General features: G+C 39.6%; 54 protein-coding genes and 1 tRNA gene (2 of these 55 cut by a window edge). 19 read left to right on the top strand and 36 right to left on the bottom strand.

Annotated elements, in window-relative coordinates; translation table 11 throughout:
• On the top strand, positions 1-888 hold the 3' portion of the coding sequence (locus tag PSR9079_RS05170) for a glycosyltransferase family 4 protein (protein WP_149980673.1). It extends 138 nt beyond the left edge of the window; the window shows 888 of its 1,026 coding nt (coding positions 139-1,026); the start codon falls outside the window, past its left edge; the stop codon is at positions 886-888.
• Here the strand turns inward: PSR9079_RS05170 and PSR9079_RS05165 are convergent.
• From PSR9079_RS05165 to PSR9079_RS05100, 14 genes are all read right to left on the bottom strand, one after another.
• Positions 883-2,286 (bottom strand): sigma-54-dependent transcriptional regulator, encoded by a 1,404-nt coding sequence (locus tag PSR9079_RS05165; RefSeq protein ID WP_149980672.1) that lies wholly within the window; start codon positions 2,284-2,286, stop codon positions 883-885. The two genes, PSR9079_RS05170 and PSR9079_RS05165, sit on opposite strands and share 6 nt — an antisense overlap.
• A gap of 97 nt (positions 2,287-2,383) precedes the next feature.
• Positions 2,384-3,844: a SpoIIE family protein phosphatase gene (locus tag PSR9079_RS05160; RefSeq protein ID WP_149980671.1), complete on the bottom strand. Its 1,461-nt coding sequence runs from the start codon at positions 3,842-3,844 to the stop codon at positions 2,384-2,386.
• Positions 3,845-3,851: 7 nt separating this feature from the next.
• Positions 3,852-4,556, bottom strand: a complete 705-nt coding sequence (locus PSR9079_RS05155) for an AAA family ATPase (protein WP_149980670.1) — start codon at positions 4,554-4,556, stop codon at positions 3,852-3,854.
• Complete coding sequence (locus tag PSR9079_RS05150) at positions 4,553-6,637, bottom strand: SLBB domain-containing protein (protein WP_149980669.1); 2,085 nt, start codon at positions 6,635-6,637, stop codon at positions 4,553-4,555. The genes PSR9079_RS05155 and PSR9079_RS05150 overlap by 4 nt, the downstream gene beginning before the upstream one ends.
• 4 nt (positions 6,638-6,641) lie before the next feature.
• Positions 6,642-7,496, bottom strand: a complete 855-nt coding sequence (locus tag PSR9079_RS05145) for an OmpA family protein (RefSeq protein ID WP_149980668.1) — start codon at positions 7,494-7,496, stop codon at positions 6,642-6,644.
• Between the two features lie 20 nt (positions 7,497-7,516).
• Positions 7,517-7,825: an STAS domain-containing protein gene (locus PSR9079_RS05140; protein WP_149980667.1), complete on the bottom strand. Its 309-nt coding sequence runs from the start codon at positions 7,823-7,825 to the stop codon at positions 7,517-7,519.
• A gap of 166 nt (positions 7,826-7,991) precedes the next feature.
• Positions 7,992-9,791, bottom strand: coding sequence for a sugar transferase (locus PSR9079_RS05135; protein WP_149980666.1), 1,800 nt, complete (start codon positions 9,789-9,791; stop codon positions 7,992-7,994).
• 10 nt (positions 9,792-9,801) lie between these two features.
• The gene (locus PSR9079_RS05130) at positions 9,802-10,878 is read right to left on the bottom strand and encodes a glycosyltransferase (RefSeq protein WP_149980665.1); all 1,077 of its coding nucleotides are present in this window, start codon (positions 10,876-10,878) and stop codon (positions 9,802-9,804) included.
• Position 10,879: 1 nt separating this feature from the next.
• The gene (locus PSR9079_RS05125; RefSeq protein ID WP_149980664.1) at positions 10,880-12,373 is read right to left on the bottom strand and encodes a GumC family protein; all 1,494 of its coding nucleotides are present in this window, start codon (positions 12,371-12,373) and stop codon (positions 10,880-10,882) included.
• Between the two features lie 131 nt (positions 12,374-12,504).
• Positions 12,505-13,641, bottom strand: a complete 1,137-nt coding sequence (locus tag PSR9079_RS05120; protein ID WP_149980663.1) for a glycosyltransferase — start codon at positions 13,639-13,641, stop codon at positions 12,505-12,507.
• Between the two features lie 4 nt (positions 13,642-13,645).
• A complete protein-coding gene (locus PSR9079_RS05115; protein ID WP_149980662.1) occupies positions 13,646-14,350 on the bottom strand; it encodes an acyltransferase in 705 nt (234 codons plus the stop codon).
• A 4-nt stretch (positions 14,351-14,354) separates the two neighbouring features.
• Positions 14,355-15,707 carry an O-antigen ligase family protein gene (locus PSR9079_RS05110; RefSeq protein WP_149980661.1) on the bottom strand — a complete coding sequence of 451 codons (1,353 nt, stop codon included), beginning with the start codon at positions 15,705-15,707 and terminating at the stop codon, positions 14,355-14,357.
• Entirely contained in the window at positions 15,700-17,112 is a 1,413-nt protein-coding gene (locus tag PSR9079_RS05105; RefSeq protein ID WP_149980660.1) for a lipopolysaccharide biosynthesis protein, read from the bottom strand. Before PSR9079_RS05105 ends, PSR9079_RS05110 begins: the two co-directional genes overlap by 8 nt.
• Before the next feature lie 9 nt (positions 17,113-17,121).
• Positions 17,122-18,273, bottom strand: coding sequence for a glycosyltransferase (locus PSR9079_RS05100; RefSeq protein WP_149980659.1), 1,152 nt, complete (start codon positions 18,271-18,273; stop codon positions 17,122-17,124).
• A gap of 210 nt (positions 18,274-18,483) precedes the next feature.
• On the opposite strand from PSR9079_RS05100, the gene PSR9079_RS05095 reads away from it, so the two are divergent.
• On the top strand, positions 18,484-19,410 hold the full coding sequence (locus tag PSR9079_RS05095; protein ID WP_149980658.1) for a glycosyltransferase family 2 protein: 927 nt from the start codon (positions 18,484-18,486) through the stop codon (positions 19,408-19,410).
• Between the two features lie 81 nt (positions 19,411-19,491).
• Here PSR9079_RS05095 and PSR9079_RS05090 read toward each other — a convergent pair whose 3' ends face one another.
• From PSR9079_RS05090 to PSR9079_RS05080, 3 genes are all read right to left on the bottom strand, one after another.
• Entirely contained in the window at positions 19,492-20,454 is a 963-nt protein-coding gene (locus PSR9079_RS05090; protein ID WP_246175488.1) for an endonuclease/exonuclease/phosphatase family protein, read from the bottom strand.
• A gap of 89 nt (positions 20,455-20,543) precedes the next feature.
• Positions 20,544-21,008 carry a hypothetical protein gene (locus PSR9079_RS05085; RefSeq protein ID WP_149980657.1) on the bottom strand — a complete coding sequence of 155 codons (465 nt, stop codon included), beginning with the start codon at positions 21,006-21,008 and terminating at the stop codon, positions 20,544-20,546.
• The gene (locus PSR9079_RS05080; protein WP_149980656.1) at positions 21,008-23,203 is read right to left on the bottom strand and encodes an LruC domain-containing protein; all 2,196 of its coding nucleotides are present in this window, start codon (positions 23,201-23,203) and stop codon (positions 21,008-21,010) included. Before PSR9079_RS05080 ends, PSR9079_RS05085 begins: the two co-directional genes overlap by 1 nt.
• Positions 23,204-23,545: 342 nt before the next feature.
• On the opposite strand from PSR9079_RS05080, the gene gmk reads away from it, so the two are divergent.
• From gmk to PSR9079_RS05055, 5 genes are all read left to right on the top strand, one after another.
• A complete protein-coding gene (gene gmk / locus PSR9079_RS05075) occupies positions 23,546-24,166 on the top strand; it encodes a guanylate kinase (RefSeq protein ID WP_149980655.1) in 621 nt (206 codons plus the stop codon).
• A gap of 117 nt (positions 24,167-24,283) precedes the next feature.
• Positions 24,284-24,559, top strand: a complete 276-nt coding sequence (rpoZ, locus tag PSR9079_RS05070; RefSeq protein ID WP_064667923.1) for a DNA-directed RNA polymerase subunit omega — start codon at positions 24,284-24,286, stop codon at positions 24,557-24,559.
• Positions 24,560-24,687: 128 nt separating this feature from the next.
• On the top strand, positions 24,688-26,793 hold the full coding sequence (gene spoT, locus PSR9079_RS05065) for a bifunctional GTP diphosphokinase/guanosine-3',5'-bis pyrophosphate 3'-pyrophosphohydrolase (protein WP_149980654.1): 2,106 nt from the start codon (positions 24,688-24,690) through the stop codon (positions 26,791-26,793).
• Positions 26,794-26,805: 12 nt separating this feature from the next.
• Complete coding sequence (locus PSR9079_RS05060) at positions 26,806-27,198, top strand: RidA family protein (protein WP_145237101.1); 393 nt, start codon at positions 26,806-26,808, stop codon at positions 27,196-27,198.
• A gap of 153 nt (positions 27,199-27,351) precedes the next feature.
• Positions 27,352-28,956 (top strand): flagellar assembly protein A, encoded by a 1,605-nt coding sequence (locus tag PSR9079_RS05055; RefSeq protein ID WP_149980653.1) that lies wholly within the window; start codon positions 27,352-27,354, stop codon positions 28,954-28,956.
• Between the two features lie 51 nt (positions 28,957-29,007).
• Here the strand turns inward: PSR9079_RS05055 and asnA are convergent, their stop codons facing one another.
• On the bottom strand, positions 29,008-30,003 hold the full coding sequence (gene asnA / locus PSR9079_RS05050) for an aspartate--ammonia ligase (protein WP_149980652.1): 996 nt from the start codon (positions 30,001-30,003) through the stop codon (positions 29,008-29,010).
• A gap of 198 nt (positions 30,004-30,201) precedes the next feature.
• On the opposite strand from asnA, the gene asnC reads away from it, so the two are divergent.
• The 3 genes from asnC to recG are packed head-to-tail and all read left to right on the top strand — an operon-like array spanning position 30,202 to position 33,543.
• Entirely contained in the window at positions 30,202-30,660 is a 459-nt protein-coding gene (gene asnC / locus PSR9079_RS05045; protein ID WP_145237092.1) for a transcriptional regulator AsnC, read from the top strand.
• A gap of 54 nt (positions 30,661-30,714) precedes the next feature.
• On the top strand, positions 30,715-31,401 hold the full coding sequence (trmH, locus tag PSR9079_RS05040) for a tRNA (guanosine(18)-2'-O)-methyltransferase TrmH (protein ID WP_145237089.1): 687 nt from the start codon (positions 30,715-30,717) through the stop codon (positions 31,399-31,401).
• Positions 31,402-31,461: 60 nt separating this feature from the next.
• Complete coding sequence (gene recG / locus PSR9079_RS05035; protein ID WP_149980651.1) at positions 31,462-33,543, top strand: ATP-dependent DNA helicase RecG; 2,082 nt, start codon at positions 31,462-31,464, stop codon at positions 33,541-33,543.
• A 50-nt stretch (positions 33,544-33,593) separates the two neighbouring features.
• Here recG and PSR9079_RS05030 read toward each other — a convergent pair whose 3' ends face one another.
• The gene (locus PSR9079_RS05030; protein WP_149980650.1) at positions 33,594-34,511 is read right to left on the bottom strand and encodes a porin; all 918 of its coding nucleotides are present in this window, start codon (positions 34,509-34,511) and stop codon (positions 33,594-33,596) included.
• Between the two features lie 159 nt (positions 34,512-34,670).
• On the bottom strand, positions 34,671-35,546 hold the full coding sequence (locus tag PSR9079_RS05025) for a LysR family transcriptional regulator (RefSeq protein WP_149980649.1): 876 nt from the start codon (positions 35,544-35,546) through the stop codon (positions 34,671-34,673).
• A 91-nt stretch (positions 35,547-35,637) separates the two neighbouring features.
• On the opposite strand from PSR9079_RS05025, the gene PSR9079_RS05020 reads away from it, so the two are divergent.
• Both PSR9079_RS05020 and PSR9079_RS05015 read left to right on the top strand, forming a co-directional pair.
• Entirely contained in the window at positions 35,638-36,012 is a 375-nt protein-coding gene (locus PSR9079_RS05020) for a MaoP family protein (protein ID WP_145237075.1), read from the top strand.
• A gap of 89 nt (positions 36,013-36,101) precedes the next feature.
• Positions 36,102-37,337 carry a response regulator gene (locus PSR9079_RS05015; RefSeq protein WP_149980648.1) on the top strand — a complete coding sequence of 412 codons (1,236 nt, stop codon included), beginning with the start codon at positions 36,102-36,104 and terminating at the stop codon, positions 37,335-37,337.
• Here the strand turns inward: PSR9079_RS05015 and rarD are convergent.
• Together rarD and PSR9079_RS05005 are read right to left on the bottom strand one after the other, a co-directional pair.
• Positions 37,334-38,257, bottom strand: coding sequence for an EamA family transporter RarD (gene rarD / locus PSR9079_RS05010; protein ID WP_149980647.1), 924 nt, complete (start codon positions 38,255-38,257; stop codon positions 37,334-37,336). The two genes, PSR9079_RS05015 and rarD, sit on opposite strands and share 4 nt — an antisense overlap.
• A gap of 52 nt (positions 38,258-38,309) precedes the next feature.
• Positions 38,310-38,765, bottom strand: a complete 456-nt coding sequence (locus PSR9079_RS05005) for a thioesterase family protein (RefSeq protein ID WP_149980646.1) — start codon at positions 38,763-38,765, stop codon at positions 38,310-38,312.
• Between the two features lie 110 nt (positions 38,766-38,875).
• Between PSR9079_RS05005 and recQ the strand changes: the two genes are divergently transcribed.
• The 4 genes from recQ (at position 38,876) to PSR9079_RS04985 (ending at position 43,409) form a co-directional block, all read left to right on the top strand.
• On the top strand, positions 38,876-40,699 hold the full coding sequence (gene recQ, locus PSR9079_RS05000; protein WP_149980686.1) for a DNA helicase RecQ: 1,824 nt from the start codon (positions 38,876-38,878) through the stop codon (positions 40,697-40,699).
• A 15-nt stretch (positions 40,700-40,714) separates the two neighbouring features.
• Complete coding sequence (locus PSR9079_RS04995) at positions 40,715-41,014, top strand: DUF3630 family protein (protein WP_145237057.1); 300 nt, start codon at positions 40,715-40,717, stop codon at positions 41,012-41,014.
• A gap of 66 nt (positions 41,015-41,080) precedes the next feature.
• Positions 41,081-42,790, top strand: coding sequence for a POTRA domain-containing protein (locus tag PSR9079_RS04990; protein ID WP_149980645.1), 1,710 nt, complete (start codon positions 41,081-41,083; stop codon positions 42,788-42,790).
• Positions 42,791-42,842: 52 nt separating this feature from the next.
• Entirely contained in the window at positions 42,843-43,409 is a 567-nt protein-coding gene (locus PSR9079_RS04985) for a mechanosensitive ion channel domain-containing protein (protein WP_149980644.1), read from the top strand.
• Positions 43,410-43,481: 72 nt separating this feature from the next.
• Here the strand turns inward: PSR9079_RS04985 and PSR9079_RS04980 are convergent, their stop codons facing one another.
• The 3 genes from PSR9079_RS04980 to PSR9079_RS04970 are packed head-to-tail and all read right to left on the bottom strand — an operon-like array spanning position 43,482 to position 45,871.
• Positions 43,482-44,540, bottom strand: a complete 1,059-nt coding sequence (locus PSR9079_RS04980; protein WP_145237048.1) for a succinylglutamate desuccinylase/aspartoacylase family protein — start codon at positions 44,538-44,540, stop codon at positions 43,482-43,484.
• On the bottom strand, positions 44,527-45,432 hold the full coding sequence (gene rimK, locus PSR9079_RS04975) for a 30S ribosomal protein S6--L-glutamate ligase (RefSeq protein WP_145237045.1): 906 nt from the start codon (positions 45,430-45,432) through the stop codon (positions 44,527-44,529). Before rimK ends, PSR9079_RS04980 begins: the two co-directional genes overlap by 14 nt.
• 10 nt (positions 45,433-45,442) lie before the next feature.
• Positions 45,443-45,871, bottom strand: coding sequence for an ATP-dependent zinc protease family protein (locus PSR9079_RS04970; RefSeq protein WP_145237042.1), 429 nt, complete (start codon positions 45,869-45,871; stop codon positions 45,443-45,445).
• A 149-nt stretch (positions 45,872-46,020) separates the two neighbouring features.
• Between PSR9079_RS04970 and PSR9079_RS04965 the strand changes: the two genes are divergently transcribed.
• The gene (locus PSR9079_RS04965) at positions 46,021-46,992 is read left to right on the top strand and encodes a zinc transporter ZntB (protein WP_145237039.1); all 972 of its coding nucleotides are present in this window, start codon (positions 46,021-46,023) and stop codon (positions 46,990-46,992) included.
• 6 nt (positions 46,993-46,998) lie between these two features.
• On the opposite strand, the gene PSR9079_RS04960 is transcribed toward PSR9079_RS04965, so the two are convergent.
• Together PSR9079_RS04960 and PSR9079_RS04955 are read right to left on the bottom strand one after the other, a co-directional pair.
• Positions 46,999-49,104: an ATP-binding response regulator gene (locus tag PSR9079_RS04960; protein WP_149980643.1), complete on the bottom strand. Its 2,106-nt coding sequence runs from the start codon at positions 49,102-49,104 to the stop codon at positions 46,999-47,001.
• 353 nt (positions 49,105-49,457) lie between these two features.
• Positions 49,458-49,532, bottom strand: a tRNA-Arg gene (locus PSR9079_RS04955).
• A gap of 256 nt (positions 49,533-49,788) precedes the next feature.
• On the opposite strand from PSR9079_RS04955, the gene PSR9079_RS04950 reads away from it, so the two are divergent.
• On the top strand, positions 49,789-49,971 hold the full coding sequence (locus tag PSR9079_RS04950; RefSeq protein WP_145237033.1) for a helix-turn-helix domain-containing protein: 183 nt from the start codon (positions 49,789-49,791) through the stop codon (positions 49,969-49,971).
• Here the strand turns inward: PSR9079_RS04950 and PSR9079_RS04945 are convergent.
• The 3 genes from PSR9079_RS04945 to PSR9079_RS04935 are packed head-to-tail and all read right to left on the bottom strand — an operon-like array spanning position 49,968 to position 51,683.
• Positions 49,968-50,774: a phosphotransferase gene (locus tag PSR9079_RS04945; protein WP_149980642.1), complete on the bottom strand. Its 807-nt coding sequence runs from the start codon at positions 50,772-50,774 to the stop codon at positions 49,968-49,970. The two genes, PSR9079_RS04950 and PSR9079_RS04945, sit on opposite strands and share 4 nt — an antisense overlap.
• Positions 50,775-50,782: 8 nt before the next feature.
• Positions 50,783-51,406 carry a nicotinamide riboside transporter PnuC gene (gene pnuC / locus PSR9079_RS04940; protein ID WP_149980641.1) on the bottom strand — a complete coding sequence of 208 codons (624 nt, stop codon included), beginning with the start codon at positions 51,404-51,406 and terminating at the stop codon, positions 50,783-50,785.
• Between the two features lie 25 nt (positions 51,407-51,431).
• Positions 51,432-51,683 (bottom strand): hypothetical protein, encoded by a 252-nt coding sequence (locus tag PSR9079_RS04935; protein ID WP_145237024.1) that lies wholly within the window; start codon positions 51,681-51,683, stop codon positions 51,432-51,434.
• Positions 51,684-51,814: 131 nt separating this feature from the next.
• Here PSR9079_RS04935 and PSR9079_RS04930 point away from each other — a divergent pair, with 131 nt between their 5' ends.
• A complete protein-coding gene (locus PSR9079_RS04930; RefSeq protein ID WP_145237021.1) occupies positions 51,815-52,054 on the top strand; it encodes a DUF2960 domain-containing protein in 240 nt (79 codons plus the stop codon).
• A gap of 9 nt (positions 52,055-52,063) precedes the next feature.
• Here the strand turns inward: PSR9079_RS04930 and alr are convergent, their stop codons facing one another.
• The 6 genes from alr to PSR9079_RS04900 form a co-directional block, all read right to left on the bottom strand.
• Positions 52,064-53,143, bottom strand: a complete 1,080-nt coding sequence (gene alr, locus PSR9079_RS04925) for an alanine racemase (protein WP_149980640.1) — start codon at positions 53,141-53,143, stop codon at positions 52,064-52,066.
• Positions 53,143-54,522 (bottom strand): replicative DNA helicase, encoded by a 1,380-nt coding sequence (gene dnaB, locus PSR9079_RS04920; RefSeq protein WP_145237015.1) that lies wholly within the window; start codon positions 54,520-54,522, stop codon positions 53,143-53,145. The genes alr and dnaB overlap by 1 nt, the downstream gene beginning before the upstream one ends.
• 100 nt (positions 54,523-54,622) lie before the next feature.
• Entirely contained in the window at positions 54,623-55,567 is a 945-nt protein-coding gene (locus tag PSR9079_RS04915; protein WP_149980639.1) for a DUF4097 family beta strand repeat-containing protein, read from the bottom strand.
• 11 nt (positions 55,568-55,578) lie between these two features.
• Positions 55,579-56,061: a hypothetical protein gene (locus PSR9079_RS04910; RefSeq protein ID WP_149980638.1), complete on the bottom strand. Its 483-nt coding sequence runs from the start codon at positions 56,059-56,061 to the stop codon at positions 55,579-55,581.
• Positions 56,048-56,599: an RNA polymerase sigma factor gene (locus PSR9079_RS04905; RefSeq protein ID WP_149980637.1), complete on the bottom strand. Its 552-nt coding sequence runs from the start codon at positions 56,597-56,599 to the stop codon at positions 56,048-56,050. The genes PSR9079_RS04910 and PSR9079_RS04905 overlap by 14 nt, the downstream gene beginning before the upstream one ends.
• A 191-nt stretch (positions 56,600-56,790) precedes the next feature.
• A protein-coding gene (locus PSR9079_RS04900) for a pilus assembly PilX family protein (protein WP_149980636.1) crosses the window boundary here: on the bottom strand, positions 56,791-57,671 show its end. Its footprint extends 904 nt past the window's final position; the window shows 881 of its 1,785 coding nt (coding positions 905-1,785); its start codon lies beyond the right edge, outside the window; its stop codon occupies positions 56,791-56,793.

Below are 57,671 nucleotides of genomic sequence, written 5' to 3'. Positions count from 1 at the left end.
GATTTTTATACGTTACTTGATAAGCAAAGCATACGCTATGATTTTCTGCAAGGCACACCTTCGAGTTTAATTAAGCAATTGCGCCGCTACGATGACAATACAGTTATTCATACCCATGGTTATAAAGCGGGTATTTTAGGCCGTTTAGCCTGTAAACTTACTCATAAACATTGTATCAGCACTTACCACGCAGGTGATGCTGGGACAGGTAAAATGTGGCTATATAACAAACTAGACCTGTGGCTTTCATGTTTATCAACCAACTTTGCAGTCTCAGAGCAAATCAGCAAAACAATTAAGAATGCCACATTACTAGAAAACTTTATTGATATTAAAGAACCACCTACGGTTAACTTTTCCTCATCCCCTCTTAGAATTGGATTTGTTGGCCGGTTATCGTATGAAAAAGCTCCTGATATTTTTTATACCTTAGCCGAAAGTATGCAAAACAGTAACAATGTGATGTTTCACCTTTTTGGTGACGGTCCGATGCGCAATACCATCCCGCAACTGGAAAACTTACACTATCATGGTTTAACCAATCGCGACGATATTTGGCATCAAATCGATGTGTTGCTTATCTGCTCAAGAGAGGAAGGTTTACCCATGACATTACTTGAGAGCATGGCGCACCATAAAATCGTAATTAGCAGTCCTGTTGGCGCCATCCCAAATATCATAAAAAATAATACGAATGGCTTATTAATGAAAACAGGTGATGCACAAGAGTGTCAAAATTGTATTAACGCACTTTTAATACAGTCTCCTGATCAAAAAAGCGCTATGGCACAAGCCGCTTACGTCATGCTTAAAGAAAGGTTTTCTGGTAAAAACCAATTTTTGTTATTACAAAATGCGTACACCGCAAAATCACGCTTACGCTTATAAGTTTTCTTCCCAGCTTTTAATTTTTCTATAAAGGGTAGAAGGGCTAACTTCAAGTAATGCTGCTGCTTTGGGAATATTTGTTGAACATATTTTTATAACACGTTCTATATAGTCTTTTTCTGCTAACCAAAGTGCTTTTATATCACTTTCAATTTGCGGTAACTCTTCAAATTCTTGTATTTTAGTATGAGTAAAGCTTTCGTTTGGCTTGTAATTTGGTATTTCTTTCTGAGAGCTTTGTGGCAAGCTGGGCAACATATTTACATCAATCCACTCTTGGGCATTGAGCACTAAAATATTGCGGATCACATTTTCTAACTGCCTCACGTTACCAGGCCAATCATATTGAGCCAGTAAGCGCTTTACATCCTCTGTAATGCCTTTGTACGGATGTTGTTCTTCGCGAGCTATTTTGATAAACAAAGCTTCTGCTATCTCAATAATGTCTGTACTGCGTTCCCTTAATGGTGGCAACTCAATAGGGATCACATGCAATCTATAATATAAGTCTTCTCGAAACCGTCCAGCTTCGACCTCAACAAGTGGATCTCTGTTGGTTGCACACACAAATCGCACATCAACTTTAACAACTTTTTCACTGCCTACTTGCTGATAAGTGCCGGTTTGAATAAAACGCAACAGCTTACTTTGTAAGTTGACGTCCATTTCGCATAGCTCATCTAAAAATAAGGTACCGCCATCAGCTTGACCCGCAGCCCCGAGACGATTCGCAATAGCTCCTGTAAATGCGCCCTTTAAGTGACCAAAAATTTCACTTTCAATTAAATCTTTAGGGATCGCAGCACAATTTAACGCAACAAAAGGCTTATCAGCGCGATTCGATGCTTGATGTACCGCTCTTGCACAGAGCTCTTTTCCTGTGCCACTTTCACCGGTAATGAACACCGTAGCTTTACTTACCGATGCCGAGCTAATTATTTGATAGACAGATTGCATCTGCTTTGAGCTACCAATCAAATCAAAATATCGACCATTTTCGTAGGTATTTTTATATTTCGTGACGGTTTGTTTTAGGTCTTTTATTTTTAGCGCATTGTTTATTGTAATACGAAAGCGCTCTGCCTCAACGGGCTTTTCTAAAAAGTCACTGGCACCGAGCTTTATCGCTTTAATGGCCATTTCTTTTGTCGCATGACCAGTTAAAACAACAACCTGAGGAAAATGATCAGGAGCTAACTTGGCTAAAATATCTAAACCATTCATGTCTGGTAACATGACATCTAATACGATTAGATCAGGCTTTATTTTATCAATAATCGCTAAAGCACTTGCACCATCATTTGCCACCAGAGTATTAACACCTGTAGGAACTAGATAAGATTGATACAACATAGCGAGCGACTGGGTGTCTTCTACAATGAGTATTGTTGGTGGCATAATCCCTTTCCTTTTAGCAGCCCGCTAAGAATTATTTAGATAAAAAATATTAACTTATGAATGTTAAGTTAACTATAGTTACCTCATTAAATCAAATTCAATTAATTATTATTAGTGATGCATCATCAATTTCTTTGGAGAGTGTCACTTGCGAGTTTTTCCATAATGAGTGGGCAAAGTCCTCAGCAGAGTTGCTCTGTGTTGGGATTATTGTTTTTAACTCAGCCATTTCATCTTTGTCAGTAAAGCGATTATCGGTCCAACCATCCGTATAAAGTAAAATATGTTCAATATTTTCTAATTCAGCTTCATAAAGGGTGTATTGATGATCATTAGAAAGGCCTAACAATGGACCGGTTCCCTTTAATTGAGATATTTTTCCATCTTTATCAATAATAACTGGCGGTGGATGTCCGGCATTAAGCCAATACAATTTATTATTTTCTAAAAAACAAATTACCAGTGTAACTAAACTCGATTTGCATAGTTGCTGCTTATAAAGCGCATTATTAAGCGCCACCAGCATGTCTTGATATGCCAATCCAGTTGCTAAAAAGCCACTGATAAAGCCTTTAATCGCAAAGCTTTCTTTAAGTGCTTGCAAGCCGTGCCCCATCATATCACCGAGGATAAAAGCAGTCCCTTCATCATTAATCGGCATAAAAAAGTCACCACCGTTACCGACCGCAATTGAACCAAAAATATGCGCTGTTTTATTATTAGCTAATAACACTTTTGATGGTGTTAAGCCAAATGTGCTCTGATACGATAAGTAAGCGAAGCGGTGCGTTACCCTTTCAATACTTTGCAAAAGCTTATTTTTTTTCACTGGTTTAATTAAGTAATCATCGACTCCTAAGCGATTAATTTTACTGATCACTTCTTCGCTGTCATCACCGGTTAGCATCACTACCGATAATTGTGATTTGAGATTAGATTTATTTAGTTTTTCTAATAATGGCTCACAAGTGCCTTTTTTTAGTTGGTGATCAAGTAATAAAATACTGGCATCAGAGGTTAAAATAGCCTGCCAACCCGCCTCAATATTTTCGCAGGTGATCACTTGAAACTTGTCTTGAAGATAGGCGCTCATTAATGCAAGCTGGACAACATCATCATCAACATAAATAATACTTGGCCTTTTATCTATGTTAATTAAAGGAAAGGAAAAATAATTTTTAGAGGCTATTGTTTCATACGTTGCATCTGCAAAGTAATGACGAATTAACTCAACCCCCATTCCACCTTCAACTAATTCATGCGATTCGATTGTCCAAGATGAGTCATTTTTTTTGAATAAATTATAAGGCTTCAATTCATCTACAAACGTTAAATGATATGTGTCAGTATTCGTTTGGCTGATGCGCAACATAATAACGTGCTCATCCCCCTGATTATGCCTAATCAAATTAGTGAGGTACTCCGTTGCAACTAAACCTGCAGCATCCGCTTCATCTCGTTTTACTGACAATGCACCCAACACATGTTTTAACACTTGGCGTATCTCGGTTAACGTTGGCCATAACAATTCAAAGCGTCGTTCAAATAATATATCCATAAAGACCTCAATAATGCTTAAACAGCCACTTTTGCCTGTTGATTTTGTTTGTTAAAAACGTACATACTCTTGGCCATTGAGGTCTATATCTTTGTAAAAGTAATAGCATTCGTTCACCCAAAGGTGCAAAACTATATTGGCTCACTAATAATTTAATATTGCTATGGCCAGCTTGTTTAAGCTCTGCAACGCCGTTACACAAAGACTCTTCATCATTAACACCTAAACCAACTGTTACTAAAGTCAGTTCGCTACATAAACTCAAAGAGTGTAGCGGAATATTATTGCGATTGAGCTTTAACGCAGGAGACATATCAAGTAACACATAATCATATTCTTGTTTTAAACGGATCACAGCCTCATTGAGTACATGCTTATTTTTAGCCGAATCAATGGACTCTAAATTATGTATGCTCAAAATATCTATCCCCTGATAAGGTAATACACTTAACTGGCAAGAAATATCATCAAATCGCCATAGCTTAGTTAAGCTAGATAACTGCTTATCTAAGCGAAACGAACTAATGGGGTTAAGATCAATCACCAATACTGACTTATGTTGACTAACTAATCGCTGGGCAACACTGCTACACGCCGTTGATGAACCTTCGCCACCATACAGCGAAATAAATGTAATGCATCGTGCATCACTATCAACGAGGGTATTACAAATCGTTTCTAGCTCATGATACTGCTCTGGAATTAACTTCATAAACTCACCACTAAAGCAATTATTGTTATAAAATCTAAGAAATTATCTTTAAATTGACTTAATAGATCTTGCCCCTTATCTGGTACATACAAAGTATCGCCAGCCCTTAATACCGGAATATTTGCCGAGTTTGGTGATTTTATAAATGCTTCAAGATTGAATACTCGAGACTGCTCTTTACAACAAGAATGATTAACCACAACAATTTTATCAATGAGTGCGGAACTTGATGGCCCACCCGCTTCAGCTAATACATCTAAAATAGACATAGTGTCATCAAAGTTATAGCGACCCGGCTTTTGCACTGCCCCCATAATACGAACCACTCTCTCTTTAGGTGTACGTAACCAGTCTTTATCTTTTTCAGGAATAAAAATAGTGTCTCCGGGCAACACATGTGGAAAGAGAGTTTCATCTCCGGTTTCAAAGTACAGAGCTAAATCAAGCTTGCTAACCTTGGCACTATTACCATTACGGTGCGTTACTCTTATATTGCGAATGTCAGCATTGCCATTAGGGCCATCTGCAGCGGCTAAAATATCAATAAAATGCATATTATCATTAAACGCGTAGCGCCCAGGAGAGCCCACTTGACCCATAATATAAATAGACTTACTCGACGCTTGGCGTATCCATTGTGATTTATTATCGCCTGGGTCAACTGGCAACTCCTCTACAATCACTGTATCGCCTGCGATCAAATTTGGTAGCGCTGTTTTTCCATCAGTAATAGTGTACTTTTCGAGGTCGAAACGCTGAGTGACATCACCATTACGTAATATTTTAATATCATTAATATTGGCCCCTTTGGTTGGCCCGCCCGCATGAGCTAATAAATCGGTAAAGTCCATTTCATCACTCCATTCATAACGTCCGGGAGATTGAATGGCACCAATAATTTTAATCGCACGTTTAGTCGGAATTTTTAACCAGCTTTTTTCGTTTACATCTGTTTTTTCGGGCACGAAAATAACATCACCAGGATTTAAATCAGGTACTTTTGTCGTAATACTACCTTCACTGTAACCTTGTAAATCAAATAAAATACTTTCACCTTGCGGGGTTAATATTTTTATCTGTCGTGTTTCTGCAAAGCGTGTTGGCCCCCCTGCATTAGCTAAAATATCTAGAAAATTGGTACTATCTGCAGCCTCGTAAGCTCCAGGCTTTTGCACTTCCCCCATGATATAAACAGTCCGAGAAGTGGTGTTTACATCATCGACCATTATTGGCACATATATGGTTGAACCAGCTTTGAGAAGCGGCATATTCTTATCGGTGGGTTTATCTAAATATGCTTTTAAATCAAATATCACTGGGGACTTATCGACAATGACTCTAATTTTAGTCACATCAGCATAGCGTGTTACTCCCTCGGCACGCATTAATGCATCTAAGATGGTCATATTTTCTTTAAACGAAAAGCTACCAGGATTATGTACTTCGCCCAAAATTGTAATAGCGCTATTGTCACTGGCATCTCCCGTTGCGCTAAGTGTTTGTGCATCAAAGTCTATTTGTACATTACCAAGTAAAGGAGATACCGGTACAAACACCGTATCTTCACTTTTAAGGGTTGGAAGTAAGCTAATATTACCTGTATCTAAATAGGCTTTGTAATTAAACTCAATCACCTCATCGCCTCGTCTTATTTGCAAACGATCGAGCTGAGCGCCAGGCTTTAAACCATTCGCTTTAGCTATTACCATTTGAATATTACCATCATCAGGAATACTGACTTGGGAAGGCGTAATGACATAACCCATCACATTAATAAATATATCTCGGCTGCGGATCTCCACATAAAAGTCATCTATCGCAACAAACAACTCAGCCAAAACCGGTTTTAACTCAAGTTCGATTTGCGCCACTGTTTTATTGGCAACATTAAATTGCCCTACTTCAGGTATGTTGATCTGGCCTTTGTTATCTACTTCAAACGTGCCATCAAATTCAACCTCGCCAGGCACATATAAAAAGAGTTTATTACCCGCTTGCACAATTGAGTTATCCGCTTCATTTGCCGCAAAGCTGTTGGTCGCTAAAAAAAACAAAACAAATATTGTGAAAAAATATTTCATTATTTTACTCCTTTTTGCTTTGTATTATTTTAGTCCAGTTCATCAGCGCTTTAGCTTTATTGCTTTCTAAGCCTTGCGTGTTTGCGTCTAGAATTATTGCTTCAACTCTGCGGTCTGAATGACGTGTACTCTCAGTTTCTGCGGCATCACTGTAAGACTGCAAACTTCCTTGCGTTAGGGTTGTAATATTTTGCTGTGGCACGCCATAAACGCCAAGCCAATGCTTCACCGTATCGGCACGCTTAAGTGCCAACTCATAATTACTCCCTGAATCTCCAACCGCGTCGGTGTGACCCACAAGTAAAATACTAATACTGCCTAGTTGCTTCGCTAAATCTGCAGCTTGAGCAACTCGTACGGCATATTTAGGGGTTATTTCAAACGCATTAAATGCAAATTGGTTATCGCTATTCAATAGCTGTGCAATTTGTTTTTTGATACTAAATGACGCAGGTTGCTCATTAGTCGTAGAGGCACAATCCGTAACTTTTCTAACCGTATCAAAGTGATTCGTTAACTGATTAAGCCCATGATAATGAATCAGTAAATCATGCTCAGCATCTTCCCACATTTGCCCAGCGATTAATCTACGAATACGATTTTCATAAATTTGTGCTTTTAATAGTTGCGCAGGCATACAAGCTTTAATATCTTGCGATTTTAATAACTCAAGTTTAAGTACAAGGTGTTCAAATTCACTCTTCACAACATCCTCGGGCTGAGTGAAGTTTTCATCGTACTGCTCATCGGCTAATGGATATTTTTGATACTTTTCAGCTAAGCCACCTTGGCCGTCATCAGGCCAAGAAGCACAGCCGCCTAAAAACATTATAATAACAATTACTATGCGTGCCTTCATTGTACTCTCCCTGATACCTTTTATATTGAGTCAATAAATGGAATGGTTTTATCGACTCTTAATAAGTTCATTAGCTTAAACGGCTGCCCCGTTACATTAAGTAAAGATAGCTTATTACTTTGTTTTTCAATTCTTTTGTATAGAAAAACAATAGCACCTATTCCTGAAGAGTCGATAAATTCGGTCTTAGTAAAATCGAGAATCACGAAGTGTGTGCCTTGCTCGACTAGCTGTTCAAACTGATCTTTTAACTCATCGACAGCAAAGCCGGAGAAATCATTAGGAAGTACGACAACTGTTTGTTCTACTTTATTGGCTAAATTTTTCATCTGAATCACCTATTAAAATATAAATACAAATAGACTATTACAAGAAGAATGCCAGAATTAACAAACTGATATTTAAGGGTTTTAAATTATTTGATACTATTTTTTAGAGGAGGGATGCATAATGCAATTGCTTTTTGAGTGCACAATTGCATTATGCGAAACAACGTTACTGACCTTTACCAGTGAATATAACAGCCAACGTTTTAAAGAAAATAGTAAACTCCATATAACACCAACTGCGTGCAGATGAAGTACTTAGCATATAGGCGTAATCCCAGCCTATTTTGTTGCGCGCATCGTCAATGCTCTCATCGTAACCATTCATCACCTGCGCGAGTCCCGATATACCGGGCTTGATCCCATAAGTACGCTGACAAAAGTACGGGATGTCTTTCTCAAGCTTTGAATAAAACACTGGTCGCTCAGGCCGTGGGCCAATAAGAGACATTTCACCGATCAATACATTCCAAAGTTGTGGTAATTCGTCCAAGCGTGTTTTGCGAATAAATCGTCCAACTGCAGTTATACGAGGATCATCTTTACTTGCCCACACCGCGCCACTTTTTGCTTCTGCATCAACAACCATAGAACGAAATTTTAAAACATTGAATAAAGCGACAAAATCATCATCACTTTGTCCCACTCTCAGCTGTTTAAATAACACTGGGCCCTTTGAAGTCAGTTTAATCACTAATGCAACAGCTAACATAACTGGTGAAAGTAATATTAATCCAACCGCAGAGCCAACTACATCAATAGTGCGCTTAATGGTTTTGATGAATATTTTATTTGATTCTTGGGTTTGATGAACGCGCTGCCAATGCTGGTTATAATCACCACGCTCAAACTTAACAATCCCCCACAGAGCCATAAAATAAGCGCTGACGATATAATTTACACTATCCACAATTGGTAACTTAGTCCTGATATTAAAAGCTTTTTTTGCTACTCCTAAGCCATGAGTACAGACTATCGCAACACATACCACTTTAGGTATTAACAAGCTTGAAGATAGTGCAAGTGAAAAAAGTAACGCGTAAATCAGCAGCAGAATAATTGGCATGACCCCACGCAATACTTTATGTGAAAAATAGTTAAAACTTACCCAGCCTAATTTCGGATTTAATAATTCAAACAACATTTTTATTTGCTGCCAGTTACCCGCACCTAATCTTACTCTTCTGGCATAATCATGACTTTGTTCATCACATTCACGCTCAACGATATTTATTTCACTGTTTACAACGGCTTTCCCACCTTGGTTTAACGCTTTCATAGAGATAATAAAATCGTCATTTATGGTGTTTTCATCTAATAAAGCCGCATGAGCTGAGCGTATCGCAAACATAGCACCTGGCACGCCAATAACAGCCCCTAAAGACGACTCCATACTCTTTACTTTGTTTTGATATTGCCAGTACTGTTGCTGCTCAGCAGTGGCTAAATCATCTAAAATATATACGCCGGTGATCACATTAATATTAGGATCTTTAAAATCGGCATCAATTTTATTGAGCACATCAATACTCAGTAGCGCACTAACATCGGTAAAGATTAAAACATCATAATTTGGCTTACTTAGCTTTATCAGTTCATTGATGCCAAATGATTTACCTTTATTCACTTTACTAAAATGCAAATGACAAACTACATTTTGCTTTGCAAGATGCGACTGCGCTAGCATCGCTTCGTCATAAGTTTTATCGGTGCAGCCATCAAGATAAACATGAATGGTGTATAGCTCAGTGCTATATAACATTGAGCCTAAGTTATAAAGCTTCTCTGCTATGTGTTCTTGTTCGTTATAAGCACACATTAAAATACCAAAGTGAGTACTGGGTTGGGTATTTTCAGCCATCTCAATCGGTTTACTGTTACTAAATAGCTTTAATAACAGTAAGTAACCAACATGATGATATAAAGCCAGTGTAATTAAAACAGCCAATGTGATCAGTAGAAAAGTCATTGCATTCCCCTTATGAAGCTAAGCCATTATAGAAGTGGTCATACGCTTCACTCATTTTGTTTGCATCTGCAATTGAGAGAATATGCTCTCGAATACACAGCCCATATTTCATGTCTAATGCTTTCAATAGCGCAATTTTTAGGCCAAAAGAGTCATTTGGCTTGACTAATATACCTTGCTCTTCTGTAACGACCTCGCTGATACCGCCAACATCAGTCGCCACAATTACTTTGCCACACGCCATTGACTCTAAAATTGATAAGGGCAGTCCTTCTCTTTGTGAATAAAGACACATAACGTTAATAGCTGAGTAAAATAGCTGCATATGCTGTACATTCCCTAAAAAATGCACTCGTTCTACCACCCCAAGCGATACTGCCGCACTGAGTAACGAAAAGCGTAAGCTACCATTACCAGCAAACACTAATTCGATGTCTTTAGGCAGCAAAGGCAGTAGTTTAATGAGATCCAAATGCCCTTTTCCCGGCTCTAATCGTGCAGAGCAACCAATTAACTTTTTATCAGCAGGAAGATCAAGTTTGAGCCGTGCGGTTGCTTCATTGATGTGATTAAACTGCTGTAAGTCGATACCGTTCAGAATGGTTTTATCTGCCGTGATCGCTGTTTCATTATAAAATTCATTCGCGACCACTTGTGCATCTGCAACCCAGTGAATTTTAGTTAACTTATTAAGTGCTTTGGTAATTAAACGCTGTTTAAAGCTCTTTAAATACCAAGCATCATGAATAGTAGAGACATGCTTTACCTGAGTATTTGTAAGACAGGCTAGACTCGCGTACAACATAGGACCAATGTGATGACTATGAATCACTTTAATCTCGTGTGTTTTAATTATTTCAGTGAGCTTTTTGATAATACTTAGATCAAACCTAGGCGCTTTATCTAAGCTAATCAGTTTTTGTTCAAATAAAGCTAAAGCAGGCCACTCACTAACTGCTTCTTGCTCATTGCCCTCTAGCGAAACAATAATACTGGTGCTTGCGAATTGGCTTTTTTGCATTAAGGTCACAGCCATTTTTTCAAGGCCGCCTATTTTAAAGTGCTGAACTAAATGTAGGACGTTCATGCTAACTCCCCTTATTAATAAAGTGCATTGATGGGCTAGCAGGAACATGTAATGAACCTTTGCCAACAATAGGTAAAATAGTAACTACTTCCAAAGCAGATAGTTTTTCAATGGTTTGAATATCTTTTAAGTGACTATCAAATAATGTCGCTACAAATACACAGGTGGTGCTTGTAAATATGCCTAAAACAATCCCCAAAATAATCGCCACAACTAAAGAGGTATTAATTGGCTGGGTTGGGCTGTAAGCTCGTTCTATGGTTTTTACTTTGTCAGGCCCTTCATATTTAACTAATTTACCCGTTACTTTTGCCATCTCGTAACGTCCCAGCATATCTTTATAAAGTGATTGCTTAACGTCGTAATCCCGCTCTAGCTTTCTTAATTGTTTCTCTATATCGCTTGTAACTAATAATCTTTCACTCACCGTATTAACTTGCTGCTCCAACATGGCAAACTCTTGTTGATGTTGGAGCACAGTGTTTTTTGCTTCTTCTAATGCAAGTATCTGTGAAACAAGCACATTACTTTCATTGTCTTTGCCATCAGGAAGAGTATTGGCCATTTGCCAAAGTTGATCTATGTTTGTTGCATCTAGATTTTTGCCACTTTCTATTAAAGCCTGTTGGCGAGCTCGAATACTCAGCAGTTCACGTTTTTTCGACACGACTTTACTGTGCTTTTCGGTATAACGGGTTTTTAAAAAGCTCAACTGTGATTCGGCATTAATGATTTTTTCTTCTATGCGTCCTAAAATTGGGTTTGCTTGGCCCATTTTTGTTGTTAGCGCTTCAAGCTTGGCTTTTGCACCTGATAAGACGATAGACTTTTGTTGTTGATCACTCAGTAACTTATCGAACGTTTGTCTATTGCTATGTAAAACAGCAGGTAAAGTGTTGCTATTTTTAGCTTTAAAATTAGCTAGCGACTCTTCAGAAACCTCGAGTTCTTCTCGTAAACTGACTAACTGTTGATAAAAAAATTGCTCAGACGTATCAAGCGAGGCCTTGGTTGGTGCTAATAAACTCTCTATAAATTTCTCAACCACTTTTTCTAATACTGCTTTCATTTGAGTTTGGTCATGCCAAGTAAAGTTAACTCGCACCAATTCATCACCAACCAGTGATAAAGAAAGCGCTTGTGAGAGTTCTTGATGAATTTTTTCAATAACAGCAGGGCTTGCATCTTTAGCAACTAAGTTTGTTTCTTTCGCAACAGCTATCAACACCTTTCGACTTATTACAAGCGTGCGTAATGCAGCCATACGATTTGATAAATCAAACGAAAAAGACAAGTCATCTAAATATGGGTTTAGTAATGCAGATTCTTCTATTAAGATTGTTGCATGGTTTGTGTACTGCTTTTGCGCAGTTGCAGCGAGTAAAATAACCACAACAGGTACGATGAACAGAGGCAAAACAAATAGTTTCGCCCTTGTATAAACTGCATACAAAGCTAAATAAAGTAACCTTTTTATTTGCTCTCTAACTAACATAATCCCTACCTATTAATTTGCATATTGCAATGCGAAATTTAACGGCTATTTGCATAATAAAAATTTACACTGTAAATAGCCTAGTTTAATAAGGTAGTTGCACAGGGCGCGCCAAGATTACATTTTAATGCTCAATGTGGAGGATTTAGTCGCAGCAGGTCTTCGTTAACAATAAGCGCCTTTGCCTGCCAGCTGTGCGCTTTTGCTAGATTCTTTTGTACGCTGTTTAATAATGTTAATTGTGGCTGAGTTAACGAAAGCGCCTCATCGACCTTGTTAATAAAGTCATGACTAGAGTGAGCAATAAAAATATGCGGCGTATAATTACTAACTGCAGGAAAATCAGTTGCGACAATCGGTTTACCTGTCGCTAAATATTCTTTAAGTTTTAGCGGATCGCACGCTCTGATTTGCTCATTATTCACAAAAGGTAAAATCGACACATCCCAATGAGCAGAAAACGATACTAAACGGTCGTGGCTAACTGCGCCAATATGCGTAACATTTTTAAACTGCAATAGCTGTGTAACAGGGGTCACAATATCTCCGATAAGCACGAGTTGATAATGCGGCCTTGCAGCCACCAAGGCGGTTAATAACGCAATATCTAACCAAGCATTAATACTGCCGTAAAAGCCAATAATAGGTTCTTTTATAGTTTGTATTTCATCGGCTTTTTCAACGTCGCTTGTAAATAGCTCATAACTTACGCCGTGGGTCAGCATTTTTGTTTTTGTAGCGGGCATCTTTGCCAGCAATAACTCACTGATCACATAGATAAGATCTGCGCTATTAATAAGCTGCTGCTCAAAGGGGGCAACGAGTTTAGCATCAACCCCTGCCAACGCAGAAAAATCATCGCCGCAATAATAAATTAATTTATCAGTGGTTTTTTTATCAAATAAATAGTGTGCAGTTGGCACACTTAACCAATACATAATCGGCTCACTACAAGTTGAGGGTGCAAGGTAACGAGAAAAAATCCAGCGGTTAAAACATCGAATGAGTCGATTATCGTGCCAAGGTAATACAGGCAGCTTATAAACAGTCATATTGTTGGGTGTGGCTATTGCAGCAGTTTTAGACTGTCGAAATAACTGCTTTAACTTGCTGAGCATACGTTTAATGTCATGAAATTTAGCGCTTGGTTTTCGCATACCAATGGAGTTTATCCAGTGTACTTCATGCTGCTTAGCAAGCTCTGAAAATAAATGTTGAGTACTGCTTGGATGACTCGCCCAGTCTTCACCAAATACAATAAATTTCATACACTTACCCCTTAATTTTTTTAACTACTTTGGCAGGGTTTCCCGCAGCAATAGTAAAATCAGGAATATCTTTAGTAACCACACTTCCCGCACCAATTATCGCCCCCTCACCGATTGTGACACCGCCCAGTACAGTCACTCCAGTGCCCAGCCAAGCACCGCGTTTTATTATAATGTCACCAATTTGAGATTCATCATCGCTTTCAGAGTTAGCGCGGCGATCACAGTCAATTGGATGCCCAGGAAAACCGGCTAAAAAAACTCGTCCTGCCAGCCTGACATCGTCTTCAAGAATAATGGTGCGCCCTACAGAAAAAGCATTTTGCCAACCAATGTCAACATTATTGCCAATACTTAGTAGCGGCTCTCGCTCATTACTCACCCGCCCACATAAGGTGCTGATCCCTGAAATTCTCACATCGTCTTTGCATTCAATTTTTAACTTGCCAAGTATTTGCGGCATACCTGAATATAAATATAAGCGCTTTTTACTGCCCTTAATTTGGCTTTTAAATAAAGGTGTATAATAAAAAATCCGAACTAGCTCATGGCATAACTCTTTTATAAAATAATGCAAATAGTAAAGTGAAGCATGTAGCACAGGGATTACGATGATTTGCGGATTGCGAAGCGACTTTGCAAATTGAAACAACCATGTCGCTAATGGATTATTACTATTTTTTAGCCAAAGTTTAAGCTGTATCAACATATTGTTATTCCTTATTACTTTCTATAGTAAGCTTTTCTAGTGCAATAGTCAGAGCCAGAATAATATACAGTGGCCATGTAAAAGCTTGAGTTAAAAAAGTGCCAGCAACCATAAAGCCAATTAAACCGGCCTTTAATGCGTTAGCGTTCACCATCACTTCAGGATTAAAACTACGTTTATTAATACAATAAACCCGCGACAGACTTCGATAAATACTGGCTATCACGAGTAAAAAAATACAAAAGCCAACAAAGCCAGTTTCACCTAACACCTGAAACCATGTGCTATGTACTGCATGATTCTTGCCATCCCAATGAGGACTGTAAAAATAGTAATTTACAAAAAAATTATTAACTCCAACGCCAGTTAATGGATTAGACAACGCCATATTGATTGCAGCCTGCCAAGCATAGATCCTACCCATTGCTGATTCATCGACACCTCCTTCTGCCGCACCACCACTTTGTCGGTCAGAAATACCAGCAAAAATCATCATGGCAAGCATAGCGACACCACCGCACATAGCCACTACGAAGGGATTTTTGACTTTTTTATATAAAAAGAAACTTAAAATAGCGGCTATTCCTAATAAACCACCACGACTTTGAGTGGCAATAACACCGGAAATAGCCAAAATCAAACCAACTCCGGCAAAAGTACGTCGATACTTATTACTATTTGTATCAAAAAGTTCAGCTGCTAAAAATGAAACAGGAAACATCAACACCAAAGATAAATCATTGGGATCACCTAATTGCGAGCGATATTCCCGTGAAATAGTCACTCTAGTTCCTTCAACTAACCCCACACCGTTTATTTTGTTATTCAACGCCACTAAAGCGATAGTGACACCTGAGATCATAATACCCAGCCTAACGTAACTAAAATGCGAAAACCGCGTTAACCACCAGCTAATAGCAAATACCATAATAAATACTTTAACCAACACACCAGACCAATACTCAATAGCAACGCCTCTATTTGAAGCTGAAAATACGCATACAGTGAGCCAGGCGAACCAAATTACAAAAATAAGATGCGTAGAGCTCCAATGTGGTTTTAAAGTTTTAGATACAAATAAATGCCATGCAATGGCCAGTAAAGATGCTAAAGCAAGTAATTTAGGAATTTTAAGCGGCATTAGAAAAACAAACGCCTCGTGGATTCTAAAATAGCTAAACAAAATAAATAATATAATAAACACGGTGCTAATACGTATCGCCAAAAAACCCGCAAACGGTAATAGCAACAAGGCAAAAGCGGCTATGGGGCCAAATAGCGAATACAAACCTAAAATGAGCACAGTAATCACCAAGCCATTTATTAAGTGGCAATGCGCTTTATACCAATTAACCATGTGCTTTCCTTGTTACATACTGATTCAGTATTGCCATTATTCTGTTTTGATACTTATTAAATAAAACGCCTACTAGGCAAACTAAAGCCGCGATTTGCCAAATTACATAATGAGTAATTTCACTTACGCCCAGGGCAAAAACACTAATAAAACAGAGCCAGCTAGGTACTAATCGCTGAATACTAAATGCCAGATTTTCGAGCTTTTGGCTAACAACAACAAACAACACTGTTTTAAGAGTTTGTGCAAATACTAAGCTGACCACTGCGCCAAGCACTCCCCATTTAGGCACTAAAATACCCAATGCTATTAGTACGCAAGCTGCACTAACAGCATTAATAATAGTGACAAATAGTGCGTTAAAATGAATATAACAACCAATATTGAGTAGATCGCTGTGATGCCTAAGTACAACAATAAATATTAAACTGGGTAAAAGCCAAGAATTTAGTAAGTAACCTTGTGGTAAAACCAAGATAAATAAATGAGGCGCAACAATAAGCATTACTGCACACAACGCAATTGCGATTTCTAAACTTAGCTCACATAAAGAAACATAACGAGTGCGACAAGAAGTTAATTCATTAAAACGACGAGAAAACCACCACATTCTGATCGGTTCAAAGGTAAACGAAGTCATAACTGCAAATTGCATTGCCACATAATATTGGGCAAGCTTTTCTTTTCCGACACTGGCTGCAATAAACCAGTTTTCAGCGCCATTATTTGCATATACAAACAGCGATGAAGCAATAATACTTAATAAAAACAAACTATTTTTATAACTTATATTCCAAGGAACATAGTTAAAACTAATCGTAATTGTGCGGCCAATGACGCATAACGAAATCATCAGCACAATAAAGCTCGACACAGCACCCGACACCATAACCCCCGTTACTCCATAGCCTAAGTAAAGTAATATAATGGTGAGTAGCGTTTGCCCCACTCCTTGTAAAATAGCTAAAAAGCAGAACTGCTTAGCCATTTCGTAATATCTTAAAAAGCAAAACACAATGGATAGCACAGCAGAAAATGCTAAATTAACTGCTAATAACTGCAGATCAAGTTTATTAATGGAGATGGGTAATAACACACTAAATGAGCTGGTAAATAACACCATAATAACAACAAACAACGCACTCAAAACACTACATAAAATAATCGCGTCTCTAAACAAGGCTTGTTTATAAACCGCATTTTTCATTTGTTGCTTGAACAATAATTCGGGTAACCCTAAACACAACAACAAAGACATAACAGCGGAAATAGAAACTAAAAAGTTTAGCTCACCAAATTGAGCTTGGCTTAAAAGACGAGTAGATATAGGCAACAAAGCAAAGCCAAGTCCCTTAAGTAACAAGGTTGATAGTCCAAAATAGGCGATTTGCTTTAATCCGTTCATCTTTATTCCTTAAGAGTTTTGCACCCAAGATGACAATTTTTTAGCTTGTGAGCTGGCGTTAAACTTATTTGCAACTAAGCGTTTGGCATTAATTCCTTTGGCGTATCTCTCATAGGGATTTAATTCACAAAACTCCGTTAAAATTTTCTCCAACCCTGAAATACTCGACGGCTCACACTTAAAACCCACCGAGTCATTAACAATTTCTTTGGCTCCCATTAATTGAGTTGTGAGCACTGGAATACCACTAGCCATAGCCTCTTTTAAAACCACCGGACCAGTATCTCTATCTCCGTTACTTGAAATGCAAAATGGCGCAACTAACGCAGAGTAATTACTGGTGTTTTTTGATAGCCACAGTGGCGTTTGTTTGCCTAAAAATCTAACTTCTTTTTCAATGCCTAACTTTTCACATAAAAACTTTAGGTCGTTCATCAAAGGGCCTTCACCAACAACATCTAAAAATATTGAGTATTTTTTATTTAATTTTTTTATTGCGGGTAGTAAAAATTGTAGTCCCTTTTTTTCAACTAAACGGCCAATAAATAATAGTTTCACAGACTCATTAAGTCGGTTAGGCGTTGCGTTAAATAAACTTAGATCAACTCCACAATGCAGCAACTCAACTTTACCCGCTTTGTATTTACCTAACTTTTCAGCCATATCTTTGCACACGGCCACGGAGAAATTACACAATGAGAGTTTCAGCCTAAGATCAGTATCATTAACGTATACGTCATGCCCGTGGCCAATCGAGGAGATACTAATGCCTGCAATTTTGCTGGCTATAATTGAGTACGCCAGAGGCGCATGCATAAAGTGGCAGTGTATGTGGGAAATACCATGTTGTTTGATTATGTCAGCAATATTTAATCCGTAGCCAAGCAGTGAAGTGACCGAGATTGAGGTAAACCTTGTTGCTGTTAATGCCGCTTTAAATGCTGCCAGCGGTTTTTTCATGGCAAACTTGGCCGCATATAACAACGATTTTTCAATAGTAATGACGTTTACACTGCTATCAAGATTGGTACAACTATTTAAATTTGCAAAGGTGATAACACTGACCTTGTGCCCAGCTCTTACTAATGCGTTTATCTCAGTTACCACAAAGGTTTCTGAGGGGATATGGAAACTCGGTACCACAATGCCAATATGTTTCATGCTCAACACTCCAAATATAACTTATGGTTATTTCGCAAGAAGCATGCCCAGTTAAAACACACCAAAAACATGATTAAAAAGTCAATTTGCGAACATCTGTTGCAAAATGCAAAGCATTAGACAAAAACCCCCTCGCAAACCTATTAAAATAATTGGCGCTGAACTTGCGTAGTACTTAGTTAGTTAATTTATAAAACTAGGATGCGGATCATGAGTATAGAAATAAGCGTTATTATCCCTAACTACAATTGTAAGCAATATTTAGCCAAGGCCATTAGTAGTGTTGTTAAACAAAAAAACGTGAATTTAGAAATTATTGTGGTTGATGATGGTTCAACAGATGGGAGTGTTGAGTGGTTAAAAACCGCCCAAATAACAATTCCCCAGTTAATTGTTATAGAGCAAGAAAACACTGGCGTTGTCAATGTAAGAAATCGCGCTATTGCCTCAGCAAAAGGTGATTACATTGCTTTTTTAGACGCTGATGATTACTGGAGTGATGATAAGTTATACGAACAATTAAGCTATATGAAAGAGCACTCAGAGTGCGTTTTAAGTTTCACAAACTATATGCATATTAACGAAGAATATGAACCCATTGTCGATTGTTTTTCTTTTTGGCCTGAATTTTCAAAATTTGTTGATAAAAATAATATGGGTTATCAAAATTTAAAATGCCCAATGGATTTACTGATTTTTGCTAATGTAATTGGCACATCTTCGGTTGTAGTTAAGCGTTCAGCGATTAATTATATTGGCCGATTTGATAACCAATTAAATAGCGCTAGCGACTGGGATTGCTGGTTAAAACTTGCAAGGATCGGTGATGTTGCGTTTTCACCGCGTATCGCAATGGATTACTTGATGAGAGCGGGTTCTATTACTGCAAACCGTAAAAATAGACTCAATGCAATGAAAGAAATTGTCTCGCGTTGTAAACATGATGCTGGCGTTATGGCGAAAATAAAAGCACAAGCACGCATTTTAGAATGCTATGGTGAGTACTATCGAGAAATAGGTTCTAAATTTAAAGCCCTATCGATTGCAACTGCTGCATTCACACTTTTTCCACATAAGCGAAACCTACGTCATTTACTACATGACTTAAAAATGACCTTTGCCATTACAGTAAAATAAATCCGCATTGGTTTATTTAATCAAATAGCATGTAGTTAATCCTGCATGCTATTTTTATTAACTAACTAAGCTGAACTTTGGTTAATCATGAAGGCTCAAACTATAACTAAGCATCTTATGATCACTTCCTGCAAAATTACTCACTATTAAGCTGTTTAACGTAAATTGCTCGTCAAAAACACAGTGATCTATGGGTAACCCGGTTAGCAGTGTCGGCTTAATATTTAAGGGCATAAAACTACTATAAGGAATTGCTCCATAACAACTTTGTGTACTTTGCCAACTAAAATAACGTGACCAAGGGACAATATTTAAATCACCTGCAATTAGCCATGGTGTTTGCTCTTGTATTGTTGCTGCATGCAGCGCCGCGAGTAAAATATTTCTATTTTCCCAGTGCTGCTTGGTTCTTGGTGATGGTGGGTGTGCAATATACGTAGTGATAACTTCATTATTAAATAACAAGCGCAGTTTAATGTAACCTAACCTATCCCCTTGAAGTTTTACTTGTTGTCTATAAATTATAGGTAAACGCGAAATAACAACGATGCCGTAAGGGATCCCCTCTACTTCACGATAACCAAATAAACTAGCCTTGGTTAAAAAACGAGAGAGCAAATGCCGATTTAAATCACTAAACTCTTGCAGAATTAATACATCCCAAGATTGTTTTTGTAAGCGAACTAAGTGCGATTCAATAAACGGGTTACTATAATTTAAGTTTATTTGTTTTATCGAAATCGCATTTTTGGTTTGCTCACTTGGTAACGAATGCAATGGTAATAATGAACTCAAACTTATCAAGCATATAATTGATAGCGACCCACCTAAATATGTTGCTTTTATAATTAAAAGCAACATGGCAAAGCATAAGGCAATAACTAGTAATGGCATACGCAATGATACTAAAAGATCAGCGTAATAATATTGCGAAGGATTATAGGCAATCGCAATTAGCATAAACGCAGCTGCTGCGACAAAAAATTTTACTAGCCTCTTTTTTTGCAAAAGATCGCCATTGTTATCATTAAGAAACTTCAACATAAATCACTACCCTAACTAGTATAAAGAATATACCTAGGTGTATTCTTTAGCTTGATCACTTTACCGTTACTGCTTACCTTTGACTTTTACTACCTCATTTCAAACATCTGATGTTCTACTTGTGTATCAAACTGCCATGCGAATGAAAGGGGTTGAGTGCTGGTATCGTAAAACCAAATTTCTGCAATCAGCTCGATATCTTGTCTACTCATTGCAAGCGTAGTTTTTATAGATCCTTGCGATAAAGGAGCTCTAACTAAGCAGTTTCCATAATCAGCACGTAGGCTATTGGCCTTTTTTTGGCAAATATTTAAGTAAGCTCTTACGTCACCTATAGAGAGATCTACATCAATCTTTAGTTTAAATTTCGTTGATAAATCAAAACGATCATCTATCACTAAACTGGCCATTCCGGCTGAGTCGATGGTGATAGGAACGACACTCGATGGTAGTGATTCAACAGCTGCAGGTACTGCCGCAGTACTTTCGCTTTCACCACCACCACACGCAACTAAAAATGATGATAAGCATAAAATAACGGTTAATTTTTTCATTACTGTTCTCCTCTAACTGCCACATTATTGCTGTTGTAGCGATTGAACCATTGTGGATTTTGCTTTCCTGACGACTGAGCAAAATTAGCAAAGCTATCGTAGGCATCGGTTATATCTACACCTTCAAGTGGATGTAACCATTGCACTCCTACTTCAATCGCCCATGGTAGGCCGTTTTCAGTTAAGAAAAACAAACCACTTTCTTGCTGGCTCACATCATCTGCACCACTGAGATCAAACAAAGTCGCGTCAAATACTTCTGTGGGCGCTTGATTTTTCATGTGTACTTCCCAGCTGCGCGCATTTTTACCAACTAAAAAATCGCCGTGATAAAAGCCCTCTGTAGCAAAAATAAAAGGGTCTAATAATGTTCCGGGGGATAATATTTTCGCTTTAGGGACTTTTAATGGGATAGTCATACTAAAAGTTACTTTGCTGTTGACGTCGCAATTACTTTCCGTTCTAAAATACTCGCACCCTGATTGCTTATTCACATGCAGCCAAGTGTCTTGCATAAAAATTAAAATAGCCTGCTCTGTGTTTGCTTCCAAAAATGAGCCTGTTTGTAGTTCGCCATTAATCACAAACCGAATATTATCGGCATCGACTTCTCTACTTAAAATTGAGTAAGTTGTATTATTTACCGTCTCTTTAAGGCTTACCGCAAAGCCATTATGATAGGTTGCTCCTACACCAATTAACTGGCCATCAATTTTATAACCAACAACATTAGTGCCCTCAATGAGCTGAGTAGTACGGTAATTTACGACCACGTCATTAAAGTCATAATCACCTGCAAACGGCCATTTATCTTCATAAGCAAGTGTCACCCAATCGTTTTCTCCTGGGTATACAGCACTAACAAATGTTGTTATTTCATAATCTTCCACCTCACCACCTAAAACACCGCCAGTGGCAGTAATAAGCGAAGCTTCCGAGCCATCAGTTACCCTAAAACGAGCCCATGTCTGCCCAGCTTTAACATTACTAGGTACATTAATTAAAATACTGTTATCGCCTTGATTAAGTTGATATTTAGTTATTATGCGCTCACTTTCACTAAAGCCGCCATTTTGATCCCAATCAAACCATGCATATAAAAAGCTACTCGCAGAGGCGTTTACAATAATTTGGCTATCTTGACCCGCCGATATTGCCGTCACAAAGCTCACCCCATCATCTGATGCATCAACTGGGTTGTTGATTAAGTCGGCATCAGTATTGATATTTTCACCATCGACTGTATCGCCTAAATAAATCAGGTTACTGCCAGTGCTGTTAGGATCGAATAAATGCCTGGCTCCGCTTTGCTCTAAACTGGTGTTATAAGGTAGAGGAGCATCACCAAAATCAATCGAACTATCTGTTACCTCAACTTCGGCAATAGCACAACGAGCCCCATCGTTCTGACTTGACTTAGGGCCCGATGTAAACACATTCGCAACAGGCGTATAACCAACAACAGGACTAATACTTAAATCAACTTTGTGAATTTTTCCGCTTTTATTATTACTAAAATAAAACTGACCATTGATATCAAAATAGGCAGCACCAAATGCGCCCGTATCATCACCAATATCAACTTGAGTAATAAACTTGGTAGTATTTTCTGCAACGTTAATTTCATGCAAATCACCATTTGATTCAACTGCGTATAACAGATTACTTTGCGGATGAAATGCAAAATCAAATATACCTAAGTTCCATGTGTCGGTTGCAGGTAGTAGCCGAGCAGTTATGGGGGCATCTAGATCACCCTCTAGATTGATTTCATATAAACCAAAATTGGGAGTATATACATAATACATCGCACTTTGATTTGCTTGCTCACCAGTCACTTGAATATCACCTACATAAAAATTAGTATCGGGTAGGCCAGTAACATTTAACCGCTTCATTTCGTAGTTGCTACCAATTTGCACCACGCTTTTAGGCGATTGTCGGCTAAAACCGTATAAGTATTGGTCTTTGTAATTAAAACCGACGGCATTCACACTTTCATTATTTGCCTCGCTAGCAAACGTCAAAGCCGATGATAAAATCGTAGGTTTAGCCGATACTAAATCTATACCGTAAAGCTGTGCCTTTGCATCCTGCATCAAAAATGCCTGACTAGGGCAATTATCGAATGGCTGGCTAAATACAGCACAAGGAAGTGAAACTAAACACGCTATGGCTAAATGGGTTAATCTCATTAGTAAGCCCTCAATCATTAAGTAACTGTACCAATGCAGGCATCATTCCAAAAAATAAAACATTGAAATAAAACAAAATAAAATAAAGTTGAAGATGAAAGATGCAACTTGCAACGACCATTTTTGCATTATGCAACTAAGTACAAATAATCGTTAAAATGCGGGAGTTTTTTAAACAGTCATCATTGCCGTAACAAAAATACGGTTATTAATACGTTAAAATTTAATCACCTCACTAGGATACTTTCGGCAGTTGAGTAAACTTCACTAAATAAAGTACAATACCAAAATTAAGGCGGAGCTTATTAGCAGCTCTAGTCGGTTTATTTTAGGTAAAAACCCATGGCACACTCTTGCGGAAACTTATTTATTTTATCGGCACCATCTGGTGCGGGTAAATCCAGCTTAATCAATGCATTGTTAACTAAGTATAATGATATGAAAGTATCTGTATCGCATACTACTCGCTCGCCTCGTCCGGGCGAAGCAAATGGCGTGCATTACCACTTTGTAAATGTTGATGAATTCAAATCATTAATTGAAAAGAATGATTTTTTTGAATGGGCGCAAGTGTTCGATAATTACTACGGTACATCAAAGCAAGCAATTGAAGAGCAGCTTGCAGCAGGTATTGATGTATTTTTAGATATTGATTGGCAAGGTGCACGTCAAGTTCGTGATCTGGTCGCTGATGTTGAAACCATTTTTATCCTACCACCGTCAAAAGTTGAGCTTGAAGCGCGCTTAAATAATCGCGGCCAAGATTCACAAGAAATCATTGCTGGTCGCATGGCAAAAGCACAATCTGAAACGTCTCATTACAATGAATATGACTATGTCGTGGTTAACGATGATTTTGCAACTGCGCTGAAGGAAATTGAGACGATCGTATTGGCAAAACGCTTATCGCTACAAAGCCAAGCTATTCGCCATCAAGATTTACTCGTAGACTTACTGCGTTAAATCCTAATTTGGGTTCAGTAAGTATTTTATTTGTTTAAATTAACCACAAGCTATTGGCGAATCTGACTCGGTGCAGTAAACTACGTCTTTGCTTAAAAATTTATTTGGAGTGCTAAGATGGCTCGCGTAACTGTTGAAGATGCAGTAGATGCAATTGGTAATCGTTTTGATTTAATTTTAGTTGCGGCCCGTCGTGCCCGTCAAATCGCGGTCGGTGGTAAAAAGCCACTGGTTGATCCTGAAAACGATAAACCAACGGTTGTTGCTTTACGTGAAATTGAACTTGGTTTAGTAGATAGCTCATCAATGGATCTTATTGATCGTGAAGAGCAACAACATCAAGAGGCGGCTGAAATGGCTGCAGTTGCAGCTATTGTAGGCGGCAACCAATAATCTGACTTCCTTGTCTGATTTAGCCAACGGTATAGTATTTCTATTCTAGCCGTTGGCAATCCCTTCTTTTCATCGTATATTCTTAACATACCGTTACCTATTTGCTTCACGAGAACATTGGAGTGTGAATGTATCTTTTTGAAGGTCTAAAAAAGAAAATATCAGAATACTTACCTGCTGCTGATGTAGAGCTGGTACAAAAAGCCTATGTGGTAGCCCGAGAGGCCCATGAGGGTCAAACTCGCTCAAGTGGCGAACCTTACATTACTCACCCTGTTGAAGTAAGCCAAATTCTGGCTGGTATGCATTTAGATCACGAAACGTTAATGGCTGCATTAATGCATGATGTGATTGAAGACACCGACTTTAGCCAACAAGATTTAGCCGAAATTTTTGGTGAGACAGTCGCAGAATTAGTTGAGGGCGTAAGCAAACTTGATAAGCTCAGCTTTAAAGATAAAAAAGAATTCCAAGCTGAAAACTATCGAAAAATGATTATGGCAATGACACAAGATATTCGTGTTATTTTAATCAAACTTGCTGATCGTACTCATAATATGCGCACTCTTGGAGCATTACGTCCTGACAAACGTCGACGTATTGCCCGCGAAACGTTAGAGATTTATGCGCCGATTGCTAATCGTTTAGGTATTCACGATATTAAAAATGAGTTAGAGGATTTAGGTTTTCAAGCCCTCTACCCGATGCGTCATCGCGCTTTAAAGTCAGAAGTTGCCAAAGCGCGCGGCAATCGCAAAGAAGTCATTTCAAATATCCAAACCGAGATAACAGCACGCCTTGAAGAAGCTGGCATTACAGCCACTGTTTCTGGGCGCGAAAAACATTTATATAGTATTTATAAAAAAATGCTTAATAAAGAGTTACTGTTTAATGAAGTCATGGATATCTACGCATTTAGAATTGCAGTTGATTCAATGGATATCTGCTATCGGGTACTTGGCGTTGCCCATAATTTATATAAACCAATCGAAACTCGCTTTAAAGATTATATAGCAGTACCTAAAACTAATGGTTATCAATCGTTGCATACCTCATTAGTTGGTCCTCATGGGATCCCTGTTGAGATCCAGATCCGTACTCACGATATGGATCACATGGCAGATAAAGGAGTTGCTGCTCATTGGATGTATAAAAAATCCGGTGATAACGCAGGCCACACTGCACAACAACGTGCACGTCAGTGGATGCAAAGTTTGTTGGAATTACAACAAAGCGCAGGCTCATCATTTGAATTTGTTGAAAACGTTAAAACAGAGCTATTCCCAGAAGAAATTTACGTGTTCACTCCTGATGGTCGCATAGTCGAGTTACCTATGGGTGCAACCGCCGTTGATTTTGCATACGCGGTCCATACCGATGTTGGTAATACCTGTGTGGGTGCACGCGTTAACCGCAAACCTCATCCGTTAAGTAAAGCATTAGATACGGGTCAAACAGTTGAAGTGATTACCAGCTCAGGTGCGCACCCTAACGCAACGTGGTTAAACTTTATTGTTACCGGTAAAGCACGTTTAGGAATTCGTAATTACCTGAGGAGCCAACATCATGAAGAAGCTTTATTACTTGGCCGTCGCTTACTCGACTCAGCTTTAGGTGAAACGAAGTTCGATGATCTGCCTGACGAAAATATTAGTCGCGTATTAGCAGAACATGAACTCAATACTGTATTAGAGCTATTAGTTGAAATTGGCTGCGGTAATTTAATGAGCATGCTGATCGCACGCCGCTTACTGCAAAATGACAATGATGATTTAGGCGATATGACTAAAAATGCTAAAGCGACCATTATTGGTACTGAAGGCATGCTAGTTAATTATTCTAAATGTTGTCGACCAGTGCCAGGGGATGCTATCACCGCACATATAAGCCAAGGTAAAGGCATCACGGTTCACCGCCAAGAATGTAAAAATATTCGTGGCTGGGAAACTGAACGCTCCAAGTACTTGGTTGTTAAATGGGATGATAATCCAGAAAAAGAATATATTGCAGCACTGCGTGTAGAAATCATAAACCACCAAGGCGCACTCGCAAAACTAACCAATGTAATTGCTACAACTCAAGCAAACATAATAGAAATAGCCACAGACGAAAAAGAAAGTAATTTATACGTGATAGATTTAGGGATCACCGTGAAAAACCGTGTCCATGTTGCTAATATCATGCGCCGCATTCGCGTAATGCCTGATGTGCAAAAAGTCTATCGTAAAAAATAATATAGGAAAATCATGAATAAAGCATTTATTTCTACGGATCTAGCACCTGCTGCCATCGGCACTTATAGCCAAGCAGTAAAAGTTGGTACAGCAGTTTACTTATCGGGTCAAATTCCATTAGTTCCCGCAACGATGGAAGTGATCTCTGAAGATTTCGCAGAACAAACACATCAAGTATTTAAAAATATTAGTGCGGTATGTGAAGAAGCCGGTGGCAACATCCAAGACTTGGTAAAAGTTAATATCTATTTAACTGATCTATCTAACTTTGCGACGGTAAATGAAGTAATGAGCCAATACTTCAAAGCACCTTATCCTGCCCGAGCAGCAATTGGCGTGCGCGCATTACCAAAAAACGTGCAAGTTGAAATTGACGGTATTATGGAATTGCCTTCAACAAATTAAGCTTACAGCAATACACCTAAGTATTTATACTTAGGTGTATTAACTCATCAGTCCCCTTTTCCTCGATCTTCTTGACAGTTATTCAAATCTCTAGCACTCTATCTTTATATAATTATAAAAACCTTTAACTTAAGTGTTGTAAAAGGATGATCCGTGTTTAAGCTTGCTCATAACGGTAATGTACTACTCGATGTTATAGAACATTCGCCGCCTAGTGCCGCTTTTGTTATTGAGGCTCTAGAAAAATCAACATTCTGTGAATGTCGCATAGACTATGATGCTATCAATGCTTTTTTTAAAGAGCCTAGTAGCGAACGTAGTTTAGTGGTTGCCAGTAAGCATGACGCCACACTAACTGTTACACTCAGTGATGATAAAATGTTAGCAACAGGCGAACTCACACTCGCACAAGGTGGCAAAGTTTTGGCCCTTGATCAAGCGAAACAGCAGCTGATCAAAGCTGGGGTTGCTCGGGGCTACAAACAAGCATTTTTAGAGCAGCTGCTACAAAAACAATTTGAATTACCCGCTGGCACTACCGTTAAAGGTATCCTCGCTAAAGGTCGCTTACCAGAAGACGGCAAATCATCAAAATTACTCCCTCAAGTATTAACTTTAAAAGAGCGTTTGCATACCCCGAAACTGCGCGAAGATGGCACTGTCGATATGCGCGACTTTGGCAAGTTAGCAAGTGTTGAACCCGGTACATTATTAGTTCGACAGCAACCCGCAACCCCTGGTAAAGAAGGTTTTACCGTAAAAGGCGATGTCCTTCCGGCAAAAGCAGGAGAAAGTAGCCCGCTAGTTGCTGGTGAGGGCAGTGAAATATCAAAAACTAATCCTCTTGAATTAATCTCAAGTATTGCGGGCGTACCAGTCGAAATTCAAAATGGTATGCGCGTTGATGATATTTTTACGATTGGCGATGTCACAGTTAAAAGCGGCCATATAAACTTTGATGGCAGCATTATTGTCACTCATAATATAGAGCCTGGCATGAAAGTAACCGCAAAAGGCGATATAACTGTGATGGGCACGGTTGAATCCGGAGAGCTGACAGCGCAAGGTAATATCACCATTAAACAAGGTGTGATTGGCCACCAGCTAGATGATAAAACGCTTTCGTGCAAAATTATTTGTAACGGTGATATTCATTTATCTCACTCCCAATATAGCTACCTTGAAGGTAATAATATTTTTATTGAGCGCCAAGCTAGCCACTGCGCAATGAAAGCGACTAAGCTTTTACAGATAGGCCAAGCAGACAATCCACAAGGGAAGTTATTTGGTGGCGAGATCCTGGATGCCGGAATGATTATCGCTGGTGAAATTGGTAATGAATCTGGCGCTAAAATGCTCATAAACATGGTTGCTTCAGGAAAGTCTGTTACTACTGAAACCGATGAATGCCTTAAAGAATTAGCTAAAACCGATGAGCAATTAGACACCCTGCAAGCAACGCTAGAAAAGGCCGATTTAGTAAAAGATTTAGATAAGAAAAAACTATTGCTCGCTAAAATTGGAGCTACTCAGCAACATTATTGCCAACAAGCAGAGCAGCTAGAAAAACGCCTAACAACGCTAGAACAAAGTCTATATGAACTACTTGATAATGCTAATTTAGCGGTCAATAAAAAATTGCATTCTGGGGTAGAAATCCACATTTTCGATAAAGTATTAAGAACAAATCGCAGCTATCCTCCTTGTAACGTAAAACTGCAAGAAGGAAAAATAGAGATTGAATTTAAAACCAGTTGATCGCAAGCAGATAGAGACTAACAGCAGATAGTCTCTATTGTCTCGTCTACGTTATAAAATACCAGCCACTTGTTGTTTTAACTCCTCCGGCCATACACTTACTTGTACTTGACCGATGTGAGGTTTTTGTAATAACAACATCGCCAATCGAGATTGACCAATGCCACCACCTATTGTCTGTGGTAATTGTTTAGCTAGTAGTTGCTTATGCCAATCAAATTCTAAACGAGCTTGGTCACCGGTAATTGCAAGCTGTGCAACTAGTGCTTCTGGTGATACGCGAATACCCATTGATGAAATTTCAAAAGCATCTTCAAGCACAGGGTTCCACAGTAAAATATCACCATTTAAGCCACTGTATTGCTCGCAGGTCTGAGTCGACCAATCATCGTAGTCAGGTGCGCGTACATCATGAATCTTACCATCGGCTAATGCCCCACCAATGCCGATCAAAAACACCGCACCATATTCTTGTGTAATCGCTTTTTCGCGCTGCTTGGCGGTAAAATCAGGGTACATTTGACGTAACTGCTCACTGTGTACAAAAGTAATATCAGCGGGTAAAAATGGTGATATAGCAAATTCATCAGCAACAAATTGCTCGGTTGCTTTTAAGCCTTTATACAAGGCTTGTACTGTTTCTTTTAACTTATCAAGAGAGCGCTCAGAACTGGCACAAATTACTTTCTCCCAATCCCACTGATCAACATAAACTGAATGGATGGGGCTTAATGACTCTTCATCCGGGCGCAACGCTTTCATATGTGTGTATAAACCTTCACCAATTGCAAAGCCGTGCTCAGCTAGTGTTTTTCGCTTCCATTTTGCCAAAGAGTGAACCACTTCAAATTGACTCGCTGGAATAGTTTTAACTTTTACCGCAACCGCATTTTCAGTGCCACTTAGGTTATCTTGGATACCATCGCCTACTCTAGCCAAAATAGGCGCTTGTACTTCAATTAACCCTAGCTGTTGTTCTAGCTGGTGTGAAAAATACTGTTTAACTTTACTAATTTGCAGCTGTTGCTGGACAAAGTGTGAACTCATAATAATTGGCCTCATTCCCAGTTATTGTTACTTGCATAAATGCATGATTGCACTATGAGCAACCATGTCGTTAAAGCAATCCTCAATCATTTTGCACTTTAATTCAATAACCAATAACAAAAACACCTTTACCATATTAATTTGATTAATTTAGTGGTATAAAAAATGATGATTCAATAATTTAAAGATGATATTTATATGGAAAATTATCAAATCGATAATCTTGATAAACAGATCCTCCACGCATTAATGGATAATGCCCGCACAGCCTATGCAGAATTAGCCAAACGGTTCGCCGTTAGCGCAGGTACAATTCATGTACGGATTGAAAAAATGAAACAAGCGGGGATCATTACAGGCACCCAAGTTAGCGTCAATGCCAAGCAGTTAGGCTACGATGTGTGTTGTTTTATTGGCATCAACCTCAATAATGCTCGAGACTACCCACAAACCTTATTGCATCTAAAGGAACTTGAAGAAGTCGTTGAGGCTTATTACACAACCGGTAACTACAGTATTTTTATTAAGGTAATGACCCGTTCAATTGATCATTTACAAGATGTATTGATCAATAAGATTCAAGCTATCGAAGCTATTCAGTCAACCGAAACGCTAATATCACTGCAAAACCCAATTAGCCGCTCAGTAATGCCTTAAGACGGTAATTCCCGTATAATAGCGGCAATTTTATGAGTTCAGACAAGGCTAAAAATGGAAAACACCCGCTATCATCGCATTAAACACGTACTAGATCGTCGTCAAACCGATTTAACCGTGTGCTTAGAAGATGTGCACAAACACCATAACTTGTCTGCAATTGTTCGCAGCGCTGATGCTGTGGGTTGCCATAATGTTCATGCAGTATGGCCACAAAACCAAAAATGGCTCACCAATAATACCTCTGGGGGCAGTAAAAATTGGATCGCAACTCACTTACATAAAGATATCGACAGCGCTGTGGCTATGATGCGCCAGCATAATCCGCAAGTACAAATACTCGCTACTAACTTATGCCCTGATGCTGTTGACTACCGTGAGATTGATTATACTCTGCCAACAGCCATTATTGTCGGCCAAGAAAAAACCGGGATCTCTCCACAAGCACTTGCCCACGCAGATAAAAACATTATTATTCCAATGCAAGGTATGGCGCAGTCTCTGAATGTGTCTGTGGCCGCTGCACTGATATTATTTGAAGCACAAAACCAACGCCTGCAAGCTGGCTTATATGAGCGCACCATGCTGGATGAGAGCATAAAACATAAGATGCTATTTGAAGGTTGCCACCCAATCATTGCACAAAAATGCAAAGAAAAATCGCAACCCTATCCAGCCCTCGATGAAAATGGTGAAATCATCGCTGATGATGAGTTTTGGCACAAATTAAAACATGCTTGATGACAAGCCTGTTCACACGTAAACTAAAAAGTATCTAAAAATGAAAGATTTGAGCGTATTGTGTCAAAGCCAACTTTAAGCCGCTACCCAATCACTGACCTCAAAGGCGTTGGTCCAAAGATGGCCGAGCGGCTAAAAAAACTCGGCATTAGCACAGTGCAAGATATGCTCTTTCATCTACCGCTTCGATATGAAGACCGCACCCGTATTTATGCTATCAGTGATTTAGCTGTGCATAGTCATGTCAGTATTGAAGCCACCATAGAAACCAGCCAAATTACCTTTGGTAAACGTAAAATGCTCGTTTGCCAAGTTAACGATGGTACTGGACGACTCACCCTGCGATTTTTTAATTTTACTGCAGCACAAAAGAATACCTTAAGTAGCGGTAAGGTGATCCGCTGTTTTGGCGAGGTACGACGTGGCAGAGTGGGTTATGAAATGACTCATCCTGAATACAGCCTCAGCGATACACCGAGCGAACAACCAACAGCGACCACACTAACGCCTGTTTACTCGACAACGGAAGGGTTAAAACAACTGTCGATCCGTGCATTAAGTGATCAGGCGATTGCATTACTTGAAAAATATCAGGTAGAAGAGTTATTGCCAGTGCAATTCCAACACGCTGGTATGGATTTAACTCAAGCACTGCTAATTTTACATCGCCCCGCTAATGATGTAGATATCACCGCATTAGAGCAAGGCCTGCACCCGGCTCAACAACGTTTAGTGTTTGAAGAGTTACTGGCGCAAAATTTGAGCTTATTAAAATTACGTCAACAAGGACAGCAAGTAAAAGCAGTTGCTCTGAACCCTATTAATCATCTGGAGCATGATTTTTTAGCGCAGCTCCCCTTTGCTCCAACCAACGCGCAAAACAAAGTCGTCGCTGAAATAAAAAACGATTTGCAGTCTCCTTATCCAATGATGCGCTTAGTACAAGGCGATGTTGGCTCAGGTAAAACCCTAGTTGCGGCACTGAGCGCCTTAACAGCTATCGCACAGGGCTATCAGGTGGCATTAATGGCACCCACCGAAATTCTGTCAGAACAACATGGCATTACTTTCGAAAATTGGTTTACGGCTTTAGGTATAACTACAGCATGGCTCGGTGGTAAAACCAAAGGAAAAGAACGCAGCGCAACGCTTGAAAAAATAGCATCAGGTGAAGCGCAAATGATTGTTGGGACTCATGCGTTATTTCAAGAACAAGTAACATTTAATAACCTAGTGCTTATTATTATTGACGAACAACACCGCTTTGGCGTCCATCAGCGCTTATCGCTACGAGAAAAAGGCCGTTTTGGTGATTGCTATCCCCATCAACTGGTTATGACAGCAACACCGATCCCACGTACACTGGCGATGACAGCTTATGCCGATTTAGAAACGTCCGTGATTGATGAGTTGCCACCAGGACGTACCCCAATTAAAACCATTGCACTACCTGATACGCGTCGTGATGAAATTATTGCTCGTGTAAAAACAGCCTGTACCGAGCAAGGTCGTCAAGTATATTGGGTATGCACCTTAATTGATGAATCGGAAGCATTGCAATGCCAAGCAGCAGAAGATAGCGCACTGCAATTAACTCATGCACTGCCAGAGTTAACTATAGGATTAGTTCATGGCCGTATGAAAGCAGCAGAAAAGCAAGCCATTATGAGCGAGTTCAAAGCTGGAAAGATTCATATATTAGTGGCGACAACGGTCATTGAAGTCGGTGTAGATGTGCCGAATGCCAGTTTGATCATCATTGAAAATCCTGAACGGCTTGGCCTTGCACAATTACATCAGTTACGTGGTCGAGTTGGTCGTGGTGCAATCGCATCCCATTGTGTGCTTTTATACCACGCACCGCTGTCTCATACTGCACAAAAACGTTTGGCTGTTCTAAGAGATAGCAATGACGGTTTTGTAATTGCTGAACGTGATTTGGAAATTCGTGGTCCAGGTGAAGTGCTCGGCACTAAACAAACAGGCTTAGCGGAATTTAAAATTGCTGACTTAACCAGAGATAAGCACACACTCAACTTAGTCAGACCTATCGCACTACAAATGCTCCGCCAGTATCCTGAACAAGTAGAACAACTAATCAATCGCTGGCTTGCGGGTAAATCAGTGTATGCACAAGCTTAATAGTAAAAAGCCTTACTGTAATAAGTAAGGCTTTTTCAACGGTCTAAAGACTAAAACTTGTATTCCATGCCAACACCTAAGTAATCTTGATCTACATTGCTGTCCATATCAAAATTAGTGTAGAAGGCAAATAACGTGGTGTTTTTGCTCAATGAGTGATCAACACCTGCAGAGATGGCAGACTTTTTATCACCCGCATCAAAATCCATTACTTGGTATTGAACTTTAAATGTATTGCTATCAAGAGTGTAAGCCGCATTAACTAAATAACCATCGGCATCACCGCTACCATCCACTTTTTCTTGGCTTTGGTACATTGCACCTAATTTAAAATCAGCTACCTTCCCTTGCACGGTAGCCCGTACAACATCATAACCATTAACTTCACTGTCGGCAGCAACTGATGCATAAACATTGCTTTTCTTCAGTCCAGCATCGCCATAAGTAAGTGCTAATGAATAACCGCTATCGCCATCACTGTCTTTTTCTGCAACGTAAGTTGCAAGCACTTTAAAGCCACTTAAATCCTTTGATGAATAAGTAACTGTATCACTAAGACGGTTTTCACCTTTAAATAAATTTTTGATATCACCTTCAAGGTTATCAAATAAATCCAACTTTCCTTGTGATTGCTTTAAAGCAGTATCATTACGGCCAATCACTAATTGACCAAATCCACCTTTTAAACCAACGTATTGATTACGTGATGTAACCGTGTCTTTTGAATCATCAGAAACATTAACTTGAAATTCGAACTTATAAATAGCTTCTAAGCCATCACTGATGTTTTCAGAACCTTTAAAACCAATTCGCGATGCATTGCTTTTAATTTCGCTGAATGACCCTTCCCCGTCATCCGAAGATTGCACAGAGACATTTGCTTTACCATACACATCAACATCAGCAAACGCAGAAAAAGATAAACCACTTAACACAGCTAGTAATAAGCTCGACTTTGCAAATTTCATATTATTTCCTCAATAAACGCAACAGACTAATTTTTAATTCGCTGCATTTTGCCTGTGGTAAATGACAGAAATATTACAACCGAAACATTTGTGACTCATATTATTCATAAAAAGGAACAACAAAAGACATCAAATCAACATAAAACTGTCATATATAGCTTACTTAGCACTAAATTCACTGCTTATTGTTGGTGTTAATTCCAGTAATAAATTAACCAACGTCTCAAGCAAGGGTTTTTGCTCATTATCTCTGTGATAAGCGACAAAAATATCCCGAGAAGTATGTTCCACATCAGACACTCGATGTAGCTCCCCTTTATCTATATGGCTTTTCGCTAAAACTTCAGGAATAAATGCACTACCTCCACATTGTAGTATCAAATCTAATGCAATGCGTCCTGTGCTGGTGCGAAAATATGGTGGAGTGTGACCAGTAAATTGCCGTGCATGCCAAAGAGAGAAGGTAGTTCCCCAGTCAACATAGACATATTGATTATCAAAAAAGTTTTCATTCGCAGCTCCTTCAAATGCACTTATAGGTATAATTGGCAAGGTGCAAATACGCTCAACTACTAATTCATCCACTTTTGGTGGATCAAATAAAATAGCTAGGTCTAAGGTGCGCTCTAATAATAACCGTGTGCTTTCTTGTTGTGCTTTAACTTCAGCCACCAGCGATACCCCTGGCATTGCAGAAACAATATTAGTGATACCAAACTGTAAAAAAGCATCCCAAATATTAGGCGTCCCTGCTAAACTCACTTGCTTATGCATATTATCCGCAAGAGCAACATCGACTTTAGCCCGTTGCATACCAGTAATAATCATTTGCGCATGGGGTAATAAGCGTTCCCCTGGTGCCGTCAATTGGATGTTATTACGTTGGCGGATAAATAAATTAACCCCTAGTCCTTGTTCTAATTGACGAATTCGAAAACTCACCGCAGACTGCGTAATGTAAAGGTTTTCAGCCGCTTTCCCAAAGTGACGAGTACGTACCACTTCGACAAAGGTTTTCAATAAATCTATATCCAATTATTTATCCTCACGATAAAAATTTTTTGTTTAATAAATTGCGCAACTTGATCCATACTCCAGCTTGAAAATAGGGTATGAGGAAACAGCCATGAGCAATGATATTTCACTACTTCGCCAAGCATTTGTAAGCCAACGTCAGTTTTATGATGATCAAAACTTTCCGCGCGGATTCGGCCGCAGCGGTAATTTTACCTTACTAGAAGCCAGTATCCTTGAACAACACGGTGTTGTTCTAAAAGGGTTATATAATAAAACCCTTGAACCACAAAATGAAATCCAAGAACAATTTTTTGCCGTTGTCTCTGGTAATCAAGAACCAACCAACGCAATTGAACGTGCGTGGATTAAATACCTAAAGCTAACGACGTGTAAAGCAAAGTTTCATACTCTGTTTGGGCGTTCTAAAATTTCAAGTCCTGCACCACAAAATCCAGACTACTATTCGGAGTCTGATAGTTTATAAAAGTAATGGTGTTATTTGCTTTTTCGTGTTTTAACAGTTACAACTTGTATAACTGAACAAACTTGGCGATGCCAAAAACAAGGTGTTACGTGACACGAAAAATACTCATCATTGAAGATACGCCAACTATAGCGCGAGTGCAAAAGCACATTGCAATTAAAGTTGGCTATGATGCAGATATAGCCTGTTCCTTAGCGCAAGCAAAAGAGTTAATTAGTAAAAATAACTATTTTTGCGCTGTAGTAGACTTTATTCTACCTGACGCACCACAAGGCGAGGCTGTACCCTGCACTATTGAAGCTCAAATTCCTACTATAGTAATGACCGGCAATATAGATGCAAAGACCCGTGATATCGTCGAAAAATATCCAATAATTGATTACATCACTAAAGAGAACAAGCAAGCCTACCATTATTTAGAAAAGCAACTACAGCGCTTACCTCGCAACGAAAACGTTAAAGTCTTAGTCGTCGATGACTCACTATCAGCACGACTGCATATATGCAGCTTGCTTAAACGTCATAAATATCAAATATTACAAGCCTGTGATGGCATTGAAGCACTTGCAGTGCTCGAACAAACACCCGATATAGCCGTTATAATTGCAGATAACGAAATGCCTAACATGAATGGTGATGAGTTATGTGGTGAAATTCGTCGCTTATACAGTAATGATGAAAAAGCAATAATCGGTATTTCCGGCTCAAATGCAGCGCATCTTTCGGCGCGTTTTTTGAAAAATGGCGCAAACGACTATTTACGCAAACCATTTAATAACGAAGAATTTTATTGCCGTTTGAGCCAGAACGTTGACATGCTGGAACAAATTGCCACCATTCGCTTGCAAGCGAACACTGACTATTTAACTAAACTACCTAATCGTCGCTACTTCTTTGAAGAAACCACAAAATCATTAAAACAACTGCAGAAAAAAGAGTTAATTCCCTCTTTGGCGATGCTCGATATTGACCATTTCAAAGCAATCAATGATACCTATGGCCACGATGCTGGTGATGAAGTACTAAAAGGACTTTCAATTTGTTTTGCAAAATACTTTACAAAAGACTTGGCGGCTCGTTTAGGCGGTGAAGAGTTTGCTGTGTATTTTAATGACACAAATAAAGATGAAGTATTAAAACGTCTGGATAATTTTCGTCACTTTGTTGAGCTCAATAGCCCTGAATTTAGCAAAGAAAAAATTCAATTTACGCTGTCTATTGGTTACGCACACGGGCCTGTTTATCAAATTGATGAATTATTAAAACAGGCCGATATTAAGCTTTATGAAGCCAAAGAAACTGGCCGCAATAAAGTCATTGCTTAAACAGGCTTAGTGGGTGCAGGGATATTTTCACGTTTACGCTTTTGTGATTGTCGATAGGAGTCCCAACTAAAGATAGCCAGCGCACTCCAAATACAAGCAAATGTTACTATTCGTTCAGGACTAAATACTTCACCATAAAATACCACCGCCAACACAAACATTAAACTTGGCCCAATATATTGGAAAAACCCTAAGGTAGTATACTGCAATCGCTTGGCAGCACCTGTAAAGCAAAGTAGTGGCAGTGTGGTAATAACGCCTGCACTGATCAACAATACATTAGTATGCCAATCATTCGCTACGAAATCAGAGCTATTCGATGGCGCCATTAACCACCAATATACTAAAGCAACTGGCAATAATATTAATGCCTCTAGTAGTAACCCCGGCAATGATTCGATAGGTAACTTTTTACGAAGTAAGCCATACACCGCAAATGATCCTGCTAATGAAAGTGCGACCACCGGAAATGAGCCAAAACTAATAACTTGGATCACCACACCACATAACGCCAGAGCAACCGCTAGCGCTTGCCATTTGCGTAGTTTTTCACTTAAAAAAAGCATACCTAGCAGTACGTTTAATAACGGATTGATATAATAACCAAGACTTGCATCAAGCATATGATCATTATTAACCGCCCAAATAAATAGCCCCCAGTTAAAGCCAAGTAAGGTGGCCGTAATAACCAGCATAGCAATGAGTTTAGGGTGTTTAAGCACATGCTGTACTTTATGCCATTGCTTCATTACTGCAACAATGATGACGATGAATAATACCGACCAAACCACACGATGCATCAGTATTTCAAAAGCTGATATATGCTGTAGTAATTTAAAATAAATAGGTGCTAAGCCCCACATAAAAAAAGCCATACAGGCTAAGATAACACCTTTACGCTGTTCAGGATTAGTTGGCATAGATTGTTTCTTATGTAGATGAAAGGCCGCTAGTTTACCTGCCAGCTACGCTTTATCCAACTAAATAAGTTGCCGTGCCAAAAGCTATTTGAATGCCTTGTTCGTTATGGAGCTCCATCCGACATACGCATACTTTATTACCGGAGCGAATTAGCTTGGCACTAGCGGTAAATTCAAGCCCTTTGCCTGGACGCAAGTAATCAGTGCGCAAATCGATGGTGCCGAGTGTCGCTAGCTTGGTTTGAATACTAACTATATTAAGCTCAGTGAGCTTATCTATCATCGCCGCCGCAGCGAGCATCCCCCCCACATTATCAAGCACCGCAGAGATCACCCCACCGTGGAGAATTTTTTGAGCGGGATTACCTATAAAGACATCCTGCCAAGGAAAGCTTATTTGCGCTTGTTCCGCATCTAGTGATTTAACTTTTATTTGTAAAAACTGGTTAAACGGCATTTGCTCTACAAAAACTTTAGCAACTTGGTCAATTAATTGGGCTTTATTCATTATTATTATCCGCGACTTTATAACTGGTAAGATGAGTAAAGCACAACTAAAAAGAAAGTGCGATAAAAAGCACCTATGCAAGGTCGTCTAAAAGCTCTAAAATGTCCGCGATGAATACACCAAATCCCACAGCAAGCACCGTAGTGCGCAGTCCCGCAGCTATACTCAAACAAGTGTTTGGTTATAGCGAATTTCGTGATGGCCAAGAAACGGTGATCAATGCAGCCCTTAACGGCCAAGATTCGCTAGTATTGCTGCCAACTGGCGGCGGCAAATCAGTATGCTACCAAGTGCCCGCGCTTGCCTTAAGCGGTCTGACAGTCGTTATTTCGCCATTAATTTCCCTTATGCAAGATCAAGTATCACAATTACAAGCGCTCGGGGTGAAAGCAGCGTATATCAATAACAGTTTAAACCGCGACGAACAGCAGCAAATATATCAACAACTGCACAGTGGTTTGCTTAAGCTACTGTATGTTGCACCTGAAAAAGTGCTGCAACATGAATTTAAAGAGCGCTTAAGTCATCTTAATATTAGTTTATTTGCGATTGACGAAGCTCACTGTGTATCACATTGGGGCCATGATTTTCGCCCTCACTACTGCCGCTTAAGCGAACTAAAACAACGCTTTGCAGATGTACCTATGATGGCGCTCACAGCGACAGCTGATAAAGCCACGCGGTTTGATATTGTCCAGCAGCTTGGTTTAAATGCCCCCTATATACACACTGGTAGTTTCGATCGACCAAATATTCGTTACACCATTGAAGAGAAATTCAAACCGCTGGCGCAATTACTTCGCTACTTAAAAGAACAACAAAGTCAAAGTGGTATTATTTATTGCACCAGTCGAAAACGAGTTGATGAAATAGCTGAAAAGATCGCTGATGCTGGAATGAACGCAGCGGCTTACCATGCAGGTATGAGTAACGAGCAACGCCAATTTGTACAAACCGGTTTCGCCCGTGACGATATTCAAATAGTGGTGGCTACTGTTGCCTTTGGCATGGGCATTAATAAACCCAACGTCCGTTTTGTACTGCATTATGATATTCCCAAAAGTATCGAGTCTTACTATCAAGAAACTGGCCGTGCTGGCCGTGATGGCTTGGCCGCTGAAGCTATTATGTATTTTGATCCGGCCGATATTGGCCGTGTTAGGCGATTTTTTGAAGACATTGAAGATGAACAACGTCGTCGTGTCGAAGAGCAACGCTTTAACGCCATGGCCAGCTTCGCAGAAGCACAAACATGTCGTCGACAAATACTTCTTAACTACTTTAGTGAATATCAACGCGAACCTTGCGGCAACTGCGATATTTGCCTAAATCCACCAAAAAGTTTTGATGGTACTTTAGTGGCACAACAAGCCCTTTCGTGTGTGTATCGTGCCGAACAACGGTTTGGTTTAGGCTACATAGTTGAGCTACTGCGCGGAGCAAATACCAGCCGCATTAGGGATAACAATCACCACCAACTCAGCACTTATGGCATAGGTAAAGACCACAGTAGTGAATTTTGGCTCAGTATTTTACGCCAACTGATTCACCAAGGCTTACTGAGTCAAGATATCACCCAAGGCTCAGCACTGCGCTTAACCGAAGGTGCTCGCGCTATTTTGAAAGGTCAATACGCGCTGCAAATGGCTGAACCACGTCTGCAAGCGAAGCACGTATACCAAGACAAGCTCGCTCAGTTTAATTACGATAAAAAGCTATTTGCCAAACTACGCGCCTTACGTAAAGAGCTTGCCGATGCGGATGATGTGCCACCATATGTAGTATTTAACGATAAAACCCTCGCAGAAATGGCGCAACTGATGCCAACCAATGACAGTGAATTTCTCAAAGTGTCAGGGGTTGGCTTTACTAAACTCAATAAGTACGGCAGCCCTTTTTTACACGCCATACGCGACTACTTAGCCCAGTCTTAAATAAAGAGAAAATTGATGACTCAGTTGCAACTTGATAATCAACATAATGCCATTATTATTATCCCCAGCGAAATGCCCAACGATGATGATTTCGAGCTTTGGGCACAGTTATTTTTACATGGCCCAGAAATAGTAATTGGTGAATTTGCAGCGGGAGCGGATCGCCACCAATGTCGCTTTACGTATGCACAGCAAAGCTTTAATTTAAACTTTGAACACTACAGTAACAGTATTTGGATTAATGGCGAAGGCATTGAAGCTGAGCATTTATTAGCAGCCTTAGCACACTATTTCCTCACACTATTGCAACAATGAGGTAGACTTATACACAAACTTAGTGTGTAGTGGGTTAACGGTAAAAACCCATAATAAAGGATTTCAATGGTTGTAAATAACGCTTATGCATTTTTATTGTTTAGCTGTTGCAGCACTTTGCTCTATTCATCCTATGGCTTAGCGCAATCATCTGGTGACGAACAGCAAAGTTGCAGTAATCAACGCACAATTACACCCACTGAAAAAAATCTCCGTCGCCAACTTGATGTCGATGAGACACTGCCAGAAAAAACCAACAAAGCCAAAATTGCCCAGGTCGAACTTGATCAACTCAACGTCTTCAATACCAATTTAGAAGCAGAAAATAACGCATTATTTCGCTTTGCCAATCGTGTTCATATGACCACTGAGCCAGACGTTATAAAAAATATTTTATTGTTCGAACCTGGTGATCACTATGAGCCGAAAAAACTCGCCGAATCAGAGCGCTTATTACGTCGTCAAGGTTATCTATACGATGCCAGAATAAAAGCAGAAACTAACTGCGATGGTGACATTAATGTAAAAGTGATCACCCGCGATTTATGGACGTTACTACCAGAAATTAGCTTCAGCCGCAGTGGTGGCGAAAATAAATCGAGCATTGGGTTTCGCGAATCCAATTTATTTGGCTGGGGTAAACGTTTGTCACTTGCTCGCACTACCGATGCAGAACGTAATGGTTACCTGTTTGTTTATGATGATCCTAATATACTTTCTAGCCGCTACCGTGGTCGTATAGAATACTCAGATAACGACGATGGTAAACGCCATTTACTCGAGCTTAGCTACCCTTTTTACTCTATTGATACGCCTTACAGCTATGGCTTATTAAGCTACTCTGATCAACGAATTGAATCTCTCTATAAACGTGGTGAAGTATTCAGTCAATTTATCCAGAAAACAGACTATAATCGTATTCACTTTGGCCACTCTAAACAGCTTGCTAATAATTGGACTCAACGTATTAGCGTCGGTTACACCCATGAACAACAAGCATTTGAAAGCACTGTAAATACCGTCATACCATTGGCAGAAAAGCGAGAGCTAAGCTATCCATATATCAGTGGTCATTGGTTTGAGGATCACTACATAAAAGTGCGTAATTTCGACAGTATTTATCGTACTGAAGATTTAAATCTTGGTTGGAATGTGCAAGGTTTATTAGGCTATGCAAGTGAAGAGTTAAGCAATGACGATAGCCGCGCTATTTACTCTTTTGATGCGAAAAAAGCTCATTTTAGTGGCGATAATACCCTTTGGCGCTTTCATGCTAGCCTAGATGGTAATTGGAACGAACAACAAAGCAAAGTAGAGAACTTACTCGCGAGCACTCAAGTGCAGTATTATTTAAACACCAGTTTTGAACAATCGTGGTATGCCAAAATACGCTTAGACTATGCTAAAAACCTAACCCCCGACAAACAGCTAATCTTAGGCGGCGAAAATGGCCTACGTGGCTATCCGCTAGACTACCAACAAGGCGATCGTAGTTTTTTAGTTAATCTTGAAAAACGCTATTATTGGGAATACGACCTGCTTCAGCTGTTTAAAGTTGGTGGAGCTGCATTTTTTGATATTGGTCGCGCTTGGTTTAATGACCAAAATAACGGTAAAAATGGCCAAGTATTGAAAAATATAGGTATCGGGTTACGACTCGCCCCAAGCAGAGCAAATGCAGGTACTGTGATCCATTTAGATATCGCCGCTCCACTTGATAAAAGTGATGATGTTGATTCTATTCAATGGCTAGTCACTGTAAAAAATTCCTTTTAAAGTGTGCTAAAAACGCTAAACTAGTTGCTCCTAAACCGCATTTGGATTGATTGTGGAACTGTTAGATATTCTTAGCACGCAGTATAAACTCATCGTCACTTTAGTTGCTCTGTTACTTTTTCCTGTACTATTAAAACTGACTAAAAAATTACTCGAAAAAACTATTAAGGGCAAAGTCGATATTCACCGTAAATATCGTGCCGAACTATTACTGAAAATTATTCTCGCATTTGTAATGCTGTGCTTAGTGTTAGTTTTTTGGGGTATTGAATTACGGGGTTTACTGGTACTTGGCTCATCCTTGTTTGCCATGCTAGGTGTTGCACTATTTGCAGCTTGGTCGCTATTAAGCAATCTGACCTCGTTTTTGCTAATGTTTATTCAGAATGACTGTCGTGTTGGTTATTGGGTTAGAGTTATTGACGGCGCGAACTTTGTTGAGGGGCGTATTGTCGAGATGGGCTTGATGAATGTGGTATTAGAACATGTTGATGGGCACCGAGTTATTTATCCTAATAACCTATTTGTTACTCGTCCGGTGATGGTTTTAAATAAAGAGCCGAAACCTACTAAAGCAATCGCGGTTAAGCGCGCTATTGGACCTAAAAAGCTGCAATAAACGAAAAGCACATAACAAAAAGCCGTTTAAGAATATCCTTAAACGGCTTTTTTGATCAGTTACAATCAGCAATTAATTATTTAATTCCGCTGTTTTTAACTCATCTTCAATATCACTTATTTCATCAATAAAGGTTTCAAGCTGTTGTTCTACCAAGCTGTTTGCGTGAGCAAAATATGCTAAATGAAACACTGCATCACCTTCATTAACCAGTGGCATAGTTTGTTGACCAATCACTATACCACTTCTTGGCGCTAATAATTCCAGCTCAGAATCACCGAGTGGGCTACTGATATAAGCTAATATTTGCCCTTTCATTACTCGCTCACCCAATGATACTTGCGCACGCACAATGCCATCGACTTCAGCACGCACCCAACTGGTAGAGCTGGCAATAATTGGCTCAGGTAACTTTTTAGCACGCTTGCCACGGATCATTTTTAAATGACGCATGACATAATCAACGCCTTGCATACCAGCCGCTATTGCAATTGGATCAAACCGCAGCGCTTCTCCAGCTTCGTATGTGATCACCGGAATACCTAAGTTCGCGGCCTCACTTCGCAGTGAACCATTACGAAGTGACGCATCAATAACGGCTGGTGTACCAAATGCATTCGCCATTTGTGCCGTTGCTTCATCACTCAAATCTGCGCGAATTTGCGGTAAATTGGTGCGATGTATTGCGCCAGTATGTAAATCAATAATATGCGTACAATGAATGGCCACTTGCGAAAAGAACATATGTGCCATACGTCCAGCAAGCGATCCACGAATAGAACCTGGAAAGCTGCGATTCATATCACGGCGATCAGGTAAATAACGTGACTTATGAATAAAACCAAATACGTTAACAATCGGCACAGCAATCAGCGTACCACGCAGCTGGTTAGCATCTATTTTTGCTAATAATTGGCGTACGACCTCTACGCCATTGAGTTCATCACCATGAATAGCCGCACAGACCATTAAAACAGGCCCTGCTTGAACTCCATTCACTACCTCTATTGGGATATTCAACGGCGAATGGGTGTACAGCTTAGCTGCTTCTAGGGCCAGCGTCTTACGCTCACCGACACCCACCGTTTCACCTAATAAAGTAAACGCACTATTGATTCTAACCTTTGCCACGCGTTGCGGTCCTTTTGGTTGCAGCGGTTTTTTCGATAAATTCGATCACCATGCCTGCAATATCTTTTCCTGTTGCTACTTCGATACCTTCAAGACCTGGTGAAGAGTTAACTTCCATTACCAAAGGTCCGCGAGATGAACGAAGTAAATCAACCCCAGCTACGTTCAAGCCCATTGCTTTAGCTGCAGCTACTGCTGTTCTACGTTCTTCTGGCGTAATACGCACTAATGTTGCACTGCCACCGCGGTGTAAATTAGAACGGAACTCACCATCTTGTGCTTGACGCTTCATTGCGGCAATCACTTTGTCACCAAGTACGAAACAGCGGATATCAGCACCACCAGCTTCTTTAATATACTCTTGTACCATGATATTAGCTTTTAAGCCCATAAAGGCTTCAATAACACTCTCAGCAGCTTTACGTGTTTCAGCTAACACCACACCAATGCCTTGAGTACCCTCTAACAGCTTAATAACTACAGGTGCACCGCCAACCATTTCTAGTAAGTCTTTAACGTCATCTGGCTTGCTGGCAAAACCGGTTACCGGCATACCAACGCCTTTACGTGATAACAACTGTAACGAACGTAATTTATCTCGCGAACGTGAAATAGCAACTGATTCATTAACAGGAAATACATTCATCATTTCAAACTGACGCAGTACTGCACAACCATAAAAAGTAACTGAAGCACCAATACGCGGGATTATGGTATCAAAATCTTTTAAATTTTCACCGCGATAATGGATCTCTGGTTGCTCAGAGTTAATGTTCATGTAACAACGTAATGCATCGATCACTTTTACTTCATGACCACGCATCTCAGCTGCTTCAATTAAACGACGCGTTGAATATAAATTCTTGTTACGAGATAAAATACCAATTTTCATAGTTAAAACCTTAACTATCTAATAAATGAGATAAAGCCGGATCAACGACTATACGATTTTCCATGGCTGTGCGCCCTAATAACATTCTAAACTTCATACTCGCTCGGCTGGTCAAAGTGACTTCTATTGGCCAACTTTTATCACCAGCGCAGAGCTTAGTCTCAATAAAATACCGCAACTCACGCTGCCCACTTGAGCTGGTTACATATTTCATCTTTTTTACTTTAGCATCACACTCAATTTGAGTGTGCTCATCTTCTTGCAAAGGCTGAGCAATAAATTTAACCCACTTTTCGCCTTCTCGCTCATATTCTTCAATATTAAGAGCATGAATACATGACGTACGGGCGCCCGTATCAATCTTAGCCTTAATTTGATTAATGCCAAGCTCAGGTAAACTTAACCACTCACGCCAACCAACAATTATCTTTGCCGTCATAAATGTGCCCTTTAATAAAAAACTGTCTTATACGCTACACGGATAAAAACACAAATGAAATAATTTTATCCAAATGATAAGCTAATTTAATTGACCTAAGTCACTCAATAGTCAACTATATTAACATACAGGATTAATGAGAATTTACTATGTTCAATGGTTTACTACACGCACTTATACTTGATGAACAAGGCGGCGCACGCACAATTGATAATAGCGCAGACCTACATAACTGGCAGCCTGAGCAAGGTAAATTGTGGGTTCATCTTGATTATAGCCAAAGTGAAGCCATAGATTGGTTACAAAACAGTGAATTGTTGACTGATTATGAACTTGCATCATTAACAGCCGATGAAACACGCCCTCGTATCACCAAAGTAACTAACGGTTGTATGTTGTTTTTACGAGGCGTGAATTTAAATCCTGCACAAAGCCCTGAAGACATGGTCTCAATTCGTTTATTTATCAATGAAAATGTAGTGGTCACTACCCGAAAACGCCGTTTACTTTCAGTCCAAGATATTTTAGCTGCACTGGAAGAAAAAACTGGGCCAGTTAGCATTTCTGAATTAGTTTGCCAACTTACACAAAATCTTACCTCACGTATGCAAGGGGTAATTGATGGTTTAGATGACACTCTCGATATTTTTGAAGATGAAATTGACGAGCCGACCAAGCGCTTTGATAACCAAGGACTGTCGCAGTTACGCCGTCAATCAATTGGTTTAAAACGCTACTTAAGGCCACAAAAAGAAGCGCTCAGTACTTTAATGGCAAACAAATACAGCTGGCTTAGTGAAAACGACAAAGCCAAGTTAAACGAAACCACCAATCTACTGATCCGCTTTATTGAAGAATTAGATAGCTCTATTGAACGTGCGCAAATTATTCAACAAACCATTACTAATCAGGTTTCCGAACAATTAAATCAGCGTATGTATGTGATGTCGGTGGTTGCGGCACTGTTTTTACCGCTAGGATTTTTAACCGGTTTACTTGGCGTAAATGTAGGCGGTATCCCTGGTACAGAGAGCCCTTACGCATTTAGTTTTTTTGTTATATTTTTAGTCGTGATCACCGGTGCCATCGGCGTTTACTTCAAAAATAAAAAATGGCTTTAAAAATACTCACGGTTGTTCAACTACATTGATTGGTATAGTAATGATAAAAGTAGTGCCAGCACCTAATTGACTCTGGCACTCTATCGTACCGGCTAGTTTATGTATTACTAAATTATAAACAATGTGCAACCCCAAACCTAAACTCAGTTGTGCGTTATTCGTAGAAAAGAACGGGTCAAATACTTGCTTGCGGACATCTTCTGGCATGCCTTTACCATTATCGCTGATTATCAGCTGAAGTTGTTCATCATGTTTACTCACTGTAATGTTCACCTCCCCAGGCGTTGAATCATCAAAAGCGTAAACTAAGGCATTTTCCACTAGCTGCCCTAAAATTTGCGAGAATGCACTTGGTGAGGCAAAAAAACGAATTTCTTGCTGGTATTGGCATTTAACTTTATGAGGCGTTTGGTCAACACGTGAGTGGATTGACAGCAGAATATTATCGATATACTCACCTAAGTTAAACCAGCGATTTTCCTGTGTATCGTTGTCTACCGCAACTTGTTTAAAGTTATTGATTAGATTGGTAGCTCTGTGGAGATTCACGCTCAATAACTCTGTGCTTTGTATTATATGAGCATAGGCCTGATTAAACTCCTCTCTCGACATGTTACCCGCAGCCGCTTTGCCATGAATAGTTTTCGAGGTGCTTTCCAGTACTGATGCAGCCGTGACGCAAATGCCCAATGGGGTATTTATTTGATGAGCAACTCCAGCAACTAATCGTCCTAACGACGCATGCTTTTCATTTTCAATTAACTGTTGCTGAGTACGTTTTAGCTGTTCCAGCGATAATGTTGCTTCTTTGGTCTTAGTCTCAAGCTCAGCAGTACGCAGAGCCACTTTACGCTCAAGTACCGCATTTAACTGTTTTACTTGTTGCTGTGAAGACATCAACTTGGTATTCGCATCTTCAATCTCACTGACGTAGCTTTTTACTTGTAAGTACACATCATTTAAAGCAGTAATAATTGGGGTAAACTCATTGCGTTTAGCATACTCAACTGGCAGTAGATTAACTTGCTTATTACTACCATAACGAATAGAGCTTTTTATGATATTTAATACCTGATCAAAAGGGCTAAACAAAGCTTTGAGGATAAAAATCATCAGTATAATAAAGCCGAGCCCTATGCCACTGCCTGTGATTAAAGCCCAAGAAGACACTTTATCAACTTGTTTACTTAAATCATTTTTAGGAACTAATGAGCCAAAGATAAAACCGCTCTCACTAAGCTGATAAAAAATATACTTATCTTCAATTGCTAGCTGCTCAAACCCAAAGCTATTGACCTTACTTAACCGACTTTGAGCTACTAATGTTGCCGCCCAAGGAAAGTCATCGGTCAACTGCTGTACCGTTTGAGGCTTGTCTGTAAAGCCAATAATTAACTCAGAATCCCGGTGAAATAAAAATGATTGTGCATTTTCGGTCACTTTAATGCTGACTAAAAACTCACTTAACTCAGCTAAAGACCAGTCGAGCGTCGCCATACCAATCGGACTGCGGTTATCGTCAAGCATCACCGCATCTATAGTCATCATCAACGAGAATGAGCCTGCATCATCGTAATAAGGGTTAGTCCAAAATATTGGACGATAGCTGGATTGGTTTAATCCCCACCCTTGCTGTTCAGCAAGCTGGTACCAATCCTGAGAAAAATAATCGTACTGTGGTGTATTGAGATCCCACGTAAATTGCAGCTGTTTATTTTCTTTATATACATATGGGCCAAAATAACGATACTGCTCATCCAGTACCTGGGGTTGATACCAAAGCCCTCCGCCCATAGCTTGCTCAAAACTAGTAAACTTGTTTTGTAACGTGCGCTGAGCCAGTTCCTTGATATCAGCCATGGGAGTAGATTTTTGATGACGCAGAAAGTATAACTGTTCACCGCTTAGAGCCAGATCGATCGCATGACCTTGCATTTGTTCTGTAAGATGATTGATACGGGAAATAGTGCCATTAAACACAGCCTGAATTTCATTTTGCTTAAATTCATCCAAAGATTCTTTGTAAATTAGCGTGTTGAATAACTGTAGGGTTGAATAAGCCAATATCTCAAACAAAATGACAAACACCAGAATACGGGTTTTAATATTCATTCAATCTCCAGAGTACCCTTTGCTAAAGAGCTCATTTAACACAACACTCACAGGCATTGCCTAATAACAACTGTGCTCGACTTACTTAATATGCAAAAGGACATGAAACTGTAATCCCCCCATTTTTAATGGAGGCGAGCTGTAGTGCATAATACAATTCCCTAAGATAATGAATTATGAGTATAGTCCAGTTGTCAGTTTTACCACTTGTGCAATTTAATTAATTCTAAATATTGGTAGGGGTTTATTTACATCATGAGTACTAAAAGAGTGTGATTGAGGGCAAACACTGTGGAGTAAGATAGAGAGTTAGTATTGATTGCCTTTGATGAAAGGCTGGGCATTATTGCAAATGGCGCTCTCGGTAGGGATCGAACCTACAACTCAGCCTCCGGAGGGCCACGTGATATCCATTTCACCACGAGAGCACATTTGTGCCACCACACCAACTCGCGATATCAGTGCTTAGGCCGAGCAATAATAAAGGCATATGCAATTAAATGCTAGCTTCTATCGCTTAGATGCTTAATAATTCAGCAAATTATAATAAATTACTTCACAAGCAAGCAAAAAACAGCTATTAAATTATACTTAATAAAAATCACTAACCATTTTGCAACATATAAATGCCCGTTTAACGACTTTTTAAGGCGCTTGTAAAAGGTTTAACATGAGGAAGTATCTATGAGTTTAATGTCAACCGAGCAAGTAGCGGAGTTTTTAGGGGTTAAAGTTGAACGTGTAAAGCGTCTTGCCCGGGAAAGTTTATTAATATCGAAATCTGTTGATGAAAACGGCGAACCACTATTTGATGCAGATGAAGTTGCAAAATACAAAGAACTTGCGGCGCGTTTTGGTGGTCTTTAACGATGATCCATTGAGCTAATCAAACAATCCAACTGCGTACGCAACTCAGTCACTTTATTATCGACTGAGCGTGCGCTATACCAACAAATACACAACACTAAAAACACCAACTGATAGCATTCAAGCTTTTGCAGTGAATAGTGAAATTTTTGAATAGCAGGCAATTGCTGTTGGTAGTTTGAAAGTAAGCTATTTTTTTGCTTATCATTCAACGCAAAGCTAACAGTTAGTGCTGCTAAATCGAAGTATACGTCATTACTTTTAGCGTACTCAAAGTCAATTAAAAACATGCCTTGGCTATTCACAATAATGTTTTCTTTTACTAAATCATTATGGCAAAAACCTTCATCACGGGGTAATAACGCGATTTGCTTTAATGCATCCTCAACGCTTGCTTGATATTGCTGATATAAGCGAGTTTGTTTATAAAAATCCAGCTCATACTTTATATCCATCGCCTCAGTAACAACATCATGGCAATGAAAAGCAATCAACTTTTGCAGCAACTCTAAAGTGTAATCCCCTTGTGCAATATCCCCCTCTAGGTATTCAAAAATCGCCAGCTTGTTAACTTCATCAGTCCACAGTGGTTTGGGGCATACCTGCTGCTGCGCAAATACAGTTTGTGCTGCCAAGCCCTGCACTGGCCAATGCTCGCGATAGCACTTTAATAAAAAAGCCTGCTGTGCAGTACGCACTAAAAAGTTATCGTTACTTAAACCGCTAAATAGCCGCTCATTGCTCAATACCTTTAGTTGTGGATCAAAAGCGGCAAAAATGCCGCTAATTTCTTTACCTGTCATACTGCTTCTTATAATTGCGCCAAAGGCTTAGCTTGATTTTGCTCGTACTCTTCATACCAGGTTTTAAACCCCCATGCTGCCATTATGGTGTAAAAAATAAACAGCGCTAATGTTGGGTAGTAGCCTTTCTCGTAATACAAGTACATCGAAGCCGCATCAATAACAATCCAATACAGCCAATTTTCCAGTACTTTTTTTGCGACTAAATACGTTGTAACAACAGCAAAACAGGTTGTAAAACTATCTAAATAAGCAAAGTCTGCATGGGTATGATTGTTCATAACATAACCAAATATTAATGCCACAATCGAAGTCGCAATAATGATGAATAAGTGTTGATGCAAGCGCCATGAGGTAATCACTAATTGATGTTTATTAGCGTCGCCTTTTCGCCATATTACCCACCCATAAACCGCCATATACATATAGTAAAAATGCAATAGCGATTCCATTAATAAAGCACCATTCCAATACATTATGGTATAAATAAGGGTGCTAAAAAATGCTGCAGGCCAACACCACAGGTTTTCTTTTATTGCTAATAGCAAATATGCCATAGAGAGCGCCACTGCGATATATTCCCAGTGCGACATTGCAGTAAACCCTGCGAGAGTTTCTGTAATAAATTCCATAATTGATCCACTAAGGCTTTAGCTGCTATTGGGGAGAGAGATCACCATTGAGGAATTTACAAACAAAAATAGCTTTGCCAAACTCTTCGTATGAACGCTTTATCTCAGTACTAAGCACAGACATTACTAAATCGTAATCACCAAAAATTTGCGTCGACAAGGTATTTGTTATTACTTTTAAATCGTCATATTCATTTAAGCGATCAATAAACCCCTTAATAAATGGGATATAATCTTGATGAAGTGGGTACTTACTGATCTCTACAGATAATTTCATGACAATTCCTTGGTTTATTTAAAAATATGACCGTTATTGTAACTTGAGCTAAGCTACAAGTCATTCAAAGGTAGAGCGGATGTCGAAGAAGGTGTAAAATTAACGCAATTAAATTATTTTATGAGTGACTCATGGCACGACGCATTACGTACAAATTTAAAAATCAGCCTCGCGAAATTAATTTTGCAAAAGATAAATACCGTGATATGTATCAGGCTATTGCTGCGGCTGAAGGGATTGATTTAACAAATTATTTAAAGATGGAACAGCAAATTGCTATGACTTCAAAAGGCTCAGCGGCAGTGCGTAATTTTCGTGATGAAGAGTTTGCTCGCATGGGTTTTAGCGATGTGTATTTTATCAAAGAGTAACGCTTAGCATTACTCTAAATATTCATAGCTTACCCGTGGGGTAATATTACAGACTAACTCGTAAGGGATTGTCGTGGCACATTGGGCGATTTCTTCAACGGGTAATTCTGGGCCCCACATTACCACCTCATCGCCGACTTTGATGCCATCAGCATTTGCACCAATATCAACACTGATCATATCCATAGAGATGTTGCCAGCAATACCATAACGTTTGCCAGCAATCACTACAGGTGTGCCATGTCTAGCATGACGCGGATAACCATCACCATAGCCCATGGCAACCACTGCAAGCTTAGTCGGCTGAGCACTTTGCCAACAACCACCATAACCAACACCTTGCGCGGCATCAACATCGCGAATTGCAATGACCTTAGTGGTTAAGCGCATCACTGGCTTCAGCTGATGGTCTTTGCCAGAAGTGTTAAGCAGTGGTGATACACCATACATCATCAAGCCTGGACGCACCCAGTCGCCATGACCTGCAGGCCAAGCTATAATACCAGCCGAATTTGCTAAACAATGTGCTTGTTGTTTGCCTTGCACTAATGAATCAAACAAAGCAATTTGCTCAGCTGTTTTGGGATCATTAACATCATCGGCACTGGAAAAGTGCGTCATTAAATTGATTGTATCTTTAGCGTTATTCGTCGCTTGCAAGCGCTGATAAAAATCATTCAACTGCGTTGGTGCAATCCCTAAACGATGCATACCGGTATTGATTTTTAACCAGCAACTGATTGGTTCATCGAGCTTTGCATTTTCAAGTGCCCTGAGCTGATTTTCATCATGGATAATGGTTTGAAAGTTATTGGCTAATAAAATCGGCAAATCATCTTGATGGAAAAAACCTTCCAGCAACACAATAGGCTTGGTCAGCCCACCCGCCCGCAGTGCTAGAGCTTCATCTATTCGTGCCACTGCAAATGCGTCAGCATCATTAAGGTGCTGCGCTATTTTCACTAAACCATGGCCATAAGCATTGGCTTTTAATACCGCCATAACTTTACTATTAGGCGCAAACTGTCGCACTTGCGCTAAATTATGAGCAAGTGCTTGTAAGTTAATTTCGGCAATAGCTAAACGCATCAGTAATCGTCGTCTACAGCAGGTCCGGCGTAATTATCAAAACGCGAGAACTGACCTTGGAAAGTTAAACGTACTTTACCAATTGGACCATTACGTTGTTTACCTATGATAATTTCAGCAATCCCTTTCTCAGTACTGTCTTCGTTATATACTTCGTCGCGGTAGATAAACATGATTAAATCGGCATCCTGCTCGATAGAGCCTGATTCACGTAAGTCGGAGTTAATTGGGCGTTTATCGGCACGCTGCTCTAGAGTACGGTTTAGCTGCGACAGTGCTACGACTGGGCATTGGAGTTCTTTTGCTAATGATTTAAGTGACCGTGAGATTTCAGCAATTTCTAAAGTACGGTTATCAGAGAGGCTGGGAACGCGCATTAGCTGCAAGTAATCGACCATGATCATACTTATCCCACCGTGATCACGAGCAATACGACGCGCACGTGAGCGAACATCTGTTGGAGTTAGACCTGATGCATCATCAACATACATCTTTCCTTTTTCCATCAGTAGCCCCATAGTTGATGAAAGACGCGCCCAATCGTCATCATCCAATTGACCGGTGCGCACTTTGGTCTGATTAATTCGACCAAGGGATGCCAACATCCTCATCATAATCTGCTCCGAGGGCATTTCTAATGAGTAAATAAGCACAGGCTTATCTTGTGTCATTGCGGCATGTTCAGCTAAGTTCATCGCAAATGTGGTTTTACCCATCGACGGACGGGCGGCCACAATGATTAAATCTGATGGCTGCAAACCAGTGGTCATTTTATCTAGATCGGCATAACCGGTACTTACCCCCGTCACACCATCTTGTGGCGATTGGTACAACTCTTCGATTTTATCGACTGTTTTTTCTAAAATGCTGTGAATACTTTGCGGACCATCATTACTTTTTGTCCGCTGCTCAGCAATTTTAAACACTTTACTCTCTGCAAAGTCGAGTAAATCGTGGCTGGTGCGCCCTTCCGGATTGAAACCTGCTTCGGCTATTTCATTGGCAACGCCAATCATTTCACGTACCACAGCACGTTCGCGTACGATATTCGCATAGGCGTCGATGTTCGCCGCACTTGGCGTATTTTTAGCAATTTCAGCTAAATAAGCAAAACCACCGATACCACTGAGTAAATTCTTTTTCTCTAAGCTCTCTGATATGGTGATCAAATCGATTGGATCGCCTATTTCAGCAAGCTCGACCATGGCTTCAAAAATAAGCTTATGGGTACGTGTATAGAAATCTTGCGAAACTACCAACTCGGCAACACGGTCAAAGGCTTGATTATCAAGCATTAAGCCACCTAAAACAGATTGCTCTGCTTCAATGGAATGAGGAGGAACTTTAAGAGTGTCGACTTGTTTATCTGGTTTAGCCATAACTTCGCAATACTAACAATGAATGGCCTCTATTCTATCTACTTGGCTACGTTGTGCAAAGAGCAAAGCAGGATTTCTTTTCCTACTTTGCTACGGGAGATTACTTTTGCTTACGTAATTCTATGCGCCCACTGATAGTGTCTATTTCAATATCAGCATCACCACCATTAACCGCAAACTCCAATTCACTTGATGGCCCATATTTCGCTTTTTTAACTTTATCGTCACTCAACTCATTAATAATTTTACCATTGGCATGCGCTTCAATTTCAAACCGCGCAGAAACATCCGTCGGGAAGTAAAAATCGGCATCGCCACTAACAGATTCATAAGTAATTTGCGCACCTTTTAGTAATTCATTAATATGTATTTCACTCTCACCATTTACCGTGCTAATACGTAAGCTTTTTAATGCCTGAAAAGCAAAGTCGATATCGCCATTAACATTCTCTAAGCGAACTTCTTGAGCTGCTGTTTTGGATTTAATATCACCATTGACAGCAGTAAAGCGCAGCGTGCCTTGTGAGTCTTTGTCATTAATTTCGCCGTTTACGGTTTCATAGCGTATATCACCTTTTAAGCCTACCGCACTGACATCACCATTAACGGTATCCACACTAATATTGCCACTGATGTTTTGTAAGTTAATATCACCATTAACGACATCAATATCAGCCCCGGCGATCAAATTTTTAGCACTGATAGTGGCGTTAACACCGGTAAATTCAAGTTCGCTGCTCTTTGGCATATAAATAACTAATTGAGAACCATCGCCACTATTCCAACCGTTATTATTGTTACGCGGCATTTTAACGATAAATTCGATACGGTCCCCTGCCACTTCTAAACGATATCCTTGTGCTTTATCATCAAGCTCACCGGTGATCTGTAATTGTGATTTATCCCAGCCCTCAATACGTACATCACCGCGTTGGTTATCTATAAAAATACGCTTATTAGCGGGCACCTCAATTTGTTCATTGATTTTCTCACCAGCAGAGGCGAAAAACGGCAATAAAGTTAGTGCTAATAGTAATGTTTTCATGGTTGATACTCCTAAATTTGTTGCCACTTCGGTGCATGCACCTTATTGATTAGATCTAATTGCTGCTGATAAACCTGTGCGAGCATTTTTAATAACGCTGGATTCTCAGGCTCATTGTCGAGTGCTTGCTTTATTGCCCGCTCAGCGTCCTCTAATTCTGTTAATTGCTGTTGCCAGTTATCTGTCAATGCAGGCTGATTTTGATATTGCACCAACAAGGTTTGTTTTTGCTGGGTAAAATAGTCACTCATCACCACACTTGTCGCAGGCTCAGAGCCGGAAAACAGCAACTGCACGGTTAATAAAGCCGCCACCGAGCATGCTGCCACACCCGCTAATTTAGGCCACAGCGCAGCTTTACCTTGCGCTTGTGGAGCATGCGTTAATGCTTTTTCGATACCTGGCCATAAATCTTTTTGTGGTGTGATCTCTGACTCAGTGTTATTGATTGACTCAGCTAAAAATGTTTCAAAATTAGGCTTACTCATTTTCATACCACTCTTTTAATAACTGACGGGCGCGATGAAATTGCGACTTACTAGAACCCACTGCCATTCCTAACATAGTGGCAATCTCTTCATGGCGATAACCTTCAATGGCGTGCAGCACAAATACCATACGAGCTCGCTCAGGTAGTCGTAATACTAACTTGTCGAGTCCATTTAGACCTTGGCAATCTGTTGCGCTTTGTTCACCCATACCGCTTTGCTCGAAGCTCACTACTTTTTGCAACCAATTTTTATGTTTACGTAAATAGCTAATCGCAATATTACTGGTGACACTGTGCAGCCAAGTTGAAAACTGTGACTGCCCTTCAAAGCTAGCGATTTTATGCCACAGCTGCACAAATACTTCTTGAGTTGCATCTTCGGCATGTTCGCGATCTGCGAGTAACCGTAAGCACAATCCATAAACCCGCTTTACATGTAATTCATAAAGTGCAGCATAAGCATTTTGATCACCGCTTTTTACACGGGTAATAAGTGCATCTTCGCTTAGCTGTGTAAAAGCATGTTTTGCATCTATCAACATCGTTGATGTTGTCCCTTTATGATTATTATTATGAAATGAGTATACCTAAGCACTCAGGAAATACGATCTTTCAGAATTTTAAGTTTCTTGAATAGTTAGACGTGAGATGTAAGTAAAAAGGTTTAAATGACATAAAATTATTTTTAACAAAAAACGGCTAACTTATCAGTTAGCCGTTTTATCAAGTGGTTTTATAACGTTGCTTCTGGGGGATCTTCTTCGGGCCCTTCAGTGGTGTTTTCCGGTGCTTTATATGACCAGCCTAAAAAGGTAATTTTAGCTCCACCATTTGAGCCACCACCTGAAGTCATGTTTTTTAATGCAACATCGTATCTCGTTTCACCATTACCGCAATTTGATACGCTGCCTCCGCGGATAGAACCGGTATAACGAGCTCCGGCATCAACTCTAACATCAGTTAAGGGAGAATAAATTGTCGCGAACATATCAGCGTTAGAGGCGATATAAATACCAAATTTATCATTTGCGCCATCTTTCTTTTTACATGACAAAGCACCATCGCCAGATTTATACCCTGAAAAAATATTCAACGCATATGCATCTGAAGGTGTTAACTTTACAACAGTTTGTTCAACAACTGGGCTCTTTCGAATATGTATTTTCCCCATTACATAAAGGCTTAGACTCACCCCTTTATGTATTTTAAAATGAGACTCTCCACTGCCAGTAATTGAAAAATCACCCGCAATATAAATGCCGATTTTCTGATTGCTATCGCCAGCTAACAATGCATCTAAGCTGCCACCATTTATAGTTAAATCATTAAAAAAGTACATGTTTTCTTGTTTAGCACCTAACACGTTAGCGTCTTTTGCAAGGTATTCAGTAACCGTTCCATTATCAGTAAAAATAGCTTTATCTTCGTTAATTTGAATTTTTTTCGTATTTTTAGTTAAAAGTAAATCAGGGAAAGGTCCAAATGCATTTAATTCGCTTAAAGTACTAATATTCAATGGATCGCATTTATCTTTCGCATATGTAGGTATGCTATCTGGATCATCGGGATCTAAACCTGCAACATTAGGTACTTTCAAACCTTCAACATAAGCGC

Source organism: Pseudoalteromonas rhizosphaerae (assembly GCF_902498845.1).
Taxonomy (GTDB): Bacteria; Pseudomonadota; Gammaproteobacteria; order Enterobacterales; family Alteromonadaceae; genus Pseudoalteromonas; species Pseudoalteromonas rhizosphaerae.
The sequence above is the reverse complement of the archived record's forward strand: the minus strand, read 5'-3'. Positions and strand labels throughout refer to the sequence as shown.

Bases quoted from the DNA above. Each gene is read 5' to 3' on its own strand.
- PSR9079_RS05165 (WP_149980672.1), bottom strand. From the start codon at position 2,286: ATGCCACCAACAATACTCATTGTAGAAGACACCCAGTCGCTCGCTATG.
- PSR9079_RS05160 (WP_149980671.1), bottom strand. From the start codon at position 3,844: ATGGATATATTATTTGAACGACGCTTTGAATTGTTATGGCCAACGTTA.
- PSR9079_RS05155 (WP_149980670.1), bottom strand. From the start codon at position 4,556: ATGAAGTTAATTCCAGAGCAGTATCATGAGCTAGAAACGATTTGTAAT.
- PSR9079_RS05150 (WP_149980669.1), bottom strand. From the start codon at position 6,637: ATGAAATATTTTTTCACAATATTTGTTTTGTTTTTTTTAGCGACCAAC.
- PSR9079_RS05145 (WP_149980668.1), bottom strand. From the start codon at position 7,496: ATGAAGGCACGCATAGTAATTGTTATTATAATGTTTTTAGGCGGCTGT.
- PSR9079_RS05140 (WP_149980667.1), bottom strand. From the start codon at position 7,825: ATGAAAAATTTAGCCAATAAAGTAGAACAAACAGTTGTCGTACTTCCT.
- PSR9079_RS05135 (WP_149980666.1), bottom strand. From the start codon at position 9,791: ATGACTTTTCTACTGATCACATTGGCTGTTTTAATTACACTGGCTTTA.
- PSR9079_RS05130 (WP_149980665.1), bottom strand. From the start codon at position 10,878: ATGAACGTCCTACATTTAGTTCAGCACTTTAAAATAGGCGGCCTTGAA.
- PSR9079_RS05125 (WP_149980664.1), bottom strand. From the start codon at position 12,373: ATGTTAGTTAGAGAGCAAATAAAAAGGTTACTTTATTTAGCTTTGTAT.
- PSR9079_RS05120 (WP_149980663.1), bottom strand. From the start codon at position 13,641: ATGAAATTTATTGTATTTGGTGAAGACTGGGCGAGTCATCCAAGCAGT.
- PSR9079_RS05115 (WP_149980662.1), bottom strand. From the start codon at position 14,350: ATGTTGATACAGCTTAAACTTTGGCTAAAAAATAGTAATAATCCATTA.
- PSR9079_RS05110 (WP_149980661.1), bottom strand. From the start codon at position 15,707: ATGGTTAATTGGTATAAAGCGCATTGCCACTTAATAAATGGCTTGGTG.
- PSR9079_RS05105 (WP_149980660.1), bottom strand. From the start codon at position 17,112: ATGAACGGATTAAAGCAAATCGCCTATTTTGGACTATCAACCTTGTTA.
- PSR9079_RS05100 (WP_149980659.1), bottom strand. From the start codon at position 18,273: ATGAAACATATTGGCATTGTGGTACCGAGTTTCCATATCCCCTCAGAA.
- PSR9079_RS05095 (WP_149980658.1), top strand. From the start codon at position 18,484: ATGAGTATAGAAATAAGCGTTATTATCCCTAACTACAATTGTAAGCAA.
- PSR9079_RS05090 (WP_246175488.1), bottom strand. From the start codon at position 20,454: ATGTTGAAGTTTCTTAATGATAACAATGGCGATCTTTTGCAAAAAAAG.
- PSR9079_RS05085 (WP_149980657.1), bottom strand. From the start codon at position 21,008: ATGAAAAAATTAACCGTTATTTTATGCTTATCATCATTTTTAGTTGCG.
- PSR9079_RS05080 (WP_149980656.1), bottom strand. From the start codon at position 23,203: ATGAGATTAACCCATTTAGCCATAGCGTGTTTAGTTTCACTTCCTTGT.
- gmk (WP_149980655.1), top strand. From the start codon at position 23,546: ATGGCACACTCTTGCGGAAACTTATTTATTTTATCGGCACCATCTGGT.
- rpoZ (WP_064667923.1), top strand. From the start codon at position 24,284: ATGGCTCGCGTAACTGTTGAAGATGCAGTAGATGCAATTGGTAATCGT.
- spoT (WP_149980654.1), top strand. From the start codon at position 24,688: ATGTATCTTTTTGAAGGTCTAAAAAAGAAAATATCAGAATACTTACCT.
- PSR9079_RS05060 (WP_145237101.1), top strand. From the start codon at position 26,806: ATGAATAAAGCATTTATTTCTACGGATCTAGCACCTGCTGCCATCGGC.
- asnA (WP_149980652.1), bottom strand. From the start codon at position 30,003: ATGAGTTCACACTTTGTCCAGCAACAGCTGCAAATTAGTAAAGTTAAA.
- asnC (WP_145237092.1), top strand. From the start codon at position 30,202: ATGGAAAATTATCAAATCGATAATCTTGATAAACAGATCCTCCACGCA.
- trmH (WP_145237089.1), top strand. From the start codon at position 30,715: ATGGAAAACACCCGCTATCATCGCATTAAACACGTACTAGATCGTCGT.
- PSR9079_RS05030 (WP_149980650.1), bottom strand. From the start codon at position 34,511: ATGAAATTTGCAAAGTCGAGCTTATTACTAGCTGTGTTAAGTGGTTTA.
- PSR9079_RS05020 (WP_145237075.1), top strand. From the start codon at position 35,638: ATGAGCAATGATATTTCACTACTTCGCCAAGCATTTGTAAGCCAACGT.
- rarD (WP_149980647.1), bottom strand. From the start codon at position 38,257: ATGCCAACTAATCCTGAACAGCGTAAAGGTGTTATCTTAGCCTGTATG.
- PSR9079_RS05005 (WP_149980646.1), bottom strand. From the start codon at position 38,765: ATGAATAAAGCCCAATTAATTGACCAAGTTGCTAAAGTTTTTGTAGAG.
- recQ (WP_149980686.1), top strand. From the start codon at position 38,876: ATGAATACACCAAATCCCACAGCAAGCACCGTAGTGCGCAGTCCCGCA.
- PSR9079_RS04995 (WP_145237057.1), top strand. From the start codon at position 40,715: ATGACTCAGTTGCAACTTGATAATCAACATAATGCCATTATTATTATC.
- PSR9079_RS04990 (WP_149980645.1), top strand. From the start codon at position 41,081: ATGGTTGTAAATAACGCTTATGCATTTTTATTGTTTAGCTGTTGCAGC.
- rimK (WP_145237045.1), bottom strand. From the start codon at position 45,432: ATGAAAATTGGTATTTTATCTCGTAACAAGAATTTATATTCAACGCGT.
- PSR9079_RS04970 (WP_145237042.1), bottom strand. From the start codon at position 45,871: ATGACGGCAAAGATAATTGTTGGTTGGCGTGAGTGGTTAAGTTTACCT.
- PSR9079_RS04965 (WP_145237039.1), top strand. From the start codon at position 46,021: ATGTTCAATGGTTTACTACACGCACTTATACTTGATGAACAAGGCGGC.
- PSR9079_RS04960 (WP_149980643.1), bottom strand. From the start codon at position 49,104: ATGAATATTAAAACCCGTATTCTGGTGTTTGTCATTTTGTTTGAGATA.
- PSR9079_RS04950 (WP_145237033.1), top strand. From the start codon at position 49,789: ATGAGTTTAATGTCAACCGAGCAAGTAGCGGAGTTTTTAGGGGTTAAA.
- PSR9079_RS04945 (WP_149980642.1), bottom strand. From the start codon at position 50,774: ATGACAGGTAAAGAAATTAGCGGCATTTTTGCCGCTTTTGATCCACAA.
- pnuC (WP_149980641.1), bottom strand. From the start codon at position 51,406: ATGGAATTTATTACAGAAACTCTCGCAGGGTTTACTGCAATGTCGCAC.
- PSR9079_RS04935 (WP_145237024.1), bottom strand. From the start codon at position 51,683: ATGAAATTATCTGTAGAGATCAGTAAGTACCCACTTCATCAAGATTAT.
- PSR9079_RS04930 (WP_145237021.1), top strand. From the start codon at position 51,815: ATGGCACGACGCATTACGTACAAATTTAAAAATCAGCCTCGCGAAATT.
- alr (WP_149980640.1), bottom strand. From the start codon at position 53,143: ATGCGTTTAGCTATTGCCGAAATTAACTTACAAGCACTTGCTCATAAT.
- dnaB (WP_145237015.1), bottom strand. From the start codon at position 54,522: ATGGCTAAACCAGATAAACAAGTCGACACTCTTAAAGTTCCTCCTCAT.
- PSR9079_RS04915 (WP_149980639.1), bottom strand. From the start codon at position 55,567: ATGAAAACATTACTATTAGCACTAACTTTATTGCCGTTTTTCGCCTCT.
- PSR9079_RS04910 (WP_149980638.1), bottom strand. From the start codon at position 56,061: ATGAAAATGAGTAAGCCTAATTTTGAAACATTTTTAGCTGAGTCAATC.
- PSR9079_RS04905 (WP_149980637.1), bottom strand. From the start codon at position 56,599: ATGTTGATAGATGCAAAACATGCTTTTACACAGCTAAGCGAAGATGCA.